Source organism: Aquibacillus kalidii, assembly GCF_014280935.1.
Taxonomy (GTDB): domain Bacteria; phylum Bacillota; class Bacilli; order Bacillales; family Amphibacillaceae; genus Aquibacillus_D; species Aquibacillus_D kalidii.
Map to the genome: position 1 here is coordinate 1 of NZ_JACLZI010000052.1, position 57,671 is coordinate 57,671.

Genomic DNA, 57,671 nt, shown 5'->3' on the forward strand with positions numbered 1-57,671 from the left:
GTTCCCATGCCGAACACAGTAGTTAAGCTCTTCAGCGCCCATGGTAGTTGGGGCTTTGCCCCTGCGAGAGTAGGACGCCGCTAGGCAACAAAAAACCTTCTAGGGTTCATTCCTTGAAGGTTTTTTATCTGTTTACTAGGCAGTAATTTCACATAAAATTAAAAAAAACAGCCATAATTTGCTGTTTTCCGACTCAATTATATTTATATTATTTTCCGGTAGTATATATTTTAACTAGTAGCATCGGTATTAACGATTTACATCGGGGTAGATTTACTATTCATACCACCGTTCATTAGATGGATCTCTATTATCAGAAAGGATATTATTAGAAATACTTCTATCAAATAGTAGGATTCCTCTACGTTTTGCTACCTTTTTAATAAGTTCTAATTCATCGTGCATACGTTCAGTTAGTATACCACGTTCGATATTATTCCGAATCTCATTATAAAAGTCAATAAGTAAGTTACTAGGTAGTTTTTCGTAGAATGGCATATGTAATCTCCTTTGCTAATTGATCTCGCTTTACATTATTTACCCCTTAAAAGTAAAGGTTAAACCTATTTATTTTAATATTTTTATATTATTTATCGATTAATGCACATTCAGACTATGATAATAAATAAATCAGAATATTAGATTTTGAATATTTGCGTACTACAAATAACTTTTTAAAAATTATCTTGCTACATTACACATGTAAAATACTGTGTGATAAAATAGATGTATTATTTAATAAGAATAAACGAATGGTAGTGTTGATAAATTTATAAACTTATCTCATTCCCTTCCGTTACTTTAGGAGGCTGCTACATGAAAGCTCATGAAATAATGATCAGTCAGGTCCATAAGGTAAAAGAAAATGCAACAGTTCGTTCGGTGATTGAAAAATTTATAGAATATCGTATAAGTGGTCTTCCAATCGTAAATGATCGAAACGAAATTGTTGGCTACATCAGTGATGGTGACATCATGCGATACATTGGAAAGCATAAAGATGTTGTGGTTAGTTCTTTCTTTTTTGTAAGTATAATTAAAGGTGATGAAGAGGAATTTGAACAACGACTCAAAAGTATTCTTGATTTGAATGTCTTAAATATAGCTAAGAAAAAGGTAGTTAAAGTGGACTGGCAAGAACAAATTGAGAATATTGCAGCTATTCTAGGTGAGAAGCAAATCAAAAAGTTACCGGTTGATCGTGACGGAGTGCTAGTGGGAATCATTAGTCGTGGTGATGTTATTCGTAATGCCTTTAATCGAATTCTTTAATAAAGCTGAATTCTAGCTATTTATGGAAATTCGATTTCATCATCAATAGAAATCCTCCTTTGCACCAGCATATTCAGAATCATTTGCTAGAGCAAAGAGCAAAGGTAGTAAAACAAAACACTTAAAAACCTTACTTGGCAATTCAAGTAAGGTTTTTTTAACTTAATCACTCTTTTTCTTTTCTCTACTTTTTCTCTCAGACAGAAAACTAATAGCTCCAATCGCTACTCCTAATAAAGCACCACCAGCAACTTCAATTGGCATGTGTCCAAGCATTTCTTTCAATTCTTTTTCTCGTTTCTTATGGTAGAAACCAGGATGATCATCTGCTATTTTCTCCAATTGTTCGTCCATATCATTGACTGCCATTGCTATTTGTCCAGTCTGCCATCTTATTCCCATTGCATCGTACATAACAATTAAACCAAAGATGGCACTAACACCAAAGTCTATAGAGGGAATTCCTTTTTTCAGAGCGACATAAGTCGTTAAAGAGGTCACAGCTGAGGAGTGAGAGCTTGGCATGTCTCCACTTCCAACCGTTTTCTTCCAATCCCATTCTCCTGATTCTAAATAATGAAAAGGTACTTTTAAAAATTGTGCAGTACCAATCCCAACTAAAGCTGTAGTGATTGCACGATTTAACATAGACTCACCTCTTCATTAAGATGAGGAACATGTCTCCTTTTTATTCGTAATAAGATACAAAAAAGTAAAGTTAGAATGTAGTCAGAAAAATAATTGAAGGCGGTATATCATACCTCCGAGATTGACTAAAAAGTTGTCTTCATTTAAATCTTTATAAACATGAATTGTCCATGCTTCGAATAGCATGTATATAAATAGTTGATAATTTATCCTTAAATAATTCGGAATCTATATAGGGGGATTATATGTGATTGAATCAATTCTACAGATTTTTGTGAGTGATGCTAGAGCACAATCGATTTTAGCTAATCAAAGTATAGAAATAATTTTTATGATTTTATTTGCTACATTCATTGTCACTTTTTTCACACATTTTATTTTGTATAATAAGTTAAAAAAAATTCGTAACTACTTGTTAGATACTAACCGAATGGATATTGATCCGTTAAGAGGATTTAAGGAACAGTTTGACAAGAGGAAAGCAGAGGAGTCTGTAAAAGTAGAAACGTTTGTCCAAGATAAATTCTCAAGCTGGCGTGTTTTCAATGTTCCAGTAGTAAGTCTTATAAAAATGATTCAGGGAACTGTTTCTGTTTTTATTTTAATTGGTGTATTAGGAACATTTATAGGTCTTACGATGTCTCTTGGAAGTATTAGTACTAATGGAGATCAATTAGTTCAAGATGTTGCTAGTGTCCTGTCAGGTATCGATGTCGCATTCTACACTAGTATTGTTGGGATGGGTTTCTCTCTAATTACAACGGTAATAATAAAAGCCTTTAACTCAGAATATTTGCTTACCGATATTATGTTAAAAGTAGAATCAATTTTGGAAGAGCAGGAAGAAAATGGACTTAGTCGATTAATTAATGTTTCGGAGACCATTAATCAATCCATTATCCAATTGAAGGATACTAATCAAGAATCTCTTCAAACGATGGTCCATGCCTTCCAAGGTTTTCAGGACTATACCACAGGTCTCCAGCAATCTGCAGAGGATCTTGCTAAGTTTAATGAGGGTTTATCTAGTAATTTAGAGGATTTTAATGTGCTTTTTAACAGTATGAAAGAGGTTACGTCTAGATTTGATGAAGCTACTTCTATGTTAAATAAAAATTTCAACGAACTATTCCATTATTTTAAACGAATGGATGGAAGACAGGAACGAATGGCAACTACGTTTGAAGCAACACATGAGAGCATAAAGAATATCTCTAATATGCAAAAAGATACACTTCAACACTTTGAAGAATCTGTTGAGGATTGGAAAGATTTTTCCTCTTCATTATTAGAGAGTCAGCGTTCCGTACAGGACTCCATAAAAGGGGTTGTGAATAAAAGTAATGATTTAGTTAAAACAATGGGTGAACACAATAGAGAATTCAAACAAATTTTTGGTAATGATCTAAGCATGAAATTAACAGGGATTAGTACTTACCTAGGTGAACTATCAAAAGACTTTGATAGGCTAGGTAGTTCAATTGTGCATTTGCCTCAAGCACTAGAGACTATCAATCATACTCAGTCAGAATACAAACATTTGTTGTCAGATCGTTTTGATGAGCTAAAGCAATTCAATATTGAATTTAATAATCATCTAAAAGCACACTCTTCTGATTCGATAGCTTTTGAAAAACACCTGATGGAGGCAAGTAATACGTATGAGCAAGTTGGAAGAAAGAACAATCAGCTCATAAGTGAAATTAATTCAACCATCTCTCAATTAACAAATGGACTAAGCCAAAGAGAGAACCAACTTGAACATAATCTAGGAATGGTGAAAGACACATTATCGCAGTATGTTAATAATTTAGAAGGTACCCTTGGAGATAAGTTGGACAAAGTAGCACGTAATATTGGTGATTATGTAGAGGTAACGAACCAAGGAATTAAAAAAGAGTTTAAAGAACTACGTATGGTTACTGAAGAGATTCAACAAAGTAGCAGTCGTTATACACAGCAGACTTTTAGTGAACTAAATCAGGAAATTCAAAAATTAAATCAAAATATAAATACTTTTAATCAAGATTCGGTAAGAAACAATGGAGTAAGGTTGAGTTCAAATGATTAATAAATATCAACGTCTATTCAGAAATGAGCAGGATGAAAGTCACTTTTGGCCATCTTTTACGGACTTATTAACTTCAATCTTACTCTGTTTTGTTTTAATCTTTATTTGTATGATGGTTATAAAGTCTCTTCAGATTAAAGAAATGGAGAAAACACTAGATCAGATAATGGGCGTTCGAGCTAACTTAGTAAAGGATTTAAATAAGGAATTTCAAGATTCTCCATTAGGTATTGAAGTAGATGAAAAGACAGGTGCAATCCTATTTAATACAGAAATCTTATTTGAATATGATAAGGCCATCTTGAAGGAAAATTCCTATCAATTTCTTGATGAGTTTGTACCTAAGTATTTAGATGTTTTGTTAGCTAGTGGATATGAAGAATATATATCTGAGATTATTATTGAAGGTCACACCGATCGCGATGGTACCTATTTATATAATCTAAAACTTTCTCAAGATAGAGCATATAGTGTTTCAGAGTATATATTAGGGGACAAATTTCCATATAAAAATATTCAAAAGCATTTAGAAGATAAACTAACTGTAAATGGGAAGTCTTATACAGATAGTAGAACGGATGTAAATGGAAATTATAGTGCAGATGAATCTCGTCGAGTAGAGTTTAAGTTTCGTTTAAAAGATGAGGAAATCTTAAATAAAACACGAGAGCTACTAAAAGGTAATTAACGTAGGTGGGTAAGTATCACAGGTGTGGTACTTACCTTTATATTTCTTAAAGTTGAATTTTCAAGTGAACTTTTGCAAAATATAACTTAAGATAGAACTTAAAAGGAGCTGGATTTCTATGGAATTGACAGTTAAATGGGATCAGAAGATGGCCTTTTCGGGTCAAACACCATCCGGACATGAATTAAAGATGGATGCTTCTCCTGAGGTTGGGGGAGAAAATACTGGAGCAAGACCGACAGAACTTCTACTAAATGCTGTAGCAGGATGTACGGGTATTGATATTATTTCGATTTTAACTAAAATGCGATTACAACCAGAAAGTTTTCAAATGGACGTTAAGGGGAGTCGAGCTGATGATCACCCTAAACGATTTACTACCATCTCCATTCATTATGCTTTAGAAGGTGATCTTCCTGAAGATAAAGTCGTTAGGGCTATTCAACTTTCAAAAGATAAGTATTGCTCTGTGTCCCATTCCCTGAACGCAGAAATATCTGCTAGTTATTCATTAAATGGTGTTAAAGGTAAACAAGATATTTAAATGTTAATTGTAGCCTCTTACTAATTATTAGGAAAGAGGCTTTACTTATTATTTTAATATCATATGGTTATGGGACATATCGCAGAGAAGGAAGGTTGTTTCTCTAACTTATAATGATATATAATAGGATAGAATTAAAAATTTTAGTATCTACCTTTGTTTAGGTACATTAAAGTAATGTTGGAGGGAAAGATGGAATTATTCACGATATTTAAAAATTGTATCCTCCTACCGAGAAAAGAAGCATTATTTCGCTTAAATAGAGTCAGTATGCGGAATACACTTACTTACATGTTTGTGTTGATCTTTATTTTATTTATTCCAAGTATAATTACATCTATCAGTGAGGCGAATCAGTTAACGGAAAGCGATATGAAAAGCTTATATGTTATTCAAGTAATTATATTGTATCCCTTTACCATTCTGTTTATGATTATGGCTTTTACGTCAATTCTAGCAGTATCAACTGTCTTAATTAAAAACTTGCTCGGAAGAAAATTAAAGTACCAACAATTATGGAAAATGACCGCATTTGCTTTGACGCAACCGTTATTAATTTATGCTCTGTTTCAGGTATTCGGATTTAGTCATCCCATGGTAAATTTTATCTTATTTATAATGATCTATTTCCTTATTTATAAGATGATATTAACCTATCCGAAAGCTGTGAAAAAGTAGTTAAATTTAATTAAACAAAAGATGGGTTGTTTACATATAGGTATAAGATGTGGGATTCGGAAAAATAACTATTTAATTTTAAACCTCAAAAAAGTACACAAGATATCTTTCTGTGTACTTTTTTCTATTAACATCCAGTTAGTTTCAAGTCGTGTAATGCGCAGTGTTATTCATCTAAATAAACCTTTAAAACAAAATCATAATCAGATACAGTTGCCAAAAAAATCTTACTTAAATCTTGATAGCCTTCTTCTTCTAATTGTCCTTTAAGCCATTCTTCATCTTTGTGTATCGATTTTAAGTATTTTGGTTGGATTGCACCGTCAATAATGACAGCTATAGGAAGACCAATCCCTTCTGAATGGGAGTGTAGACGTTCTTGTTCTATATGTTCCTTCTTTGGAAGCACACTGATATCCCCGTTTGGTTCGAGAAGCGCATAACCAACATCATTGATCTCACGGTAACCTGCGACTCGAATAGCAGACATTAATTCAACTAGTGAAAAGCTTGTCCTTTTTAAGTTATCTATTATTATTTTCCCATTTCTAATTAAAAACACTGGTTCACCAGTGATAAACCGGCTAAATCTATTCCAAAGGCTTAATTTTGCTACAAAAAAGTATAGGGTAATTACAGTGATTACTCCAACTAATCCCTGGAGCATTCCGTCCACTTCTATTGATCCATATAGTAAATAGGCTAAGAAAAATATCGCCCCAAAATCGTGGGGAGTCAGTTGTGCTAATGCTGTTTTTCCTAAGAGGCGGATTGCCCCAACATATATAAAAAATAAAGTTATAACTTTACCAATAAATAGGAGCATATGAAACACCTCAATTTAAAATAGGTACATCAAACTAGTATCTCCAATTTAAAAAAAATAAACATACCTAGATTAAATAAATATAAAATCAGTTGTGAAACAATCGTTGTGAAACAAGATTTTTCGGGTGGTGACAGGCACCTTTAAAGGACGAATATTTGATTGTTGATTTAGGCAAGCTAAGGGTTGTGGAGGTGCTATTCATGGGTAAAAAGGTTAAAAACAGTAAGTTAAATGGTGAATTTAGTGATGAGCAAGCAGTAAGAGGGAAGCTTTCTCGAAAGTTTGATCATGAATTTGCCAATGAACCGTTAACTGCTAATGAAAAACATAACAACAAAAAAACGAAAAAGCGCCATTAAAAACAAATTAAAAATTCGAAAAAGGGAAAGGAGATTTCCCTTTTTCGAATTTACTTTATTAGTTGTTTACTTTTTCTGCTTGTATAATGTAATCACTTAATACTTTCGCTAGTACGTCAGAAGTATTTTTAAGTTCTTCTTTTGTATTATCGACACCTCCAAGTTCTATTAACATAGAATTTTCTGAGATATCTTGATTATAAACCCCATTTCCTTGACTCTTATCCTTTATGAAAATACCGCGACTTATTCCAGGATATTTTGACTCAAGCTCTTTATTTAGTTTTTTTGCAAAAGCGTGATTTGCCTCAAAATTCTTATTTTCTTTCCCGACAATAAAAAATAATTTAGCATACTTTTTTCCATCAATTGTGACCGTAGTAACGTCATGTCTTGCAGCATCACGATGAATATCAATAAAATATTGTAATCGTTTATTTGCTGCAACAGTCTCCTCAATCGTTTCGCGGGAAAATTGATAGGAATTATAATAGTTCCAGCCTCTTTCATGCAATTCTTTCGTAACATTTGTTGTATCATGAATTGTACTAACCCCTAAACTTTCAAGTTTTGAGGATAACAATTCCCCAGCATAAACAACATTTTCCTTATTATTTATACTTGATGCATCGCTAGGTTTTGTTCCAGATTCCATTAAAGGTAAAAAGGCTTCCCAGCTATGACTATGATAGATAAAAACATCCGCTTGTTTATTCTTTGTACTATTTTCTTTATTTCCATTTTCATTTTCATCCTCGTCAGTATTTGAAGGTTCCTTATCTAGGAGTTCCTTAAAATCTGGTGGAGGTGATTCGATAGGGGTGTTCTCTTGATTATTATTCACTCCAAACGTATTATCAGCATAAAAATCCAATGATGGTATCTCACCGTTAATAAGTAACGTAAAACGGTTGTTTGTATCAACATAATTAAACATACTCATAATTTTTTGAATACCACTCGATTCTTTAGGATTGTCCTGAAAGCTCTCCTTAAACAATGGTATTTCTTTTTCCATCAAAGAAACAATATAATTTGTCGTTGTTTCTGATGCAGTTAAATTGTTTATAATGGGAGAATAAAAATATTTAGATTGAAAAGCTGGTAACGACATAAATGACACGAATAATATTGTTATTATAGTAGAAAAGATAGGTACAAGTAGTAACTTTTTAAAATTATACATGAATAAAACGAACCTTTCTTTTTCATTTGGCACTTAATAAATACTATGTTGAATAACTAGTTAATAGAATAACTAGTTTTGTGAACTGGTGTGTCTGATAAATGTAGTACTGAATTAAGTTCTTTTAAGTAGAGTATGTATCATTACTGTCGGAGGTATGGAGAGATGGAGATATCTTTAATTAGGCACGGAAGATCAAAACATAAAACGGGGAAGGCAATTTTACTTTCTGAATTAGTCAACTGGAATGAAAACTATGATGAATCTGGCATCTTGATGGAAGATTCATATCCAAAGAAAACATTAGAAACCGTTAAGCATTCGAGACTTGTTTTGACGAGTGATTTAAAAAGGGCTAAAGAATCTGCTCGTATACTAATTCATAATCCAGAAAAGAGTATCATTTCTCTCTCATTGTTTAGAGAAGCCGAACTTCCTAAAATAACAACTAAACTATTTACTATCGCATTGAGTCCCAAGATTTGGGCCTTAGTTTTAAGGATATTGTGGATATTTGGCGTTTCTAATAAATGTGAATCATACAAAGAAGCTAAAAAAAGAGCAGATGAGGCTTGTGATGTCTTACAAAGGCACGCAAAAATCTATACATCTGTTACTCTTGTAGGGCATGGGTTCTTTAATAGTTTAATAGCTAGAAAGTTACGAAAAAAGGGTTGGTTAGGAAAAAAGCGACCAGATTCAAGACATTGGGGATGTAGTACTTATTGCTATTATGATAAATAGTAGAGATCACTACTATCTCATAAAACAGTGTTTATCAAAACGTAGGTTGGTGTAGCACCGTGTTATAAATAAAATAAGTCTGTACTAACATTATAACTTACACCTAATTTTTTAATGTAGTAAATAAAATTTAGTACACTAATTTATCGAACAGAAGAGGATGGTTTAAAAAATGAATAGTGGATCGTGGCGTTCGTTAGTATGGATCAGCTTAGCAGAATTATTAGCACTGAGCTTATGGTTCAGCGCTTCTGTTATCGCGCCTGAATTAAAAACCATTTGGGAGCTTAGTACGAGTCTGGAGTCATTGTTGTCAGCATCTGTTCCAATTGGCTTTGCTGTGGGGGCTTTAATTAGTTCATACTTTGGTATTGCAGATCGCTTTAATCCTAGAAAAGTATTTGCTATTTCTGCTACGATAGGGGCTATTGTTAATGGATTACTTATCCTTGCAGATATTGCAATATGGGGAATTATGTTAAGAATGTTAACTGGTATAACTCTAGCAGGTGTCTATCCTGTTGCTGTAAAAATCTTATCGCAGTGGTTTCCTAAAAAACGTGGGGTTGCAATTGGAATTCTTATCGCCTCTCTAACTTTGGGATCATCATTACCTCATATGATTTTATTGTTTTCAGTGGTGAATTGGAAGTTAGTTATATTAATTAGTTCCTTACTAGCCTTGGTGGCAGCATGTATAGTCCAATGGGTTCTAACAGATGCTCCTCAAGCAGTAAACAAGACATCTTTTTCTTTTAAACTAATTAAAAAGGTTATCGCTAATAAACCAGTTATGCTCGCAAACTATGGCTATTTTGGTCACATGTGGGAATTATACGCAATGTGGACATGGCTCCCAGTATTTTTGACAGCTAGTTATCAAGAGTCTACTTCAAATCTTAATTCATGGGTGATTCCATTATCCGCTTTTAGTGTGATTGGTCTTGCAGGTGCAATTGGGTGTGTTATTGGTGGTGTGATCTCCGATAAAATAGGTAGGTCACGACTAACTATCTTCTCTATGGTTGGAAGTAGTATTTGTTCGTTAGTAATTGGTTTAACTTATGGACAGAGTTTTTTTATTACCTTAATAATTGCAATAATTTGGGGTGTATTTATTATTGCAGATTCAGCTCAATTTTCAGCAGCAGTATCAGACTTTTCAGACGTTGAGTGGGTAGGAACCGCACTAACGTTTCAAATGTGCATTGGATTTCTTATCACGATTATATCGATTCAATTAATTCCTATACTTCAAACGTTAATTGGTTGGAAATGGGTATTTTCATTCTTAGCAATCGGTCCAGTTTTCGGCATTATATCCATGGTTAATTTTAAACGCTATGAGGAGAAAAAGGAATGAATTCTGAACTACATAATAGAAAAGCTTTAATTGATCTGTTAGGTTCGAATAATCGCCTCATTAAAACTATTTTAAAATATTAATATAATAAGAATAAATAGACCCATTATTAGAAATAGATGTAAATAAAAAAGGAGTTAGTGATGTGAATATTCCTGAGCTGTTGATTAGGATAACTATTGCTTTTGTTACTTTATTTATTCTTGCAAGGATTATGGGAAGAAAGGAAATTAGTCAGATAACATTTTTTAACTTCGTATCTGCAATTGCGATAGGCTCTGTGACTGCTAACCTAGTTATTAATCAAAACGTTAGTATTAGAAATGGATTCATTGCTCTCATTGGCTGGACAATATTTACGCTTTTTATGGATTTTGTTGATATAAAGTCGAAGAAATTAAGAAAAATAACGACAGGTGATCCAGTGGTGGTGATAAAGGAAGGGAATATAGTGGAGAACGCCTTACGTAAAAGTAGGTTAGATATTGATTCCCTTAACGCGATGCTAAGACAAAAGAGTGTTTTTCCATTGCTGAGGTAGACTTTGCTTTTTTTGAAACAAATGGTAAATTATCGGTAATGAAAAAAGAGAGGAAACAAACAGTAACGAAGAGTGATATGAATATTAATAATGAATCAATAAGGGCATTTCCTATTGCAACGCAAGTTATTAGCGATGGAATAGTTATTACGAACAATTTGAAGAAGTTGAAAATAGGTATGGAGTGGCTCGAACAACAATTAAAAATGGCAAAGGTTGATTCTATTGCAAATGTATTTTATGCAGAAGTGCAACAGGATGGGACGCTGTATATAGATAATAAAAAGGATATTCAATAAACTGCCCATAAAATTGATGTAAGCAGTTTTATTATGTAAAGGTGGTCATTATGAACGTTAGAATTCAAGTCGTATATAAAACACCAAAAGGATTAGAATCTGAATTTAATTCGGATGAGATGAAAGCGAATAAAGCTCTACTTCTAGCTGAAGATATGGAAAAAACAGGTCGAGTAAAGGAATTATTGTTTGTTGATAACTTAGAAAATAGTTGGAATAAGAAAGAGCTAAAAAAATATCTAGAGGGAATCCAAACAGAGCCACACAATGTTATTGTATTTTTTGATGGTGGATTTGATTTAGAAACTAAACATTCAGGGTTAGGCTGTGCCATTTATTATGAGCAGAATGGTAGATCATGGCGACTTAGAAAAAACGCTAAAGTTGATCAACTCGATACCAATAACGAAGCAGAATACGCAGCTCTGCAATTGGCTATTCAAGAATTAGAATTGCTAGGTGTGCACCATATGCAAGTTAGTTTTATTGGAGATTCCCAGGTGGTTGTGAACCAATTGGAGGGGGAGTGGCCAGTATACGAAGAGGAATTAAATAAATGGATTGATCGGATTGAATCGCATTTAGAAAAACTTGGGATAAAGGGACAGTTTGAACAAGTCTCCAGAAAACGAAATAGAGAAGCCGATCATTTAGCATCCCAAGCATTAAAAGGAATTGAGATTACAAGTGCGGTGGAAATGAAGTCAGAGGATGAATGAAGCACATTAGAACAAATAACCATATAAGTTATTTGTTCTAATGTGTATTTATTTAACTCATGAGACCTAGGTTAGGGCAGTTGTTTTTTTATAGGTTCAAACTCAAAAAGTTTACCTTCATAAATAAGTTCCATCCTGTCATTGTTTCTAAAATCATCCGGTGTTACCATTGCAGGAAGTTTATCCCATAATTTAATTCCAGATCTGCTTAAAATCTCTGCAACAAATTGCGAGCAGAAATAAGAATTACTAAATTCAATTGGCTCTTTTATTGATACGCCTAGTACTCCTAAATAATTATACAAATATTTATTACTTTTTTTTATAAAAACATCTAGGAGGCGTTTCATTTTATGTTTATCACGATCCGAAACGGTTAATTTATAAATAACACAAGTCGTTTCTTTAAAGCGGCTATATGTACCCGTTAAGATATCTTCTTTTACAAAACCACCGTATAATGGATTTTTAGGATGTTTTCTGCCAAAACTATACATCTCCTTTAATTCTGGATCAAAAGAAATCGAGGCATGGTTATAAGGTGCTTTCGTATATTTCTTAATAAGGTTAGTAAATAGTGATCCCGTATCGGAAAGCATAATAAAAACAGACTGATTTGCACTCATCGTAATTCCCTCATTGTAAATAATTTATTATTCTCTTTTCATTATATAGTATTTTTTGTAAAATTAATGCAGTTTCTAACAAAAGGGGGTATATTTTTGATCGAAACAATTTGGACTTTATTTATTATCTTTTTAGGCTTGTTATCTGTAACAATTGTGTTTTACATGATGAAAAAGCAAGAACCAAAGAAGGATTTCTCTGGAATTTGGTTTCGAGTTAAGACATGGTGGGGAATGTTCGTCGTCTTCTGCTTTGCGACGTTGTTTAACCCTATTGTATCTTTACTATCTTTAATGATTTTATGCTTTTTTTCTTTAAAAGAATATTTTTCGATGATGAAATCGAGAAAGTCTGATCGTCGATTATTTCTGTGGAGTTATTTGATGATTCCTGTTCAATTTTATTGGATTTATATTGGGTGGTATGGGATGTTTATTGTGTTTATACCAGTTTATGTCTTTTTATTCTTACCATTACCACGTATTATTGGCAAAGGGACATTAGGCTTCTTAAGGTCAGTAAGTATGACTCAGTGGGGATTAATGTTAATGGTGTTTGGTTTAAGTCATTTGGCCTATTATCAATTTGCAACCCCCGAATATGGAGCAAAACTAGTATTATTTTTAATTGTCCTAACACAAGTAAATGATGTCTTGCACTATTTAGTATCCTTGTATCTCGGGAGAAAAAAGGTGGTTCCATCTGCCAATCCAAATATTACGTGGGAAGGCTTTATTGGAGCGTTTCTGTTAACAACAGCAGTCTCCTATTTTCTATATCCATATCTAACCCCATTTGATTTAAAGTTCGGGATTCTATCTGGTGTAATCATAAGTGTAGCAGGTTTTGCTGGTAGTTTAACGATATCAGTCTTGAAGCGAGATCTGTTAATCGGAGATAGTGAGAAGTTTCAAAATTTGAAGGAAAGTTACCTAACTAGAGTTGATAGTTTAGCCTATACTTCGCCAATATTTTTTCACATTATTCGGTACTATTTTGATTTTATGTAAAATACATAAAGTAACAGCATACCTTAGCTTAGTATTACAATGGGAAAGGGAGCAAACTTAATAACGGTTTCTCCCTTCTTTATTTTTAGACAAGGAATGAAAAAGGACGAGTAATGGATAGGCAAAAGTTACTCCTAAGTATATTTATTTCAAATAAAGGGAGTAAGAGAATACGCTGAATGAATAGCTAGTATTTACAGTCAAATTCTTTGCATTTCAAGGGAATTTACAGTAATTTAGTAGTCATGTTCATGCATGGATGGTTGTAGAACAAGCAGTATTTGTTTTGATAATTGAAGATGGTAATTAAAAACAGTTTAGGTAAGGAGTACTTAAAATGGACCATTTGTTTAGCACGTATCAATTAAAAAGCTTAGCTTTAAAAAATCGAGTGGTTATGCCACCAATGTGTCAATACTCTGTGACAGAAAAAGATGGAATTCCAAATGACTGGCACTACAACCACTATGTTAGTCGTGCAGTAGGTGGGACTGGATTAATTATCATTGAAATGACCGATGTTGAACCAGAAGGCCGAATAACAGATTATGATTTGGGATTATGGTCTGATGATCAAATACCTACTTTTCAACGTATAATTGATGCAGTACATTTTCACGGTTCTAAAATTGGGATCCAGATTGCTCATGCTGGCAGGAAAGCAGAGGACGCTAATGTACCAGTCGCTCCTTCTGAAATAAGATTTAGTGAAGCCTATAAAACACCAAGAGCTTTAACAACAGATGAAGTGAAAGGGATGGTTGAGAAATTTCGATTAGCAGTTCGTCGTGCTGTAAAAGCGGGGGTTGATACAGTAGAGTTACATGGTGCTCATGGTTATTTAATTCATCAATTTCAATCTGAGCTAACGAACAAAAGAACAGACGAATATAGCGCGCTAACGAAATTTGGTGTAGAAGTTATTCAAGCAGCGAAAAGTGAGATGCCTGCAGATATGCCTTTAATCATGCGAATTTCTGCTCAGGAATATGTTGAGGGTGGCTATGGAATTAAGGAAAGTATTGAATTGGCTAAAGCGTATAAAGAAGCGGGAGTCGATATATTTCATATTAGCGCTGGAGGAGAAGGAGAAATTGCCGCTGCGGGAAGACCTGGAACACATGCTGGGTATCAAGTACCTCTTGCAAGAGAGATTAAAAGAGCAGTGGATGTCCCGGTTATTGCTGTAGGACGTTTAGATGAACCAACTCTTGCTAACGCGGTTATTGGAAATGGTGAGGCCGATTTAGTAGCAATTGGAAGGGGCATGCTACGTAACCCTTATTGGACACTCGAAGCTGCATCAAAACTAAACAAACAAACGGATATACCAAAACAATACAAGGCAGGATTTTAATAAACCCACCCCACCCAATCATTTGGGTGGTTTTTTGTTGGTGCCTGTCACCACCCGAATTTTCTTGTTTCACGAGATGTTTCACGTTTGGAGTGTTGGTTTTTAGATATTTGGTTATTATTTTCTCTTTACAAAGGATTTTAAGATAGGCGACAATAGATATACTGATAGATTGTTTAAGGGGAGCTTTTAATGAATACCTTTTTAACCTATGAAGAGATAGTTAGTAAATGTGAGAAGTTAAATGATATCTATGAAATAGAAGAAGATAAATTTTATAGGATAGTTGAGAACTGGTCTGATCGTGATGTTTCTACTGACAGTAAGTTGCTTGCGACATACAAGGAGTTATTGCAAGTTGTCAGCAATGAAGTGGAAAGTATGGAACAGGCAGTTGAAATGTCTCCGACTTGTAGGTTAGGGTGTGCGTTCTGCTGTTATTTTCCCATCATTATAAACGGTATGGAAGCAAAATTAATCAAAGAAGCTATTTCTCATTTCCCTAAATCTAGAGAAGAGGGCATAAAACAACATTTAGCTAACTACTACGATAAATATAGTGATGAAATTGAACAGATTACTAGATTAGATTTTGAAAACGATCCTGATTTTAAGTATAAATATAAGAAGAGCAATATTCCATGTCCGATGTTAAATACGGAAACAAATCAATGTATGGCCTATGAACTCCGTCCTATTCCATGTCGCACATATGTAAATTATACAAATCCCAAAATTTGCGAAGAGGAAGTAATGCCAAAAGAAACAATTAGTTATGAGTTTTTGTATAGTGAATATATGGGGGCACTAAATGAATTCCTTCAGTTTTTATATGAGGAAGGTGATACCTCATTTATTGAGTATCCAAACGATGTTTATGAGGAAGATTACTTGGCAAATTGGCTGAAAGAACTAGTAATCATTGAAAAGTGAATAAGAAACAGTCACGAATTAGATTCATGACTGTTTCTTATTTTTGTTATTATAGTCTTGTTAAAGTTATATATTCTAGAATGCGCCAGAGCCACCTCCGCCACCACCGACTCCACCGCCACCGCCAACAGTAGATCCTGAAGAGGAGGAGGCATAAACCGTTTGATTTGCTTGGTTAAATCTATCTGGTAGATAATCGGCTATCACCATCAAGGCAATTAGACTGTGAGCAGATGTATAAAAACCATTGTTATAATCAGGTAAAGTCTTAGAAAACGCTTCGTTCTTTAATTTTATTGTTTTGTCGTTCGTTCCTAAACCATAAATGAATGCTTTCATTTGATCATGTTGGTTCCATCTCTTCCATTCTTTTTCCTCTAACTGATTAAACTGATCCTTCCAAGCTAGCCATTGTTGCTTTATTCGGAGCCCTTTCTCTGTTCTTGGCCTGTAACAGATTGCAAAAGTAACTAATCCGAAAAATAATAATAGAGTTAGAAACATCCATGTAAACAAATCAAACACTATAAAAAAGATAATAAAGGGGAAAGTTAGGAAACTAGCAAGAGCTGCTGTCCATCGCATGAATGTATTCTTTTCCGTCAAATCATGTTCGTTAATTTCTTCTTTCACAGCCTGTAACCATCTATGATAATCATTTTGGTAGGTAGAATGGTTTACCTTGTTCTTTGTATAGTTGTTTATATCGTCGACGTGGAATAGACCGTTTTTGCCTATCTTATAAAAAATCCAATCTATTAATATTTTTTCATGATGGATATCAGTTTCGCGACCCGTGACCTCCATTTCATTTTCACTTTTCTGTCTGACCAATCCTTTTTGTACGAGATTAAGCAACGATGCACTTAATACTTCAGAGCGATTACTCATACTACCCATATAGACAACAGTTGCGGGCAAGCTCATTTCATCCTTAGGTAATACAGAGTGAAATGCAGAACTACGTGAAACTTCCCAAGCCACTCTTCTTTTCTTGAGGAAAGCAAGTACAATGATGGAACCTAAAAATATCGTCAATACGATAATCAGATAGGGTGCGATTAGGTTAAAGAAATCCTGCTTATTTTGGAACTTAGCAATTTTCTCCTCTAACACACTCTTGTCATGGATTATGTCATCATATATGTTCTTGTCTGCAAACAATGAAGCTGTAGGAAATAGCTTCGCGTCGTAAGCAACTCGAATGTCTCCATTCTGTCCATCATTGACTTTTCCCATTGCAAAGTGGGCAACGCCATCTTTGTTAGCTCTAAATGTACCTTCCGCTTCATCATATCCGATGCCGATTACATTATCTGTAGGAGAAGGTGGATAAATATAAATATTCATGTGTTCATAGGTGGATTCGTTGCTATCATCGAAAAAGGGCCAGTAAAATTGTCCCAAATCACGATAGAGCTGGACTCCATTATTTATCGTATAAGTTAGTTTTACTGTTAAACTATCATCCGCTCCGCTTCGATAAATCTTGTACAAATGGTCCTTTTTTTCTACTTTTAATGATTTATTTTGATCATAAGCATCCACATTGGAGATGGATGAGTGATCTTTAGGTCTAAGTGTACGTGTTATCCCGTTAAACTCCCCATTAAATTGGTATGTATGATGCTCTGTTACTTGTACGTCACCATTGGCTTGTAAATGGGCATCTATTCTTGTTTCAGAAATGCTAAAATCAACCGCTAATAATTGGGAAGGGAAAAAGTATAAAGAAATAATGATTAAGATAGTAAGTGAAATTACTTTTTTCATCGGTAGATCTCCTTTCTTCTTTAATACGTGGAACTATAAAAATAGGTTTCAAATAATTATAAGTATAGTAATGTGTTTTATAAAGGTGGAAAGAGACTATCTAGAATTTTAACTAGTTGTATTTGAAACTAAAATATAAGCAATTTTGTATGAAAAAACAACTAGAATATTAGTCTGAGTGGCTGTACGTACTTAGCTATATTACAGAGAATAAGGAAACCTAAACGAAAAGGTGAAGAGAAATTCGATGAGGTATTTTATTGTGGTAATTTAATTGCTTCCTTGTTCGTTAAAATATTTCGAAATATAGTTGAAATTATGAATTAGGTTTCATAGTTTATTTTATAGATTTATAAGTTAGCACGTTAAATTGTGTTAGGATAACTTTATTGATTGCTTTTATTTACTTTAAAAAAAAGGAGAATTAGTAACTAATGAATTATTTCTATAATAGGCAAAACGTGACAAATGATTCATGGGAAGCTTATCGAGACGTAGAGGAAAAGGGAAAGATGGTGTTATCGAGCGTAGAGTTTACAACTACCTATCTTTGTAATATGCGGTGTGCACATTGTGCAGTTGGATATGATCTGCAAATGTTAGATCCAAATGCTTTACCTGTGGACTTAATTCTAAGAAGATTAGATGAAGTTAAACATTTGCGAACGATTAGTATTACAGGTGGAGAGCCAATGATGTCTAAAAAGTCCATCCGAAATCATATTTTACCACTTTTAAGATATGCGCATGATAGAGGTATAAAAACTCAAATTAATTCAAATTTAACTCTTCCATTTAGCCGTTATAAGGAAATTATTCCGTTTCTTGATGTCTTGCATATATCTCACAATTGGGGCACAATCAATGAATTTGTAGAAACAGGATTTGCACGTATGGAACGAAAGCCAACAAAAGAAAATAGGGAAAAATATTTTGAACAAATGGTCGAAAATGCCCAGCGGTTATCGTCTGAAGGGGTTCTGGTCTCAGCAGAAACAATGTTAAATAAAAGGACCCTTCCATATTTAGAGCAAATTCATGATCATATTATCCAAATGGGGTGTGGACGTCATGAAATTCATCCTATGTATCCGGTTGATTTTGCAAGTCAATTAGAAACATTAGCGTTAGATGAAATGAGAGAAGCAGTTAGTAGGTTACTAGATTATCGTGACGAGAAATTGTGGATGCTTTTTGGTACGCTGCCGTTTTATGCTTGTAATTCGTCAAAGGAAGACCTTGCTCTACTGGAACGATTACATAATAGCAAAAATGTAACAGTAAGAAATGATCCGGATGGACGTTCACGTTTAAATGTAAATATTTTTACTGGGGAAGTGACAGTTACTGACTTTGGTGACGTTCCACCACTTGGTAATATACAATCCTCTACATTGCAGGATGCGTATCAAAAATGGAACAAAACAAAAATAGCAAACGAACTGAACTGTCATTGTCCAGCAGTAAAGTGCTTAGGACCAAATATCTTAGTGAAAAATACGTATTATGAGCGTGTTGATTTCCATGAGCGAACTGCTAAGATTAGCATGTAATTTTTATAGAAGAAGGTAAGGGTTAGGTTTAAAAAGAATGCTCTCAACAATTTTTTGAGAGCATTCTTTCATTTTTCTTCTAATTTGAGTAATTGCATACGATTGTTAAATAGGGAAGGGTAAGATAAGTACCCAAGCATTATACTTGTAATTACGGCAGTTGTTAAAAGTATAAATAAAATAAGTAATTGAAATTGCACAGCCTGCACAGGATCTGCTCCTGCAATAATTTGGCCACTCATCATCCCTGGCAATTGGACAAGCCCAATTGTTTTTTGACTTTCGATAGTTGGAATGGTACTGGACTTTATGGATTGTACTAATTGAGTATGAATAGCCTGTTTGGGGGTACCACCAAGAGATAAAATCAATTCCGTTTGTTCTACATGGTCTTTAACTTCTGATATGAAGCGGTTTAAAAATAGAATGGACAATACCATGGAATTCCCAATAATCATTCCGCTGATTGGAATTATGTATTGAGCAGTTGATGGGATAATGGATAGCCCCAGTAAGATACTTTGAGTTAGTATTTCAATAAAGAGAAAGGTAAGAAAGAGTTTCCATGTGATACCTTTTATTGCTTTACCTTTCCTTCTGGCATTTTGAGTTGCAGCTCCAATCATTAATAAAACCATTAAGAAGATAAAAACAATATTTTCTGTCTCAAAAACAAAATGGAGAAGGTATCCAACTGCTAGTAACTGGATAATAGAACGAACTGCTGCGATAGTGGTATCTTTTTCTAATCCTAATTTAAGCGTTTTTGATAGTAGTAGAGGGATGATAACAAATATTAGTGCTAGCGATAAGGTTAAGTAGTTCACTGCTCATGCCCCTTTACAAAAAGTCTTACCTTTTCATCGATTGGATCATCGAGGAGGGAAGGGGGTCCGGCTTCCACAAGTTGACCGTTCATCATCACCCAAGTATAATTGCCTAATGTTCTTGCTTGTTCTAAATTATGTGTAATCCAAATAATTGTCGTTTTGTACTTTTTATTGATTTTTACGATTAACTCTTCAATATCTTGCTGAGAGACTCGATCCAAAGAAGAGGTAATCTCATCCAATAGTAAAATATCTGGTCGATTGACTAGTGTTCTAGCTATCGATAGTTTTTGCCTTTGTCCACCTGAAAGATCCTTTACATCTCGATGTAAGAAATCTGATGTGAGTCCAACATCTTGTAAGAGTTCTAATGCAAATTCCTTAGAAAATTGCTTGCCTTGTAGATCAAATGGAAGGCTTAAGTTTTGCAAAATAGTACCATTTATCATTGCGGCACTTTGAAGTGCAATCCCCACTTTTCGCCGTAACTCAACTGGGTTATATTCATTAATCGTCTTATCATTGATATAAATCTGTCCTGAATTTGGAGAGCGTAATCCGTTACATAAGCGAAATAACGTTGTTTTTCCTGCTCCAGATGGCCCAACAAGTGTTGTTATATATCCCTCAGGAAATGAGCCAGATATATTTTTTAAAATAGCTACTCCTTTATCGGAATAACTGATATCTTTTAAACTAATTGCTTGTCTTGTCATTAATTTTCCCCTTTAACATAAGCCTTTTTTTTAATTAATTCCAGAGTTGTATTCTGGCGAAATGAAGTGAGTTTTAGCACGCATTGGAAAGGTAGAAATCAAAAAGATACTTGTTATGAAGTATTTATAGACTATGTCTCCTTCAACTACATATGAGAAAATCCTATTGTAAACGTCCTTCCAAAATGTTATTTCCGTATACGAGTAGCAAGGCTAGACCAACTGCTAGGCCTAGGTATAGAAATAATGCAGCTAACTTCGTCCTAGTGGATGATTGATAATAGGATCTGATTTGATCAATTTCCTTATTCACTTCTTGAAGATCTTTGTTATTTCTATCTAAGATATTCCTTAAATTAAATGAACTATTTTCAGATAGTGCACTTGTAAGTTCCAGAATTCGATTAGTTAGTAACTTTTCCTCCGCGATTAATTGTTTTTTTACTTTCCTGCTCTTTTTTGTTCGGTTAATCATTAGCTGGTTTATTTTATATTTCTGGTCTATTAATTGATTTAACAAACGCTTAAGTCCGTCGTAGTTAAAGGAAGTTTCTGAAGTATGTTTTGTTACAAGAATTAATTCCTCATTCACTTTTGTCAAAAGAGTGTGTTGACTTTTCAATATATCTACTTTTATAGCTTCCTTTCTTTGGTTCAACCAACTGAATATTCCAAAAATAAAGAGAAGGAATAGAATCGGATCTGGTGAGATAAACATTATTGGAATGAGAATAATTAATCCTAATAACCAAATTTTAGTGGACAAAACACTTACTATCCGACCGCCATCAAGTGGAGAGATAGGGAATAAATTAAATAAATTTAGAAAAGCTCCTAAATGAATGATAAGGGCCCAATAAGGATTTCCTGTGATAAAATAAAGTAATACAGCTGGAATTATGGAAATCAATCCTGCAAGTGGTCCTCCGTATGCAATAAAAAACTCTGTTCTTGCATTAGGGATTTTCTTTGGATCAATACCAATTGCAGCCCCCATAAACGGTATGAAAATCGCTGGACTAGTTGGTATTTTTTTAACTTTTGCAGCAACAAGATGTCCGAGTTCATGAATGAAAAGTAGATAGATAATGGCAATGGCAAACTTCCAACCGTAAAAGAGAGCATACCCCCAAAGTGAAACCAACATGGATGCTAGCGTAGCAAGTTTGCCTAGTTTAAACAATGCTAAAAACCATTTTAATTTTGATAATACAAGTAGGATGATTGCTGTAGGCCATCCTAGAATACTTCTTGACCTAGGTTTAATCTTATTAGTTGACATGCTAAACCTCCAAATGAGTTCGTTCTAACCTTATCTACCATTTTATTCCTCCTGATAGATTTAGTCCAATAAAGCTTTGCATTTAAGATGTCGCTATTTATTTGGTCTATTATTATTCTAGTATAGAAAGTTTTAATATGGAGGAGGATTCTATATGAATAAGGTAAATGTGAAAGATAAATTTTCATTGTTTAAAGATTATTGGAGTCTGAAAATAGTGGGTCAAGTAAATGATGCTCACGTGAAATTAGCGAAATTAAGGTGCCTGTCACCACCCGAATTAACTCAGTTTTTGTCGAATTTATTCACGTTAACTTTTATGTATCCACCACATATAGTGGTGGGGAAAAGAAAAGTTGGGTTTTATATAGGTTAGAAGTGTTTAACTTGGTATTCAGAATTATCATCTTTTTGGTTACTAGTATTTGCAATGAAGGAGTCTGTGTTCGTTGAAGAATTAGATTGCTTAGAATTAAGTCTATCTGATTTTGTTGTGGAAATAGTCGACCGATTCGGGTTTGTTGGACTACTGTCATTCCCGTTTGTATTATCTAGGTTTTGTTTAGAAGTGGAAGTAGTACTGGACGTTTTTATCTTAGATGGATTATTTAGAAATTTGGACGGCTTAACCTGACTATAAACCCCACTTGCAGTTAACCCAATTATAAGTGCAGTTAGTATTTTGTTTACAATATCTTGTGGTATAAAGACTAATATTAACCCAAAGCCAATCGCCAAAAGGGATCTATAATTCATTGGTATTTTTAAGGCATTTCCTACTACAGTTACGAGTGCTGCAACAATGGCTGAGATGGTTGCTAAATTAGAAGGATCTATGTTGGTAATAGTCATCACAATTTATCCCTCCTTTTTCTTTTTATTATTAGAATACGTTTAAATGTTCAATATGCAATCTTACGGACGAGCCTATTATAAAATATAAGGAGATATCCTAGAACAGAGTGGGCGATAGACTGCCAAATGCTATCTTGTTTCTCTAATAACAACAAGAAAAACAAGGTTAAACAAATGATAAATATGTAAAAAAAGTGTTGAAGTTTACTGATAATTACGATATATTTAGACATATTAGTACAAAAGACGCACATATTAAGCTTTTTGGTATTATTTGAAAATATAAGTGATACGTTGGAATTAGGTCTTTCGTTTAAAGTGTATATAACTCTCTTATTTGGTTTCTAAAACAATGAGAACTGACTTCTGACGATGTAGTTAGCTATTCCTTTCAAAAGTGGATAGCTTTTTTTATTATCTGTTAGTTTGTAAGAAAAACTAACAAACTATTAAAGGTCAAATTAGAGCATAATCTCCAACATTATGTGTGTACTAATTGTTAAATCTCGCTACATGAAGAAACTCCAAGGGGGATGTCACATGCTTAGGAAGATTAGATTAAAAAGATTTAATGATTTAACGATAGGTTGGAAATATGGGGCAATTTTAGTCATTGTTTTTCTTTTATTTGGTATTTCAACTGCTATTATTACTACATTAAATCTTCAAGTAAAAGAAGGTATTGAGACTCAAGACAGTACAAGTGATCGGGCCATTAGTGCAACAGAGATGAGTTCAATCATTGATTCCAAAGGAGTTCGAATTGTTACCTATGTGCAATCCCCTGATGAAGCGGTGTTAGCGGAGTATGAAAGCTATCAAGAGGATTTTAATTTATTAGCAGAAAACCTTAAAAAGAAAGTAGATAATGAACAATTACAAATGGTTGACCAAATCATAGCTAATGACAAGCAAATGAATGATTTGTTTTTGAAAGAAATAGTTCCTTATATGCAAAGCGGTAATAGGGCTATGGCAAGTAGTTTGTCTTTGAAAGCGAATGATCTTCGGGGTGAAACAGTTAGCCTGTTAATATCATTACGAGATACACTGAGTAAGGAAAGAAATCAAGTTTCTAATGAAGTTCAAAGCATTCAACAATTAAGTTTCTTTGTATTAATAGGGTCAATGTTGCTATCCATTGCAATAGGTGGATTACTTGTCTTTTTAGTAAGTAGAAAACTTTCTCAGAATCTAAATAAGGTAGTTATCATGAGTAGTGGAATTGCCAATGGAGATTTAAATGTGGATCAAATTAGCTATGAAGGAAACGATGAGATTGGCCGTATGGCATCGGCAATGAACTTGATGTCAAATAACTTAAAAAATGTTATACAACAAGTATCAGCGATTTCTAGAACACTGATGAGACAAAGTGAAGAATTAACGCAATCATCAACTGAAGTGAAGGCGGGATCCTCACAAATTGCAGTTACGATGGAAAGTCTTGCGTCAGGCTCTGAAACACAAGCGAATAGTGCAGGAGAGCTATCCAACGCCATGGAAGCATTCTCCTCTAAAATGCATGAATCAAACCAGAACGGTGAGTACATTTATAATTCTTCTAACCTTGTTCTTCAGATGACTACAGAAGGCACTCAGCTAATGCAAGATTCTGTCAAACAGATGGCAACAATCGACCAAATAGTACAGGAAGCCGTTGAAAAGGTAAAAGGCTTAGATGTTCAATCTCAGAAAATCTCTCAGTTAGTTTCGGTAATTAAAGACATTGCTGAACAAACTAATCTGTTAGCTTTAAATGCTGCGATAGAAGCTGCTCGTGCTGGTGAACATGGTAAAGGCTTTGCTGTTGTAGCTGATGAAGTAAGAAAACTTGCAGAACAAGTGGCGAATTCTGTAAAAGATATAACCGGAATCGTTAATAGTATTCAAGGTGAATCGACCGATGTAGCAGAATCGCTACAAGGTGGCTATAAAGAAGTAGAAAAAGGCACCTTACAAATGGAAACTACAGGTACAACGTTTGCTAATATTAACAATGCAGTAAAAGATATGGTAATTAAAATTCAAACAGTTACAGATAATCTAGCCATCATGTCAACAAATACGGAATCTATGAGTGATTCTATTGAGGAAATTGCATCTTTATCCGAAGCGTCTGCTGCAGGTGTCGAGCAAACTTCCGCCTCAGCCCAGCAAGCAAGCAGTTCAATGGATGAAATTGCGACTAATTCAGATGAATTGACTAAACTGGCTGAACAGTTAAATAGTATTGTAAGACAGTTTAATTTGTAATTCTTTAGGGCCTCTTCAGAACAGGAGAGGCCCTTTATTGAGGATTTTTTTAATATTTGAGCGTCAGTAAAAGGTTTACACTAGTAGTGCTAAATTCAGTTATAATGTAGGTATAATGATTAGAATATAGAAATGGATGATTAACATATGAACCATCAACATTATTCACCTTATATGTCATTTTCTAGAGCAGATTGGGCAAAATTACGTTTCAGTACTCCTTTAACGATAGGGGAGAGCAAATTAAATAGTCTACTAGGTATTAATGAACAGGTTTCCTTGCAGGAGGTAATAGAAATCTATTTGCCGATTGTTCGTTTAATTAAACTGAGAGTGGATGCAATCTCAAACTTACATATGTCAACCAATACATTTTTAGGGAGAGATACAAAAAAAGTACCATTTGTGATTGGTATTGCAGGAAGCGTAGCAGTTGGAAAGAGTACAACTGCTAGGATTTTACAAAGCCTTCTATCTGATTTGCCAGGTCATCCAAAAGTAAATCTCGTAACAACAGATGGATTTCTGTTTCCGAACAACGTTCTTAAACAAAAAGATTTAACAGATAAAAAGGGGTTTCCTGAAAGTTATAACTTGAATAAGTTATTAAAATTCTTATTGGATATTAAATCGGGCCAGAAGATAGTTCATGCCCCTGTGTATTCCCATTTATATTATGATGTTGTTCCTAACGAATATATCGAAGTTAGGAACGCTGATATAATTATTATTGAAGGGATAAATGTACTGCAGCCTCCAAAGCAAAAGGCTAAATCTAGTACATTTGTTTCTGATTTCTTTGACCTCTCTCTATATGTTCATGCTAAAGAGGATGATATAAAAACATGGTATTTGGAACGTTTTTTTATTCTTCAAAAGACAGCTTTCCAAAATCCTGAATCCTACTTTCATCGTTATGTAGGTTTGAGTGAAGAAGAGTTGATAGAGAAAGCATCAGATATATGGGAACGAATAAATAAAAAGAACCTTGAAATAAATATAAAGCCAACTAAGTATCGAGCTGATATCATTCTTGAGAAGCAAAAGAATCATTCCGTCACCAATATCAAGCTTCGAAAAATTTGATTAGCTGATGGGTAGAATTTGTTAGTGGGGTGTTAAATGAAACTTACTTTATTAAATTCGTCAAGACTTATTATGTTTATTTTGATCAGTTATATTTATTATTCTTCCTTACAAGAAGCTAACATATTACATACTGTTTATGTTTGTACCTCCATACTAATATTTATAATAAACCATGTGCTTATGCTCTCTATCAAACAACCTAAATATAGTCCTATATTTATTGCCATAGATAGTATTTGCATAACTGGATTTATTTTTCTTTTTCCTGGGTCAACCTTATATTTAATTTTATTCGGTGTAAATGCAGTCACACTTTTTCTTGCAATTGATAAAATCTCAGTGATTATATCGTTTGTCACTACTTTCTTCATCGTATGGGCCGTAGGGGTAGGATATACCTATCATGTGACGGGTGTAGTAGATCTCATGAGTAATATTGTCAACTTTACGTTTATTACTTTTGCATCGATTGTAGGAAGTTTAATTCGTAAATTAATTAATGCACAAGAACAAATAGCTGTTCAATATACAGAATTGAATGATTCGCATAAAGCTTTGAAGGATGCTCACCTACAACTACAATTTTATACAGAACAGGTTACGGATCTAACGATGATTCAAGAGCGAAATCGTATATCAAGAGAAATTCATGATACGGTTGGTCATAAGATGACAGCATTACTAATTCAATTACAATTAGCAAAAGAATTGCAAGAGACGGATTTAAATAAAAGTAAAACAACGATAGAACTATGTGAGGAATTATCAAGAAGTGCTCTTCAAGAAATAAGATTGGCTGTACGAACGCTTCAACTAGATAAAAAAAACGAGAATCGTTCGATCGTCCCCAATATAACAAAAATACTAGAGGAGTATCAGCGTATGACTGGTTTACAGGCAGACTTTCATTTCAAAGGTGAACCAAATCTTATTCCACCCTCCACACAGATACAAATTACAAGAATCTTACAAGAATCGATTACCAATGCTGTTCGTCATGGGAAGGCAACGATATGTAAAGTAAGCGTTGATGTTTCAGAAACTAATATTGTTATGTCTGTAAAAGATAATGGGAAGGGAGTTAACACAATTAATCCTGGATTTGGTCTTAATAATATGAGACAACGAGTCCATGAGCTTGGTGGTAGCCTGACGTTTGAGAGTAGTAAAGAATATGGATTCTACGTACATGCTAGTTTCCCTTTAAAAGAAATATACTGGAAGGCAGGAGAGTCTTTGTGATTACTGTACTGATTGTTGATGATCAAGAATTGATGAGGGATGGTCTAGCCTCTATATTGGATCTTAAACCACAACTTTCCGTAGTCGGAGTAGCATCTGATGGTCAAGAAGCTTTTGAAAAAGCAAATAAGTTAAGACCAGATATCGTCCTAATGGATATCCGTATGCCAGAAACGAATGGAGTAGAAGGTACAAAATTAATCACTTCTACTATACAAGAGACAAAGGTGTTAATGCTAACAACGTTTAACGATAGTGAACTAATATTCCAAGCACTCGAAGAAGGGGCTAGTGGATACTTGTTAAAGGATATGCCCACTGATTCGATTCTACAAGCAATATTAACTGTTCATGCAGGCGGGATGGTACTTCCAAGGGAGCTTACTGCTGAAATTGTAAAAGAGATGCGAAGGACAAATACCGTTGAAAGTCCAATTTCACTCCCTACCATAATAAACGCGTTAACAGAGCGAGAATTGGAAGTATTAGAGAAGTTGGGATTAGGTTTTAATAATAAAGAAATTGCTAGGGAACTATTTATTTCTGAAGGGACTGTCAAAAATCACGTCTCTAATTTAATTAATAAACTTGAGGTAAGAGATCGAACACAGGCAGCCATTTTTGCTGTTCGTTACAGTATTACTATTTTTGAATAATGCCTTTATTTGTTTAAATGTAATAAGGATTTGTCGAAACTAGATTGTTAAAGTGATTTAGTTGTTACGATTTTTATAAAGAGATAGAATAAAAATATCGTCAAAAGGAGAGGAGTTTCATATATGACTACATATTCAAATGTTGAAAATACGAAAAAGTTGATTAAAGAACTTGTTTCCATTCCTAGTCCTTCTGGAAACACAAAACAAGTAATTGATTTTGTAGAAAGCTATTTATCGGAATTAAGTGTTAAAACGTATAGAAATCGTAAAGGAGGGTTAATTGCCACTCTACCTGGTTCGAATACAGAGGAACATAGAATGTTGACTGCACACGTAGACACACTAGGTGCAATAGTTAAGGAAATTAAGGGGAACGGGCGACTTCGTCTCGACTTAATCGGTGGATTTCAATACAATTCTATTGAAGGAGAGTATTGTCAAATACAAACAAACACGGGTAAAATCTTTACTGGTACGATATTAATGCATCAAACATCCGTTCATGTGTATAAAAATGCTGGAAAAGCAGAGCGAAATCAGGAAAATATGGAAGTAAGAATTGATGCAAAGGTAACGAATGCTGATGAAGTTCGTTCATTGGGAATAGAAGTAGGGGATTTTGTGTCATTTGACCCTCGCGTTGAAATTACAGAAAATGGCTTTATAAAATCACGTCATTTAGATGATAAAGCGAGTGTTGCGATTCTGTTACAGTTAATAAACAGAATCAAACAGGAAAGGATAGTCCTTCCATATACAACGCATTTTTTAATTTCTAATAATGAAGAAATTGGGTATGGTGGTAATTCAAATATTACACCGGAAACGGTTGAATACCTAGCGGTAGATATGGGGGCAATTGGAGATGGTCAATCCACAGATGAATTCACAGTCTCTATTTGTGCAAAGGATTCAAGTGGTCCATATCATTATGAATTCCGTAAACATTTAGTAGAATTGGCAGAAAAAAATAATATAGGTTACAAGGTTGATATTTATCCTTATTATGGTTCTGACGCTTCAGCTGCCATTCGTGCTGGTCATGACATTATTCATGGTTTAATTGGTCCGGGAATTGATTCCTCTCATGCATTCGAAAGGACACACGAACTTTCACTTGAGCAAACGGAACAATTGTTATATTACTATTTACAATCCCAGATGGTACAGTACTAGTATTAAACAGGAACTCTGTCTTAAGATAACAGAGTTCCTGTTTTTTAATAGTGAGCAAGTAATCCTTTTTTCATAGCTACTCTTTCGCAATATAGAAAAATTGATAAGCCGATAAAGAAGTAAATGATTGCATTAAAACCCAATATTAGAAAGTCACTATAGCCAATTTGTGTGATGGAAGCACCGTCAATCATTACCTGACGAACTAGATCGACCCCTTTAACAATGGGGAAAAATGCTAAAAAAGGTGCAACAGATAAAGGGACAAAAGCAAGTGCTGCTAAAATGAATTGCAATATTTGGAGAAAAGCTTGAATCTGCTTTAGTATTACTGTAATACCAGCAATAATAAACCCAAGTCCAAACATACTAATTAATGTAAGTATAAAAATGGGTATAAGAGTGATCACGTCAATATTCAGCCATTGGCCAGTTGTAGCCATAGATAAATAGAGTAATCCAATAATGATAAGAATATGTACTAATGTGGAAGAAACTAATCGTGCTGCCATAATTCGCCATATTCCCATCGGAGACATACCGAGTTGCTCTAATGTTCCTTGGGTAGCTTCGTTAGAAAGTTGCCAGCCTATGTCATTAACAACGATCATCGTTAAATACCAAAAAATATAGTTAACAATTACATATTGAATATTCATGTCTTGGGTAGTAGGGTCGCCGATCACTTGGATGCCAGCAAACATAGCGAGAAAGATAATATAAAAGGTTAGTAACATGGCAATTGTATTTGGTAGGTAACGCTTTAACTCTATATATTCCTTGCGAATATTTGCATTAAGAAGATTGAGCAACTTCATGTGTCTTTTCCCCCTTTACTATTTTCATAAAAATTTGTTCAAAGTTTACAGTTTGTCGATCAATAGACTCTACTGGTGTTGCTTGTAATTTTAATATGTCAAACAGGTCATAAATTTCTTCACTTTTTAATAAATCAATCTCGAGAGTAGATTGATAGGAATCGGAAACGTAAGTATGATTTGGGAACTTTTGTGTTAAAAGTTGTTGTTGCATAGAGGACAGTAGTCCACCTAGTGATACGGTATAGGAGCGAACCTCGAACAACTTTAACAGATTTTCTACTCGATCATCAGTAACAATCGATCCATGATTTATTATAATTGTACGCTCACAAATATCTTGGATAACATCCATATCATGTGAGCTAATAATAATCGTACGATTGTATTCTTTCACAATATTTTTGAGAATGGTTCGGACTTCATAACCGGTTTCTACATCAAGTCCAAGGGTAGGTTCATCAAGAAGAATAACGTCACTTTCTGCAAGCATAGCAACAGCAATTGCTAGCTTTTGTTGCATACCTCGTGAAAGTCTATTAACGAGTTCATGCTCTTTTGATTTTAAATGGAATTTATCTAAGAGGTCATTAATTAATGGGGCAACTTCTTTACGGGATATACCTCGATTGCCAGCGAAGTATTCCATATTTTCTCTTACTGACAACCGCCAATATAGGTTGCGATTACCTTCTAGGACAGCACTGATATGTGTTAAAGCTTTTAACCTATGAGAGTCAGTATCTATACTATTTATAGAGATCGATCCAGAATCTGGTTTGAGCAGCCCACATATCATTTTAATCGTAGTAGTTTTACCAGCTCCGTTTGGTCCTAATAAACCTACTATTTCCCCTTTATAAACGTCAAAAGAAATAGAATTAACCGCCTGTATCATTTCTTTTGACTTTCTTTTCCGATAAGCTTTTTCCACATTCCTAACTTTAACAATTGGTTCCATCAAATCATCCTTTCTTATTTGCATACGTTTAGTTTACCGAATTTGGAAAAGTTACAATACAAACCTTAGATTTAAAAAGACTCAGTCTAAAGGCGGATTCAGAAGGTGTTAACAGTTCTTATAATTATACGAAATCAATATACCTTTGGATTCGTATTTTTAATCATTTCCTGGGAAACCGCAAGATATGACTAAATAACTTAATATCATACATAAAAACTATAGGGATTGTGTAACAAATTTAACTCTATAGGTTTTGAAGTAATTGCCATTACATTAATTTGTCACTTTCCTAAATATTATTTGTCCTGTATAATATATTTCGTGTGCCGAAGGAAAGGGTGAATAAATATGGAAAGTACAACAGCAGAAATGAAAGCAAAAACACAAACAACTAAAGATAAAATCTGGACAAAAGACTTTGCCCTCATTTGTATGGCAAACTTTTTTATTTTCTTAGGGTTTCAAATGACCCTACCAACACTCCCGTTATTTGTTCAACAACTTGGTGGTAGTGATCAATTAATTGGTATTATAGTAGGTATATTCACTTTTTCAGCGTTAGCATTCAGACCGTATGCAGGTCATGCCTTAGAGTCAAAAGGTAGACAGTTCGTGTACATGATCGGTCTTGCTATTTTCGTTTTATCTGTAGGGTCTTATGCACTAATTGGTAGTATTGTTTTTTTACTATTAATGAGAGTTGTACAAGGAATTGGCTGGGGGTTTTCAACAACTGCAACAGGTACTATCGCAACCGATTTAATCCCTCCTAAACGAAGAGGAGAAGGGATGGGTTACTTTGGTTTATCAGGAAATATAGCACTTGCATTCGGGCCGGCACTTGGCTTGACACTTGTCGGTAAAATTTCATTTAGTCAATTATTCTTAATATGTGCTGCTCTCGGTGTCGTTGCTTTTCTATTATCCTCCAAAATTACGTATAAAAAGGTAGAACAATCGAAATATAAATCAGCACCAATGAAATTTGATATTTTTGAAAAGAGTGCGATACAACCTTCCATTTTATTATTCTTTATAACTGTTACGTTTGGTGGAATAGCCTCATTCTTACCTTTATACACTGCCCAGGAAGGGGTTAAAGGGATTGAGATGTATTTTTTGATCTATGCTCTCTTTCTTATGATCTCTAGAACATTTGCAGGAAGATTGTATGATACAAAGGGGCATATCTTTGTCTTTATACCTGGAACATTGATGATTCTAAGTGCAATGATTTTGTTAGTATGGTTACCAAACTCTTTCGTTCTTTTCATTGCAGCAGCTTTATATGGTTTGGGTTTTGGAAGTGTTCAACCAGCACTTCAAGCTTGGTCCGTTGATAAGGCAGCTACGCATCGAAAAGGAATGGCAAATGCCACCTTCTTTTCTTTTTTTGATATGGGCGTAGGGATTGGAGCGATGACATTTGGAGTAATTGCATCCTCTTTTGGATATTCTTTCATTTACTTAACCTCTGGGTTTTCGGTTTTAATTTCAATTATTATCTATATATTTTTATTGATTAAAACGAGAGAAAAAGCAATTGTATAAATAAAGGGCCTTTTAATTAAATAGAAGGCCCTTTTTTTGTCGAAATTGTTATATTGTTCCTTAACTTTTAGGAGGGGAATATATATCCAAATAATACGTTTTATTTCCAAAGAGTTTTTAAAAGAGGGTCTTTGTCAATAAAGGACAAGGCTTTTTCACGATACTTTTCATCATGCAAATAGGTGTATCTTTTTGGTTTGATAGATGGTCCCATCTTAATCGCTTGTACGTAATCATTTTTGTCTAATTGTAAGTCCTTTATATAATCAAAGAATCTTGTCCGTGTAAAGACTTTAGCTATTCTCTCAGCGCGGTGTTCTTGAACATTGGCCATTATGTAAGTTGCGATACCTACCTGAATACCGTGCATGCTAGGGTTTGCTGATACATGATCAAGTGCATGGGAAATCAAATGTTCTGATCCACTAATTGGTGCACTATTCCCACTAATAACAGTAGCTATTCCTCCCATCGTCAACGAACTCACTAGTTCTTTAATAAAGATAGGATGGTGAATATCTGTCATCGGAGTTCGAACAAAGCTATTTACGGCTTTCTTACTTAACATGGCAGCAAAATGGTTTACTTGTGAAACGCCATTTTGTTCCTCATACTCCCAGTCATAGAGGGCAGTAATATTAGACAGCAAATCTCCAACACCTGCTAACAGGAAATGATCTGGTACTTGTTGAATAATGTCTATATCCACAATTATTCCAAAGGGCACTTTTGCTGGAACAGTCGTTTTTTTATCATTAACTATTAGTGAACAATTACTGCTTGCAAAACCATCATTAGATGCAGAGGTAGGAATACTTATATAGGGAACACGTCGAGAAAAAGCAATATACTTACCGTAATCTATGACAGTCCCACCACCCATGGCTATAACTGCATCGTATCGTTCTAGTAGAAACGCATGTTCAATAAGCTCTGATAGGTTAACATTAGCTTTCATTTTTATGGTGTCCAACTTAATCGATTTAAAAGTTCCCTTCAATATTGCAGCATAGTTTTCATAGGAAAACTCATCAAATAGGATGGCTACATTTACAAACTGGTGTTTTTTTAAGATGTTTTCTAATTCGTAAATAACACCACTTTTAATTTCTAAAATTGCTGGTATCGCTATATTTGTAATTGGATAAGTCATTTAATAACTCCTCGGTGGATAATGTTACGTTTATTTTAGCATTTTGAATGAAATTTACACAATATGGTGTATCTATTAGACAAATAAGTATGGATAAATTTTTAAAACAAACTTGTTTTCTGAAAATTAGGACGGGGTGAGAAAAATGCGTATATGGGGATTGCTGTTAGGCCCTACTATCATGATATTAATAGGCTTACAGTTTTTAAATAATGTTCTAGTGACATTCATCTTATTTTACATTTGGTTGACAGTATTTAGTATGCGTTTTATACAAAAATTTACATCAAATAAATTACAGAAAAATGTAAACAAGTCTGTTAAGTGGGGCCTACTTAGTGGAATTATATTTTTTCTGTTTATTTTTTGTGGTCTAACGTTACTAAATGGTTATCTGTTCGATATCGAGCATTTACAAAATGTATTAAAAGAGTGGGGGTTTTCTGGTAAAGCAGTATATGGCCTAATTTTTGTGTTGATCATTACAAATCCTGTACTAGAAGAATTGTATTGGAGAGGTTATATTTACGAAAAAATGAAACACAAAACGACTATCTTATTTGCATCACTAGTGTCTGCAGGGTTTTATACGTTTTATCATTTACTTTCCATTATGCCACTATTTGATTGGCCAGTAAACTTGGCTGCGGTTATCCCTGTCTTTATTGCGGGGTTATACTGGTCATATTTGAGGGAAAAGACTGGATCAATTGTGGGACCTATTATAAGTCATGTGTTTAGTGATTTAGCGATAATGTTTGTTTATTGGTTTGTTATTCGGTGAAGCTAGGTTCAAGTTAATTTTCATCAAAATTTAAAGAGGTGAAACAAAAGTGAGAAGAAATTATCTAAGAAGGTTAATTCGTGGCGCATTTTGGATCGTTTTATTTTTATGCACCTGGTTTATTATACACTCTGTATGTATAGTCGTGGATGGTTTTAGTGATGATCTTACTAATACTGATGTAGCTGTAGTTTTGGGTAATAAAGTAGAGTTAAACGGTCAACCTTCAGAAAGGTTGCAGTCTAGGTTAGACAAAGCAGTAGAATTATATGAAAAGGGAAAATTTCCGTCCATTATTGTTAGTGGTGGAGTAGGGAAAGAAGGATTTGATGAAGCAATCGTAATGAAAGAGTATTTAGTGAAGAAAGAAGTACCGGAAGATGATATCATCGTTGATAGCAATGGATATAATACATACATGACTGCACAAAACACAAAGGAAATCATGGATAACAATAATTATGAATCGGTTATGGTTATAACACAATATTTTCATATTAGTCGAACCAAATTGGCTTTAAAGTCAGTTGGAATAAATACGATATCTTCTGCAAGTGCTGATATTGTTCAATTTAGAGATTTATATTCGATCTTTCGTGAGTTCCCTGCATATTACAAATATGTTTTTTATTACTGATTGTAAAATTATTTTAAGTAGGATTTGAAGAAAAAGGAGGATAAAAGAGAGGGCAGGGAGTTAAGGGTGGTAATGACAACATCACTAGAATGTAACGTTAAACACGCTTAATATTAGAGTGATAAAACCAATCGAAATAATAGCAAAAAGAATGATTAATCTGTCATTTGGTTCATTACTTTTCATTGTTAGCCCCCTTTTACATGTCTTTATTAATTAATGTTAATAAAGACTTTCTTTGTTGACTTTTTGTAATATAGACGGTCTTATCAGAATAGAAATGGAAGTTTTTCTTGAAATTCGGTTTGCCATTTTGTTCAAATTGTTTGTTCCATTTAAACATCTTGAAAAAAATCTTAAAAGTTGGCGTATAGTTAGACTGCTCCAAACGCAATAACTGTAAAACGAACCTCTTTACGATTCTATATTGTCTAATCGAGTAACTAGTATCTAAAAAGATGATAATATCTGCTTCTTTAAAGGTATTATTCACCCACCCTTCATTGTGCACCCCTTCAATTATCCAGCTATGAGAGTCTACAATAGTGTGTAAACAGGCTTCTCTTTCTTGATCTGTTCTCCTGATATCTCCAGATTGTTGTCTTTCCCATACCACATTATCTAATTCATACATGGGGATATGAAACGTCTGTGATAGTTGTTTAGCTAAAGTTGTTTTGCCGCTTGCAACCGAGCCGATGATTCTTATTTTAGTAGGTTTCCTCTCATTCATCCAATAGCACATCCCATCTCTTTGATTGCTTTGTAACGTTTTATTCGGTAAGAGGTTAGGAAAATCCTGTCGCTATTTACATAAAAGTGTTAATAAATTGCAAACTAGAAAAAACAATGGAGGTAGATGAATGAATCTTACAGGTCAAGTAATTAATGGTGAATTTGACAGTGAAAGAAATGAATTCACCCTACAACAAATTAAACATTTTGACACACAATCCACTTTAAACGAAAGGCAACTAGACTCCTTACACAAATATTTAACGAATCATACAACGGATCCGGATGGGCAAGTACTTACATTATATGATCAGTTACCAGTTAGGTTAAGTCAAACTGAAATAAAAGACCTTATACACGACTTAGAGAAAATCAAGAGCATGTATCAATAATAAATTGCAAAAGGTAGAAACAAGGAACATACTATTGTTTGAGGTGAAGCTAATGTATAAACTTTTAACACATAACGATCTAGATGGAATTGGGTGTGGAATTTTAGCAAAACTTGCATTTGGTGATCAAGTAGACGTTCGCTATAACTCTATATCAAGCCTAAATCGTGAAGTAGAGTTTTTTTTAGAAAAGCGTGATAAAGAAACATTCCTTTTTATTACAGACCTATCCGTTAATGAAGAAAATGAAATAAAGTTAGAAGAGTTTTATAAAAGTGGTGGGAAAGTGAAACTGATTGACCACCATAAATCCGCAGTTAGCTTTAATAATTACGAATGGGGACATGTCGAGGTTGAGAATAAGCAGGGGAAATTAACTTCTGCAACTTCGCTCTATTATGATTATCTGATCTCTCAGCAATTAATAGATGAAAAGGAAGTAATTTCTGAATTCGTCGAGTTAGTTAGACAATACGATACGTGGGAATGGGAAAAAAATAATAATATAGTAGCAAAAAGACTTAACACCTTATTCTTTCTTGTATCAATGGATCATTTTGAAGAAACCATGCTTCTCCGGCTTAAAGAAAATGATCACTTTTTCTTCAATGAATTTGAAAATAAGATATTAGAAATGGAAGAAGACTCGATTGAAAGGTACATAAGACGAAAAAAACGTCAGTTAGTTCAAACGGAATCGAATGGTCACTTTATTGGTGTTATTTATGCCGAATTATACCATTCGGAGCTTGGGAATGAACTAGGAAAAGAATACCCACATCTCGATTATATTGTCATCCTAAACATAGGTAGTAAACGAATGGGTTTTCGGACCATTCACGATGATGTTGATGTCTCAGAAATAGCTGCTACTTATGGAGGAGGCGGTCATGCAAAAGCTTCTGGTGCATCCCTTTCAGAGGAAGCTTATAAAACGTTTGTTGCTGGGACGTTCCATATAGAACCACTCCGTATCGATGCGAAACGAAATAAATACAATGTAAAAGGTTCCTCATTTGGTACCCTATATCAAGGACAAAACAATCAAGTATTTTTTATCTATCCTTTGGATGATGGTCTTACCAATTGGAAAATTAAGAACAATGGCCATACGAAAGAGGAAACATTTGAAAACTTTGAAGAAGCCGAGAAATATATAAAAAGACACTATCAAGTATGGCTTGAGAAGGATGAACAATTTGTTCAGTATCTAATGGATGAAATAAAAACTCAGAAATAGAATAACGCATATTAGGCTCGAAGTTTAAATAAAATGCTGTCGAGCCTAATATACTGAATTCAATTGTATAGGTTTTGAAACAATTAAAACAAAACGAACCCTTTATGATTAATAACCTCGATCATAGTTAACCAGATTGATAAAAGGAGGATTACCAGTTATATATTGTTTGAGGTTTGGTATAAGTATATCCTCGACTACACGGTTGTCGTAATAAGCAGTAGCCCCCGCAGTATGTGGTGTAATAATGACATTTTCCATTTCCCATAAGGAACTCTGTTTGTCTAGTGGTTCTTTTTCAAATACATCTAGTCCTGCGCCGGCAATTTGCTGGTTCTTTAGCGCTTGAATTAGCGCTTGTTCATTAACGACTTCTCCGCGTCCAATATTAACAAAGAAACTGGATGGTTTCATTAGGTTAAATTGCTCCGGACCAAAGTAATGGTATGTATTTTGTGTGAGTGGCAATGTCACAACAATAAAATCACAGTTTGGCAAAATCTCATTAACTTGATTTGTAGTTACCATTTGGTCTATATATGGTTCTTCCATTTTAGAGTTACGGACGCCAATTACTTTCATCCCAAAAGCATTTGCAATTTTAGCTGTTTCCTTTCCGATGGCCCCCACACCTATGATACCAATTGTCTTACCATGTAACTCACCATTTATGTTTTCATTAGCCCATCTTTTATTTACTTGATTACGTACATAACTATGTAACTTTCTCGTAAACCCTAACATCATAGCAAATATAGTCTCTGAGATTGGATAGGCATGGACCCCTGTTGCACTAGTCAAATAAATTGATTTATTCTCTAAATCCTGTAATGGATAATAGTCAACACCAGCACTCCAACTTTGAATCCAGCGTAAGTTTGTGTTAGCCTGTCTAACAATATTCTCCATTCCTTCTTTCCAACCGGCAATAACTTCAGCATCATCCATATGCTTGCTCCAAATCGCATCGTCTTTGCCAACTATTACTTCCCAATTTGGAATTGTCTTTCTAATTGCTTCTACTAATTTATTATCAATGTCCTGTGCAATTAAGATTTTACTTGTTGACATGCAAGCCCTCCTTTTTAATCGGTGCGTCAAAAAAATTGATTATGTTGATTGCTCCTCATTCATAAGTGTATTACTTTTTATTTAGTGTATCTAATAATATGTAATGAATTATCACAAAAAACTATGAGGTTTGCTGACTCTTCAAGGGTGGTTACACTCAACTGTGATCTCACTAAAATTGGATAATCAAAAAGACTATCATCTAAATGGATGCAGGAAGGGTTAATTAGGTAAAATTAGAAAAGTGGTTAAACTCATTATTTTAATCTTAAATCGAGCCTAAAGTTGACATAAGTAAATTAGAACCTATCATTATTAAATAGATATACTAATTAATTATTAAAACGCGGTAAACCATCACTGCGTCTTTTCATACATGGATATGGGGAGAGATTTCATGAAGGAACATTTTTACGACAAATTATTAAATATTCATACGACAAAGGAACAAAAAGGATTTAATCAATCTGATCACTATCACCGATATGAGGCTACTCCTTATGCCGCTTTAGAACATCTATTCGCGGACTATCAGGTTAACCATATAGACCGTTTTGTCGATTTTGGTTGTGGTAAGGGTCGACTCAATTTTTTTATTCATTATCACTATGACTTGATGGTTACTGGAGTAGAAATGAATCAAATCTATTACAAGGAAGCTATCAAAAATAAATATCGTTACTCAGAACAAATAACAGGTAGGAAAAACGATACATTATTTTTTAATGGATTTGCACAAGACTATCCTGTAAATAAATTGGACAATCGTTTTTATTTTTTTAATCCATTTTCGGTACAAATATTTATGACTGTGATCAATAAAATATTGTATTCAGTTGAACAACATAATCGAGAGGTCGAGTTAATATTGTATTACCCCTCTGATGAATATGTTTATTATCTTAGCTACCAAACTTCTTTTCAATTAATCAAAGAAATAACGTTACCCGAGTATGACAGAAATCCGTATGAGCGATTTCTCATATTTAGGCTTGTGTCTCACTAAATCTGTCACCCTAAACTTAATTTGAACGATATAACACAAGTGATATTTTGTTCAAGTATGGAACTGCCAAATAGTGACTACACTGTTTTCTATAGCCGTAAGAATATCTAGAAGGTTAGATTGATCTGACTATGCAGAGAAAGGTGAAAAACAGTGAAGTTGATTAACGAGCTTTTAGATGAACTAATAGAGCTTGAGAACGAATATTATAATGGTTTTATCGACAAGGTGGAATTAAATTTACGCTTACAGTTAATCATTTCCAAGATTGATAAGCTTGCCATTAATTATCATGTCGAACCGCTTAGGAAGTTAGTAAGAAGAAAGCATACCAAACCATTTAACCAATTACTTTTTAAAGCAAAATACCATGCTGTCCAATCACTTATAAAGCTGATTCAAACTAAAAATAAGAGAACCTTTCAAGCGATACTGGGTCTTATTATTTCAAATAACCTGTATTTTAACACGTTATATAAATTATTGAACAATAGCTGCAAGGCTTATATCGTTCGAAATCAAATAGTCGATCCACCGGACAGTATTCAAGTTTTTATCTACCAATTAGAGACGAATACGTAAAAACTAATTAACTCCTATAGCCAATATAGGGGTTTTTAGTAATCAAAAATAAGACTATATTATATGTAGAATTCATGGTAGAATCTGTTAGAACATTTTAAAGTTAAAGGGGAAAAAGCATGGAGCTCATAGAGTTTATCAAGGCTATTATTTTAGGTATGGTAGAAGGTTTAACAGAATTTGCACCTGTGTCGTCTACAGGACATATGATTATTGTTGATGATATGTGGCTACAATCTAAAGAGTTTCTAACAAAATATGTAGCAAATACATTTAAAGTTGTCATCCAGCTTGGTTCCATTATGGCAGTAGTGGTTGTATTTAGGCATCGCTTTTTAGAAATGTTTGGGCTGCGTAAAAGTAGTGATAGTAGTAAAAAAACAAAACTGAAATTATCACAAGTAATTGTTGGATTAATTCCTGCAGGGATTTTAGGTGTTTTGTTTGAAGATTATATTGACGAACATTTATTTTCTACATCTACGGTTATGATTGGTTTGGTTATAGGTGCAATTCTTATGATCGTAGCAGATAGAGTTAGTTCAAAATATGATAAGCCGATTACGGAGAGTGTTGACCAAATCTCTTATAGACAGGCTTTACTAATAGGATTGATTCAATGCTTATCATTATGGCCTGGTTTTTCGAGATCTGGTTCCACAATTTCTGGTGGTGTGTTATTAGGCTTAAGTCATCGTGCAGCAGCAGATTTTACATTCATCATGGCGGTACCCATTATGTTTGGTGCCAGTGCACTTTCATTAATTAAGAACCTTGAATATTTTTCCGTTAGTGATTTGCCATTTTTTATTGTAGGGTTTATTAGTGCATTTATATTTGCGCTAATATCTATTCAATTTTTCTTGAAATTAATTAACAAAATTAAACTTATTCCATTTGCCATATATCGTATTGTACTAGTAATCGTAATATATTTTATATATTTTTAAGGTGGGTTTTTAGGCAATTAGAGGTATAAGCGTGAATGGGTTAGAAATAAAACCCTTCCATTGCTTAATGCAAGCAATGGAAGGGTTTTAATTTTCAAAGAGACTGGGATACGTCATAATAAAAGTAAAGAACTTAATTCCAGTGTGTATTACTGCATTTTTTTAGGTTAACGCGTTAATATAGAAACATAAAGAATAGAAGGAGTGATAATCTTGAAGAAAGTCAAACTAGGTACGAGTGAACTAGAAGTTGGTGAAGTATCATTAGGGTGTATGCGAATGAGTCAGCTATCCCATAAGGAGGCTGCTGAGGTTATTGAAAACGCTTTAGATAATGGTGTTAACTTTTTTGACCATGCAGATATTTATGGAGCAGGAAAATCGGAGGAGATATTTTCCGAAGCTATCGGTATGAATGATTCGATAAGGGAAAAAATGTACATACAAACAAAATGTGGGATAAGGAAGGGATTCTTTGATTTTTCAAAAGAGCACATTTTATCATCTGTAGATGGAAGTTTAAAACGACTTAACACGGATTACATTGATGTGCTTTTACTCCACCGTCCAGATGCTTTAGTAGAACCGGAAGAAGTAGCAGAAGCTTTTAGTGAATTAAAAGAAAGTGGAAAGGTAAGACATTTTGGTGTAAGTAATCATAATCCAATGCAAGTCGAGTTATTAAAGAAATACATAAAACAGGACTTAATCATTAATCAGTTACAGTTAAGTGTCATGTTTACACCTATGATTGATTCGGGGTTAAATGTAAATATGGAGGATGATCCTGCCATTGTTCGTGATAGCAGTGTTCTTGATTATAGTAGGTTAAATAATATGACGATTCAAGCATGGTCGCCATTCCAACACGGGATGTTTAAGGGTGTGTTTGTAGGCAATGAAAAGTTTCCTGAATTAAATGCAAAGCTACAGGAACTTGCTGCTAAATATAAGGTAACTGATTCTGCAATCGCCATTGCTTGGATTCTAAGGCATCCAGGAAATATTCAACCAATTGTTGGTACGATGAATCCACAGCGATTAACTGAGATTTCTAAGGCATCAGATATTGAGTTAACAAGACAAGAATGGTATGAACTTTATCTTGCAGCAGGTAATAGACTTCCATAATGGAAAAAAGCAACTTATTCGAGGTAAGTTGCTTTTTTCTATGATGCGATAGAATGTTAGCTAGCATAATTGGCTTAGCTTGGATGAATTGTAGTTACTAATTGTGATTGTTCTTTCTATCCTGTAGAATGACAAGATAAACTTACATGGAATAGGTGTTAGGTATGGAGAAGGTAATTGTTGTAGGAGCAGGAATTCTTGGTGCATCAACGGCTTTTTATTTAGCAAAAAAAGGTGTGTCCGTCACATTAGTTGATCGAAGGGATGTCGGGGAAGCAACATATGCTGCAGCGGGTATTGTTTGTCCGTGGCTGACAAATCGTCAGAATAAAAAATGGTACCAATTGGTTACAAATGGAGCAAACAGTTATCCGAAGCTACTAAAAGAGTTAGAAGAGTTAGGGGAGACCCAGACGGGTTATGCAAAGGTTGGCGCTATTAATATTTATGATACGGAACAAAAGATAGATAGAAAAATGGAGATGGCCAAACAACGTCAAAAAGAAACCCCAGAGATGGGAGAAGTAACAAAACTAACTAGCGTAAAAACGAGACAATTATTTCCTCCGCTCTCCGAAGAGTATGGTGCTATCCAGATCAGTGGAGCTGCACGAGTCAATGGTGCGGCACTACGGGATGCTTTGATTCGTGCGACAAGAAAGTTGAATGGTAGAATAATTGTTGGTGACGCATCCTTATTAGTCGAACAAAGTGAGGTTAATGGAGTTGAAATAGACGGGGAGAAATACGTTGCAGACAAAGTCATCGTAACTGGTGGTGTATGGGCTAATCATATATTGAAGCCATTAGGAATTGATTTTCCAGTTTCATCACAAAAGGCCCAGATCATGCACCTACATTTATCCAACGTAAATACAAGTAATTGGCCAGTAGTAATGGGACCATATAACTTTTATCTGTTGCCGTTCGAGCAAGGCAAAATAGTCGTTGGTGCCACACAAGAAAATAACCAGGGACTGGATCATAGGGTAACGTTAGAGGGCATCCATTCTATTTTAAGAAAGACAATGGAAATTGCACCGGGTCTCTCTAATAGTACTTACGTAGAAACACGGGTAGGTTTTAGACCATTTACAAAAGATCACTTACCCGTATTCGGTAATGTTCCAAATTGGAAAAGACTCTATATAGCGAATGGATTAGGTGCTTCTGGGTTAACAAGTGGACCATATATAGGATCCCAACTTGCTAGTCTTATAACCGGAGAATTTACAGAATTAAATATAGAGGATTATCATATTCAAAATAATATTTTATGAAAAAAAGAATGATCAATTAAGATCATTCTTTTAAGTCTGTTGCGTATTACTTTTGTTCTCTACATAGCCGAGAAGTAGAACGGCAATTGTAATTATACTAGTTAAAATGTATATAATTGGGCCGGGAGCTAGTTGTAACATATCTTTAATGACACTATCCTCTACAATCATTTCACCTGCAGTCCATGCTAAAATTCCTGATCCAATGTATGCAATCCAACGGTATTTTTCAAGAATAAGTACAATGACTTTAGAACCAAAAATCATGATAGGAATACTTACTAATACTCCTAGAGCAATCATCCCAATTTGCCCGTGTGCAGCACCAGCGACAGCAACGACATTGTCTAGACTCATTGCTGCATCAGCAATAATTATGGTAACAACAGCTCTATACACACTATTGTAGGATTTAATATTAGCATCTTCTTCCTCTTCCACTAGTACCTTATAAGCGATCCACAATAATAGGATACCCCCGATTAGATGAACATAAGGAATATTTAATAAGTAGACGATAAGTGTTGCAAATAAGATCCGTAATCCAACTGCACCTGCTGTTCCCCAAAAGATAGCTTTATTTTGTAGCTTTTTTGGTAAATTCTTTGTAGCCATTGCAATTACAATCGCATTATCTCCAGATAAAATAATATCAATTGCAATGATTTTTAGTAGTGCAATGATTGCTTCTGTTGATATTTCAAATCCAGTTGGTAACAGTGCTTCCAAAATTCTTCCTCCTTTAATTCTTATAGCCCGATTATTTATAAAATTGCTAACACCTTTCTAGTGACCAAGTGTTAAGATTTTACATAGGCTTACTCCAATGTAATGGTTCATGAGAAATGATAATAGCATTAGGAAATGTATATGCAACCAATTGGACAACCTTGCATGAATTTTAAATATTTTATAATTTGAAACGTAATAATTGTTATATTGGAAGTTATTTTTAAAATCTTGATAAAGAATCCATTAATAGGTAGATTATGATAATAATTTGATGAATGACTAGTTGTTAGATTACTTAACAATGTTAAGGATTAATATAGATTGATATGATAAGCTGATCATAGGCCAATGTAGAGAGGATTGATAAATAAATGCGAAATCAAACTGGGGAAAACTTTCTACAGAATAAATTTGGGAATAAAAAACGGGCGAATGCTTTCTATAATAATCAAATGTTGGATTTTTTGAATGATGAGATGCGAGAATTTCTTTCTAAGCAGTCGATGATGTTCATATCTACAGCGAATGCTGCTGGGAATTGTGATGCTTCTTTTAGAGGTGGGTATCCTGGATTTATAAGAGATATAGGTGAGGATAGAATCATCTATCCAGAGTACCGTGGAAATGGTGTAATGGCAAGCCTTGGAAATATTGTGGAAAACCCACATATAGGGTTAATGATTATTGACTTTTTTGAGCATACTGTAGGGTTACATATAAATGGTAAGGCTACTATTATTGAGAAACAAGATATTTATAAGTTGAAACTAACTGGTGAACAACTAAACGATATACAAGAAAAGGAAGGGGATAGGCCAGAGCAATGGGTTTTAGTAAAGGTGGAGGAGGCATATATTCATTGTTCGAAACACATCCCATTGTTAAAACCAGTTGCGGAACGTCCTGGGGAAACTGCACGAAAAAGCAAAGAAGGAGATTTTTTTAGAACAAAAAGATCAACAAAGATAAAGTTATAGTAAATTATTCTTTGTTGCGGGGGATCACTTAACGACCCCCGCAATTCATGCTTCCTTATTCTACCCATTTAACAATATCGTCAAAGTTCCTCCTGGCCTTTGGATTTGGTGGATCTTCCACACGATATCCAAAAGCGATCATAACAGAAATGGAAAAGTGACCATCTTCTAATAATCCTTCTTCCTTCAATATCTGATTCATTGTTTCCATATTAAAGCCTTCAATTGGACAGGAGTCTATCCCAATTTGTGCTGCTGTTGTCATCATGTTCGCTAATGGAATGTAGGTTTGCTTGCCCGCCCAATCAAAAAGGGATCGTTGATTGTCTAATAGCTTAAAATCATCTCTCTGAAATTCCTCAACACGACTAAGAAATTTTCCCTGAAATTCTTCAGGAATATGCATAATGTTTGTTATATGATCCTTTATGTATGGAGAATTATATTTAGTATCCGAGTCCGTCCTAGCTAAAATAATGACGAAATGACTAGCTTCAGGTAATTTTCCAAAAGCTCCCCATGAAGCATCTTTAATTTTATCACGTAACGTGCGGTTTTGTATTACTAAAAACCTCCAAGGTTCAAACCCAAACGAGCTTGGAGAGAGTCTACCTGTTTCTAATATAAATCTCATGTCTTCATCAGGTATGACTTTATTACCATCAAATTTCTTAGTAGAATGTCTAAAATGGAATGCATCGATTATTTCTTGTTTTTTACTGTTCTTATCGACCATTAATGTAACCTCCAATTAGTTGAACTGATTTTAAAATATCACAAAACAAAAAGTTATTCAGTAAATTAGCTTCTTGTTATTGTTGCAAAAGATGCATAAAATATCTGGGGAACTTCATATTTTAAAGGGGAATTCTAATTTAGATTAAAAGATGGCTCTATAATTATATGGAAATGGTTAGAATATGATAGAATCTTATTGGTAAAGTAAACGTAATTAGATATTGGAGGAAATTATGGAAGATTTATTGCAATTAAAGGAAAAAACATTTGTTGTTATGGGGGTAGCAAACCAGCGGAGCTTAGCTTGGGGAGTTGCTCAGTCGCTTTATAAAGCAGGGGCAAAAGTTATCTTTACATACAGAAAAGAGCGTTCCTTATCAAAACTAAATAAGCTATTAAGTGAACATAACTTTGAAGCAGAGTTAGTCGTGCAATGTGATGTAAATAATGATGAGAGCATTAACCAAGCCTTCACGGAAATTAAAGAGAAGGTGGGAACCATTCACGGTGTCGTGCATTCGATTGCTTTTGCACATGGAGAAGATTTGAAATCTGAATTTATTGATACGTCTAGGAGTGGATATGCTTTTGCGCAGGACACAAGCGCTTACTCATTAATTGCAGTAGCAAGAGAAGCGAAAATGTGTTTAGCTGACGGAAGCTCGATTGTTACAATGAGTGCATTAGGTGCTGAACGTGCACTTGATGGATACAAGGTTATGGGTGTTGCAAAAGCAGCGTTAGAATCATCTGTTAAATATCTTGCATTAGATTTAGGTCAAGAAAATATAAGAGTTAATGCTATATCAGCCGGTCCAATTCGTACACTTGCTGCAAAAGGCATTCCTTCTTTTAATCAAATGCTACATGATATTGAGCAGAAAGCACCATTAAAACGAAATGTTACACAGGAAGAAGTAGGGGACATGACAATTGTTTTGCTCAGCTCGATCTCGAGAGGAGTTACTGGCGAAGTTGTTCATGTTGATTCTGGATACAATATTATGGGATAAAAAACGGACCTAATTAGTCCGTTTTTTTTATTTGACGCTTATTACGTTTAAAATATATTTTTAAAATGGCTCTTTGATAACTATTGTTGCTTATATCACAATATTGATAAAATGCGTCGCAAGAAATTATTCTATCCATCTCAATCGTTGCGGTATTTTAAGGTGGAAGAAATTAACTGCACTAATCTATCTTAATCGTTGCTGTATTTTGAGGTAGAAGAAATTAACGGCACTAAATACTAATCTGCTTCAATAAGTTACGATTTTCTTTGTGGAAAGGGATTGTAATAAGTTAGTTGCTACGCATTTTCTCTCAACTTTACAATAAAAAAACACCACAGTTTACGTAAAGAGTCTAAAAAAAGCATTTTTTCTGTGTACCATTATTGTATGCACCTCATATACTATAACAATAAATAATCGGCTATCTATTAAGTTTATTGAGGTAACAATATGTAAAGGGGTGGTGTCTGAATGAAGTTTATTGTAAATTATGTACCACTTTCAAAAATTAAATCGAGTGATAATTTAAGGATAACCTCTCAAATGAAAAGACTTCATCTCTTCTTGTTGGATAGCATGCACCTTTTAGTTGTCAGGAAAAATAAAAATGAAAATAGCTACACCATTATTTATGGTCAGAATAGATTACAGTATTTACAAAAACACGAAAAAGCTAAAGAAGTTCCTGTTATTATTGCAAATAGACAATCTGTTGGGTTAAAAGCTTTACTTCAACAAGTATTTAACAAGGACACCAATACAAAGTCGTTAAGTAAACCGACTACCTGGTCTATTGTAAAAACTTTTCTAAAGAAAGAACCTCGCTTTAAATCGCTATCCTTTACACAAAAGCTGAAGGTGCTAATGCTTGCTGTTCGATATAAAAATACTGTGGTGAACGCGATGAGAAACGAAGTGAAACAATATTGGAAATAGGGGCAAACAAAACTTATAATTAAATCTTGTCTTAATTTTTTTTGCTAGACACTAATGTTAGTTCAAGAGCTTTCTGATATCTATTATAGTTTGTAGATGCATGCCCTCATGGAATATAGTTCTTATAAGGACTTGTTCAATGGTATACAGTCCCATTTCAATGGGAGGAAATGTCACGTCTAACTTGTTCCCATAGTGCATTTTAATTTCGTTAGGTTGGGCAATTAATAATTGTTTCAGTTCTGACAGAGACGGGGTTTTTTCTGTAAAATCACTTGGAGATGTTCCAAACCCGAACCAAGCTTTATAATCCGGTGAAATTGGTAGACTATCCTTTGTTAGCGTGATTATCCATAGATATTGATCTAGTAAAATATGACCTAAGTTCCAACGTATATTGTTATTAAAACCCTTTGGAATTCGTTCCGCATCTTTATCAGTTATATCCTCAATTACACTTAGAATCTCATTTCGGTAAGTCTCTATTTGCTTAAATAAAACCTCATGTCGTTGAATCAAATAAAAACACCTCTCTTTACTTTATTTCTAATTTTATATTTTTTTAGACTCTTCTTCCACATATTTGGAAAATAAAAATTGGAAGGAAAGCTCAACTTGATTTAAAAAAGTTGAAATAGAAAGAATATACTCCGAACGCAAACAATCTTTAACTAATTTAAAAAAACAGATTGCTTGATATTAAATCAAACAATCTGTTTATGTTTTATCTAAAATGTCTTTGATTCAATAATTTGATTTTCTATTTTTTAAGATCTATTAACGTCAACATTCAAGTCTATTCTAAACCTTGTATCGTCATTTCCTTAACAGGGGAGAAGCTCTCACCAGTGTCTAAATAAGTAAGCGTGACTTTGTCGTTTTCTTGAATATAAATGGCCATTGGATTATTTTCTGAAGAAACCATAAAATTTTGCTTGTTATCTAATATAAAATAAACGATGGTATAATTCTCTGCTTTTTCTTTGTAAGCTCTTAAAACGGTACCAGAAATTTGCTTTTCTTGCGCATCAGAACTACCGTCGACACTGCTACCACCTCTTTGTAGGGTAGTTTTATATTTTTTTAATGCTTCATTAGGTGTAGAGGCGTAGGTGGATAGCTCTGGATTTGCTGCTGATACAATAAAGTAATTTTGCAGAAAGCCATTAGAGTCTAATACAGGTGTTAACCAACTAGCTTCGCCATAGAAATTATACAAAACCGGCATTTCCCCGTTCCATTCCTTTTCAATGAATTGCTTTTCGATTATATCAAGAGCACCTTGGGAATCCATATAAGATGCTTCAAGGTTGCCAGTATAATAGGTTGCCTTTCCTGTTCGTGCATTCGTTAAGGAATATCCTAACATCGAATCTACGCCTTCTTTAGGACTTGTAAAATCTGTAAAGTAGTACATCGTACCATTTTCATCAAAAATAGGACTAACATTTGCTTCCGTTCCTTCATCAGAAGGCAACTTTACGTCTGATTTTGCGAATACACTATTCCAAAAACCATGGATATAATTACCGTAATAACTATTCTTCTTACTAACTGCTTCAGGAGCAACCGCACCATCAATAAATGCTGGTATATCTTCCATGTTGTATGCAGATGTATCCCCACTTTGTGGATCGACAACGACTACACCATTTACGACGAATCCGTTACGAGCTGAAATAAAGTCACCATATGTTCGAATATAGTATGGTTTACCTTCGTCATCAATTTCTAACTGAACGTCTCCGTAAAATATCTTGTTTGGGTATTTTAAGCGAATATGACGTTCTATATTTTTATTAAAATAGGAGGAAGGTGTATAGACCATTTCTTCTTCAATAAACGTAGGATTATCAGATGAATCAGTTGCACTTAATGAAAAATAACCAGGTGTTTGATCACCATTCCACCATTTGAAAAATCCAGAAAATTCTACTGGTGCTATATAAACATATTCCTCGTTAACTTTTTGTATTTGTAGGTTCCCAAGCTCATAGTAACTAGTGTTTGGTACTTGACCGAATGCTTTTCTCATTTTATTTTTAGCAAATTGCGGTGGTACGCTTGCAGGTGTTTTCGTTTCGTCAAAAGCTTCTATCTCTGTTTGTTCTTCCATTTCTGCAGTTTTATATTTTTCGTCTGCATTAAAGAGGAAGGCAGAAAGAAAGTAAATCCCTACAGCAATACTACCTAATAACATAACTCCTTTAACCAAACGTTCTTTTCCAGAAGCAAATAATGTACCTATTGCAGTAACTATAATAAATAAAGGCCAAACGGATGAGATGTTGCGATCTAAATTGGTGAAATAATAAAAACCAAATACTACTGGAATGATTAAGAATAATAGAAGGATGATTGGCCAGGAATAATAGGCTTTCTGTTTTTCTTTTTTAGAAGTACTACTTTTCTGAAATATTGGCATCATTAGAAGTACTGAAGCTAAGCCAACAATAAGTGAAAATAGTAAAATGTTTCCCAATGTAATTTCTCCTTTAGGGTTTTAAATTTGTTTTACGTAATTGTTTACGATTATCAGATACAGTTGGTTTCAATTTTATTTTTTATATCATTTTGAGAACGCTTACTCCATTGTGTGTCTAATGTTTAGATGAATATGAGTGAATTGTTTGACATATTGTCAAATATATCATGTAATAGTAATATCGGAGTCCTTTCATATTTTTAGCTACAGTTGTACTATTCATCCAGATACAAAAATTAAAAAAGGAGGAAAATTATGAAATTAACTATTAAAATTTTAGTAGGACTTTTACTTGGTGCTATTGTTGGTTTGATTCTCCACATTACAGCCCCGGACTTATTTACAGGTTTTGATACTTATTTATTCAGCCCACTAGGTACTTTATTTTTAAACCTCATTAAGATGCTTGTTGTTCCTATCGTCTTCTTTTCTATTACCCTAGGTACTGCTTCATTAGGAAACCCTAGAAAGCTTGGACGGATAGGTGGAAAAACATTAGCATTCTTCTTAGCAACAACAACTGTTGCTATTACGATCGCGCTTGCTTTGGCCTATTTATTTAAGCCGGGTAATGCAGGTATTGATCCTACTGGGGCGGAGTTTGAAAGTACGAAGGCACCCTCTGTAGTCGATACCTTTACAAGTATCATCCCAACTAACCCTATCCAATCAATGGTTGAAGGAAATATGCTTCAAATTATTGCATTTTCTATCTTTGTTGGATTTGCGCTAGCAATGCTTGGTAAGAAAACGGAAGGTATTTTAAAGTTAGTTGAACAAGGGAATGAAATAATGATGTTCCTTGTAAACTTAATCATGCGCTTTGCTCCATATGGTGCATTCGGTTTACTTGCATCAGCAATTGGACGTATGGGAATCGATGGAATGAAAGCAATGATTTCTTATATGGCAGTAGTGTTTATTGCTCTGATCATACATGCGATCGTGACATATGGTTCCGCAGTATATGCTCTTGGGAAGATGAATCCAATTACATTCTTTAAAGGTTTTTTCCCGGCGATGACCGTTGCGTTTAGTACATCAAGTAGTAGCTCAACGTTGCCGATTTCTATGAAAATGGCTCAGGAAAACTTAAAAGTACCGAAGCCAATTAGTAGCTTTGTTCAGCCGTTAGGTGCAACCATTAACATGGATGGAACTGCTATTATGCAAGGTGTAGCGACTATTTTTATTGCACAGGTTTATAATACAGATTTATCTTTTACGCAGTTAGTAATGGTTGTACTAACAGCAGTATTGGCTAGTATTGGTACTGCTGGGGTTCCTGGTGTAGGGCTTATCATGTTAGCAATGGTATTGCAACAAGTTGATTTACCTGTTGAAGGTATCGCGCTAATTATAGGGATTGACCGAATTCTTGATATGACCCGTACAGCTGTAAATATTACTGGAGATGCAGCTTGTGCTGTAGTAGTTGCAGAGTCAGAGAAAAAGCATAGTAAAGAAAGCACTGTTGAAGTATAAAAAATGAGAAATAATCTATAAATAATAAGCATACCAATTCGTGTAATCTGGTATGCTTATTTATATGATTAATATTTACTAGTAGGTGAAAAGTTTGTATCTTTCTATAAAGGAAACAGCAGAATATTTATCTTTACCGGAGGATCATATTGCCAATTTGGTCACTCAGAAAAAAATTAGGGCGGTATTTGATGGTGAACAATATTTAATTTATCAAGGGCAATTTGCCACGCATTTGGAGCAAGTAGAGAAATATCGTAAATTAATACAGGATTTTTTGAATGAACCAATTCCGGAAGACATCGATATAAAAGACGAGGATTGACATCTTAAAAGTAATCAAAATAGATGTTCAGATAATTAGGAGGATATAACTACTATGAAGCAAGGGCATAATAAGGGAAGTAAACATAACCAGAAGGTTGAAGAGTTCAGAGTGAATGAAAGAATTGAGCTGCTACCGTATTTGTTAGAGGTTTTGTCTAATAGGAGTCGTAATTCTGTGAAATCGATGCTTACACGTGGACAAGTTTTAGTGGATAACCAGATCCAAACCTTACATAATTTGCAGTTAGCTCCGGGCCAGTTAGTTACAATAAGAAAATATAAGATAGTAGAAAAAACGGAGTTTAAGGGTATTACAATTTTACATGAAGATGAGGATATCATTGTTATTAATAAAGAGTCAGGCTTATTATCAATTGCATCAGAAAAGGAAAAGCAATTAACCGCATATCGCCAATTAATGAATCATGTCAAACATCAGAACCCAAAGAATCGAATTTACATTGTTCACCGTTTAGATAGAGATACCTCTGGAGTAATGATGTTTGCTAAAAATGAAAAAACAAAGAAAAAACTACAAGATAATTGGAAGGATACTGTAAATGAAAGGAAGTATGTAGCGCTTGTTGAGGGGAAGGTACAGAAACTAGAAGGAACTATTTCTTCTTGGTTAGTGGAAGGGAAAAACCACAAGGTGTATTCTAAACAACATGCTCCAGATGGAAAACATGCTGTAACCCATTACAAGGTACTTCAAAGTAATAGTAAATATTCCTTATTAGAAGTGGAGTTAGAAACAGGCCGCAAAAACCAAATTCGAGTTCACATGCAAGATTTAGGTCACTCGATAGTGGGCGATAAAAAATATGGATCAAAAAGTAATCCAATAGGTAGATTAGGACTACATGCACAAGTTTTAGCATTCACCCATCCTACAACGAAAAAATCACTTAAGTTTATGACAGAAATTCCCAAAGTATTCTTTGGAACTAGTAAATAAGTATTAGATAACGGTACGTTTTATAATGCGTACCGATTTTATTTTAGTATAGAAGATTATAAAAATCACCCCCGTCCATGGCTCAAGTGCCAGTATAACTAGATAGACTTCCCTCACCTCCATAAGATAACAATCCGACGCATGGTCGAATCCGAAATCACTTCGGTTATGGTGTAGACTTTATCTCTTGGAGTTCAGTCAAGATGGTACGTCGCTATCCACCGTTCCACGCTTTTCTTCTAAAATTCTGGGAAACTTATTTACTTTTCTTACAAATTTTTACTCTATATGACCTGGAATAATGTTAAAATAACGATGTAATGCATACATAATTGTGATTTAGGGAGGACATAACGTTGAACGAACAGTTTAAAAGACCTAAAGATTTTGGTGAAGTGTTAGACCACACTTTCCGCTTAAGTAAAAAGCATTTTTCAAATTTCTTCTTAATATTACTGATTGTAATGGGACCGATATTTTTAATCCAAGCCATTATTCAAATGGCTTCGGGTATGGATTTTATTGGATCAAATGTTACTTATTTTGATCAAATTTTATCAGGATTAGACGGAACCGGAGAAGCTGTACCTACAACAAGTATAGGTGGGGACCTTCTAATTCTAGTATGTAGTGTTTTATTTTTTCCTGTAGCTGAAGCAGCAATATTTATCGCTATTAATCATATTAGAAACGGTCGTGAATTTTCAGTAGGTGGTGTCCTAAAAGATGCTTTTTCAAAATTCGGCTCTATACTAGGAAGTAGCTTATTGTTTGGTTTAATCGTTTTCGGATTAATTATCGTTCCACTTATTATAGTAGTGATGACTACGGTTAGCTTAGCGTTTACCAATCCTTTTGCAGCGATTATAACAGGGATACTCCTATTCCTCGGTTGTTTTATAGGATTGGGTTTATTAATAACGAGATGGAGCTTTTATATTGGTGCAGTTGTAATTGAGGGAGAAATGCCTGGTCTTGGACGCAGTTGGCAATTAACGAAAAAACGTACATGGTTTTCTTTTGGCTTATTTATTATTTTTTGGCTCATTACACTATGTATTAGTGGTGCAATCGAAGCTGCACTAGGTTTCGTGCTAGGCAACGGTGTTTTGTTATTTCTAATTATAAATTTTGTTTCTGTATTTACTTCGTTAATTATGTTTGTAGGATATGCTGTAATATACTTTGACCTAAGGGTTAGGAATGATGCAGACGACTTAAAAGAAATGTTAGATGAATATAATGAAAAGGAATAATTGGTGGTAATCCTTTAACTAGGTAGGTGATGGTCCAGTTGAACAATGAAGAGGCAAAACAGCAACTTGAATCAATCTTAAATAAACAGGAATACCAGGCTTATTATAAAAACCACGAATCCTTTATTGGAATGTGGTGGGATAGGGCAAAGGAATGGATAGGAGATCTGTTATCAGATTGGTTTCGTTCATTCGAGCCAACTAGTGGTGTATCAGAAGGTATATTAATGATCATTGTTATTGTCGCTATATGCCTAATCCTATTATTAGTAGTCTATCTATGGAAGAATGTTAGTCGAGCAAGGAAGTTTCGTGCTTCACCAATTCAAACCTTACATGAAATGGACTGGACATATGAAAGACATATTACGGAAGCGGAAAAATATGAAGAAAAAGGAAATTACACATTAGCAAGTAGACATATGTTTTTAGCGTTACTCTTGTTCCTTCATGAAAAAGAATGGTTAGAGGCTAAGATATGGAAAACGAATTGGGATTATTATGAAGAATTAAGTAAAAGAGACCGAAGTCAGGCCGAGCAGTTTTTTGAGCTGACACTTTTGTTTGATGAGGCTACTTATGGTGAAAGAAACATTGAACGAGATGAACACCAACGTTATCGTTCTAGTATTCTAAATTTATTTATCCATAATCCAAGAATTAATCAGCAAGGGCAGGTGGATTAATTGGGAAAATATAATTTCCAACCAAAAAAGTGGACAATGATTGGTGTTGTGTTACTTGCCTTTGTACTAATCAGTTTTTTCTCTTTTTCTCAGAATCCTAAAGTATATCCGGACTTTGTATCTACATCGCCGTCTCCAACTGGTACGAAAGCGATATATTCTTATTTAGAAGATAACCATTCCTCAGTAACACGATGGTCTCAAAGTCCGGATAAACTTCCTTCAAATGAGGCAAAGCAATTACTGATTATGGTGGAACCATCTTTTGTAGAAGATACTAGTAAAGTGGAAAAATACGAAAAATTTATGAAGGCAGGAAATACGATTCTGTTATTTAAAGAAAATCCTAAAGGTTTTTTTGGTATTAATACAGAACCAGTTGTTGAATACTCACCACAATTGATAGAAAAACCTATTTCTCTATTAAATCAGCAAGAAGAGCAAGTCTCTGCTGTGGTGAGCTCGCAATATAGGCTAGTTAAGCCTAAAAATGAAGAGATTGAATCGTTGTATCAAGATGACAATGGTATAGTTGCTTTTGAAAAGTCATATGGAAAAGGATCCTTGATTGTTGCTGTAACTCCAGATTGGATGACAAATCAAACTATTCTAGATGCAGACCATTTGGATATTATCTTATCTTTATTAAACAATCAATATGGAGAAAGTAATCGGATCATTTTTGATGAGTATGTCCACGGACAAACGGACAGTTATCTTGGTTGGAAGGTCTATCCGCAATACTTTTTAGTAACCTTGTTACAAGTTATCTTACTAACTATCCTATGGTTATGGTATAAAGGGAAAAGATTTGGTGCGATTATTAATCCTAGAGAAGAGTTTGTTCGGTATAGTGACGAAAGACTAAAGGCGCTATCCATTTGGTATTTAAAAGCAAATAAATATCGAGATTCTTTACTTGTTCAATCACAGTTTATAAGAATTAAGCTACAGGATAGATGGGGAATAAGTGCTAATAGAGATTGGTCGGAAATAACTGATTTATTAGCTAAAAAACTGAAGCGTCCTAACGCAGAAATTTTAACCTTCTACCATGATTTAAATAAAGTATTAGAACAACAAAACATTAGTAAACAAGAATATCTATTATGGTCCAAAAAAATGGATCAATTTAGGGAAGAGGTGGAGCAAGCATGAGATCAGAATTATCTACATTGCTTAACAGGTACGATCAACGAATATTAGGTCAAAGTAAGAATATTAGAATGCTACTTTCAGCCGTACTTTCGGGCGGTCACGTATTGTTAGAGGGTGTACCAGGGACTGGAAAAACACAAATGGTACGAACTTTAGCTAGTCTGATAGGTGGCTCTTTTAATAGAATTCAGTTTACACCAGATCTACTACCAAGTGATATTACTGGAAGTACAATTTATAACATGAAAGATAGTTCTTTTCAAACCTTGAAAGGACCTATATTTTCAAACATATTGCTAGCAGATGAAATTAATCGTACGCCAGCCAAAACACAAGCAGCCTTATTAGAAGCAATGGAGGAAAAACAAGTTACCATTCAAGGTAAAACTTATCTTCTGCCTGATGTATTCTTTGTTGTTGCTACACAGAATCCAATTGAATTTGAAGGTACATATCCACTGCCAGAGGCTCAACAAGATCGGTTTTTGTTTAAACTTTTAATTGACTTTCCTAGCTTTGAAGAGGAAGTTGCTGTGTTAAGGCAAGTGATTGAGAATACCTACGATGAATCACAAGTAGAGTCAGTTGTTGATTTAGACACTTTCTTGGAAATACGTAAAGAAATTAAAGCCGTTACGATTAGTGATACTGTGGTCCATTATATTATGGAATTAGTAAGAAAAACTAGGGATTCAGACTCTATTCGTGTCGGGGCAAGTACTAGAGCTGCTATATCAATCGGTAAAGCTGCACAAGCTTGGGCCTATCTAGCAGAAAGAGACTATGTTACACCTGATGATATAAAAGTTGTCGCAAAACCAGGTCTTAGACACCGAATTCTTTTATCTCCGCACACAGAATTGGAGGGGGCATCCATTGATCAAATCATTGAAGAACTGGTGGGGTCGATTCCTGTTCCGAGATAGCGGTATATTACCAACTAAAAGATTATTAGTTAGCTATCTTGTACTCTCAGTACTTTTAATTATAGGTAGTCGGATTGGTGCTACCTCGTGGGAAGTTGTTTTTGGGGCGAACATTGTAGTTATTGGGATTAGTTTTCTAGACCTATTTCTTTCGCCTAGTAAGAAAGAAATCAGCATAAAGCGAGTAATAAATAACGAGATAGAACGTGGGATACCTTATACCATTAACCTATCGATAACAAATACTTCATCTAAGAAAGCTTACTTTCAACTGAAGGATGGGTTACCCGCTACTTTTAAGTCGACATTTCCTCTTGTTGGAGAAGTGGATAAGCAATCCACAGCGAAGAGCAGTTACACATTCGAAGCACTTGTTCGGGGGAAATACAACATTGAAA

59 protein-coding genes, 1 rRNA gene and 1 pseudogene (1 of these 61 running past the window's edge) are annotated in these 57,671 nt (G+C 34.3%); 42 read left to right on the plus strand and 19 right to left on the minus strand.

Annotation, left to right across the window (positions count from 1 at the left end; translation table 11 throughout):
* A 5S ribosomal RNA gene (rrf, locus tag H7K77_RS21890) occupies nt 1–86 on the plus strand; the annotation flags it as partial.
* A gap of 190 nt (nt 87–276) precedes the next feature.
* On the opposite strand, the gene H7K77_RS14950 is transcribed toward rrf, so the two are convergent.
* Nucleotides 277–498 carry a hypothetical protein gene (locus H7K77_RS14950; protein WP_186578768.1) on the minus strand — a complete coding sequence of 74 codons (222 nt, stop codon included), beginning with the start codon at nt 496–498 and terminating at the stop codon, nt 277–279.
* A 318-nt stretch (nt 499–816) separates the two neighbouring features.
* Between H7K77_RS14950 and H7K77_RS14955 the strand changes: the two genes are divergently transcribed.
* A complete protein-coding gene (locus H7K77_RS14955) occupies nt 817–1,272 on the plus strand; it encodes a CBS domain-containing protein (protein ID WP_186578770.1) in 456 nt (151 codons plus the stop codon).
* A gap of 162 nt (nt 1,273–1,434) precedes the next feature.
* Here H7K77_RS14955 and H7K77_RS14960 read toward each other — a convergent pair whose 3' ends face one another.
* Nucleotides 1,435–1,920, minus strand: coding sequence for a divergent PAP2 family protein (locus tag H7K77_RS14960; RefSeq protein ID WP_186578772.1), 486 nt, complete (start codon nt 1,918–1,920; stop codon nt 1,435–1,437).
* A 247-nt stretch (nt 1,921–2,167) separates the two neighbouring features.
* Between H7K77_RS14960 and H7K77_RS14965 the strand changes: the two genes are divergently transcribed.
* From H7K77_RS14965 to H7K77_RS14980, 4 genes are all read left to right on the plus strand, one after another.
* A complete protein-coding gene (locus H7K77_RS14965) occupies nt 2,168–3,991 on the plus strand; it encodes a MotA/TolQ/ExbB proton channel family protein (RefSeq protein ID WP_186578774.1) in 1,824 nt (607 codons plus the stop codon).
* Nucleotides 3,984–4,679 (plus strand): OmpA family protein, encoded by a 696-nt coding sequence (locus tag H7K77_RS14970; protein WP_186578776.1) that lies wholly within the window; start codon nt 3,984–3,986, stop codon nt 4,677–4,679. Before H7K77_RS14965 ends, H7K77_RS14970 begins: the two co-directional genes overlap by 8 nt.
* A gap of 118 nt (nt 4,680–4,797) precedes the next feature.
* Nucleotides 4,798–5,223: an OsmC family protein gene (locus H7K77_RS14975; RefSeq protein ID WP_186578778.1), complete on the plus strand. Its 426-nt coding sequence runs from the start codon at nt 4,798–4,800 to the stop codon at nt 5,221–5,223.
* Between the two features lie 192 nt (nt 5,224–5,415).
* Nucleotides 5,416–5,901: a DUF1189 family protein gene (locus tag H7K77_RS14980; RefSeq protein WP_186578779.1), complete on the plus strand. Its 486-nt coding sequence runs from the start codon at nt 5,416–5,418 to the stop codon at nt 5,899–5,901.
* 166 nt (nt 5,902–6,067) lie between these two features.
* Here the strand turns inward: H7K77_RS14980 and H7K77_RS14985 are convergent, their stop codons facing one another.
* Nucleotides 6,068–6,727 (minus strand): DUF421 domain-containing protein, encoded by a 660-nt coding sequence (locus H7K77_RS14985; protein WP_186578781.1) that lies wholly within the window; start codon nt 6,725–6,727, stop codon nt 6,068–6,070.
* 203 nt (nt 6,728–6,930) lie between these two features.
* Between H7K77_RS14985 and sspO the strand changes: the two genes are divergently transcribed.
* Nucleotides 6,931–7,089 carry a small acid-soluble spore protein O gene (sspO, locus tag H7K77_RS14990; protein ID WP_186578783.1) on the plus strand — a complete coding sequence of 53 codons (159 nt, stop codon included), beginning with the start codon at nt 6,931–6,933 and terminating at the stop codon, nt 7,087–7,089.
* A 58-nt stretch (nt 7,090–7,147) separates the two neighbouring features.
* Here sspO and spoIIP read toward each other — a convergent pair whose 3' ends face one another.
* Entirely contained in the window at nt 7,148–8,275 is a 1,128-nt protein-coding gene (spoIIP, locus tag H7K77_RS14995; protein WP_186578784.1) for a stage II sporulation protein P, read from the minus strand.
* 165 nt (nt 8,276–8,440) lie between these two features.
* Here spoIIP and H7K77_RS15000 point away from each other — a divergent pair, with 165 nt between their 5' ends.
* The 4 genes and pseudogenes from H7K77_RS15000 to H7K77_RS15015 all read left to right on the plus strand — a co-directional run bounded on the left by H7K77_RS15000 (nt 8,441) and on the right by H7K77_RS15015 (nt 11,941).
* Nucleotides 8,441–9,019, plus strand: a complete 579-nt coding sequence (locus tag H7K77_RS15000) for a histidine phosphatase family protein (RefSeq protein WP_186578786.1) — start codon at nt 8,441–8,443, stop codon at nt 9,017–9,019.
* A gap of 172 nt (nt 9,020–9,191) precedes the next feature.
* Entirely contained in the window at nt 9,192–10,382 is a 1,191-nt protein-coding gene (locus H7K77_RS15005) for an MFS transporter (protein WP_186578788.1), read from the plus strand.
* 214 nt (nt 10,383–10,596) lie between these two features.
* A pseudogene (locus H7K77_RS15010) lies at nt 10,597–11,222 on the plus strand (YetF domain-containing protein).
* Between the two features lie 50 nt (nt 11,223–11,272).
* The gene (locus tag H7K77_RS15015; protein ID WP_186578790.1) at nt 11,273–11,941 is read left to right on the plus strand and encodes a reverse transcriptase-like protein; all 669 of its coding nucleotides are present in this window, start codon (nt 11,273–11,275) and stop codon (nt 11,939–11,941) included.
* A 71-nt stretch (nt 11,942–12,012) separates the two neighbouring features.
* On the opposite strand, the gene H7K77_RS15020 is transcribed toward H7K77_RS15015, so the two are convergent.
* Nucleotides 12,013–12,567 carry a hypothetical protein gene (locus tag H7K77_RS15020; RefSeq protein ID WP_186578792.1) on the minus strand — a complete coding sequence of 185 codons (555 nt, stop codon included), beginning with the start codon at nt 12,565–12,567 and terminating at the stop codon, nt 12,013–12,015.
* 165 nt (nt 12,568–12,732) lie between these two features.
* Between H7K77_RS15020 and H7K77_RS15025 the strand changes: the two genes are divergently transcribed.
* From H7K77_RS15025 to H7K77_RS15035, 3 genes are all read left to right on the plus strand, one after another.
* The gene (locus H7K77_RS15025) at nt 12,733–13,578 is read left to right on the plus strand and encodes a phosphatidate cytidylyltransferase (RefSeq protein ID WP_407926440.1); all 846 of its coding nucleotides are present in this window, start codon (nt 12,733–12,735) and stop codon (nt 13,576–13,578) included.
* A gap of 337 nt (nt 13,579–13,915) precedes the next feature.
* Nucleotides 13,916–14,935, plus strand: a complete 1,020-nt coding sequence (locus tag H7K77_RS15030; RefSeq protein WP_186578796.1) for an NADH:flavin oxidoreductase/NADH oxidase — start codon at nt 13,916–13,918, stop codon at nt 14,933–14,935.
* Nucleotides 14,936–15,127: 192 nt separating this feature from the next.
* Nucleotides 15,128–15,868: a YkgJ family cysteine cluster protein gene (locus tag H7K77_RS15035; protein WP_186578798.1), complete on the plus strand. Its 741-nt coding sequence runs from the start codon at nt 15,128–15,130 to the stop codon at nt 15,866–15,868.
* Between the two features lie 75 nt (nt 15,869–15,943).
* On the opposite strand, the gene H7K77_RS15040 is transcribed toward H7K77_RS15035, so the two are convergent.
* A complete protein-coding gene (locus H7K77_RS15040; RefSeq protein WP_186578800.1) occupies nt 15,944–17,641 on the minus strand; it encodes a DUF2207 domain-containing protein in 1,698 nt (565 codons plus the stop codon).
* 434 nt (nt 17,642–18,075) lie between these two features.
* Here H7K77_RS15040 and yfkAB point away from each other — a divergent pair, with 434 nt between their 5' ends.
* Nucleotides 18,076–19,194: a radical SAM/CxCxxxxC motif protein YfkAB gene (gene yfkAB / locus H7K77_RS15045; protein ID WP_186578802.1), complete on the plus strand. Its 1,119-nt coding sequence runs from the start codon at nt 18,076–18,078 to the stop codon at nt 19,192–19,194.
* A 68-nt stretch (nt 19,195–19,262) separates the two neighbouring features.
* Here yfkAB and H7K77_RS15050 read toward each other — a convergent pair whose 3' ends face one another.
* The 3 genes from H7K77_RS15050 to H7K77_RS15060 all read right to left on the minus strand — a co-directional run bounded on the left by H7K77_RS15050 (nt 19,263) and on the right by H7K77_RS15060 (nt 22,022).
* The gene (locus tag H7K77_RS15050) at nt 19,263–20,021 is read right to left on the minus strand and encodes an ABC transporter permease (protein WP_186578804.1); all 759 of its coding nucleotides are present in this window, start codon (nt 20,019–20,021) and stop codon (nt 19,263–19,265) included.
* Complete coding sequence (locus H7K77_RS15055; RefSeq protein ID WP_186578806.1) at nt 20,018–20,740, minus strand: ABC transporter ATP-binding protein; 723 nt, start codon at nt 20,738–20,740, stop codon at nt 20,018–20,020. The genes H7K77_RS15050 and H7K77_RS15055 overlap by 4 nt, the downstream gene beginning before the upstream one ends.
* Before the next feature lie 163 nt (nt 20,741–20,903).
* Nucleotides 20,904–22,022: a site-2 protease family protein gene (locus H7K77_RS15060; protein ID WP_186578808.1), complete on the minus strand. Its 1,119-nt coding sequence runs from the start codon at nt 22,020–22,022 to the stop codon at nt 20,904–20,906.
* A gap of 154 nt (nt 22,023–22,176) precedes the next feature.
* On the opposite strand from H7K77_RS15060, the gene H7K77_RS15065 reads away from it, so the two are divergent.
* Nucleotides 22,177–22,398, plus strand: coding sequence for a cupin domain-containing protein (locus H7K77_RS15065; RefSeq protein WP_186578809.1), 222 nt, complete (start codon nt 22,177–22,179; stop codon nt 22,396–22,398).
* Here H7K77_RS15065 and H7K77_RS15070 read toward each other — a convergent pair.
* Nucleotides 22,395–22,877: a hypothetical protein gene (locus H7K77_RS15070; protein ID WP_186578811.1), complete on the minus strand. Its 483-nt coding sequence runs from the start codon at nt 22,875–22,877 to the stop codon at nt 22,395–22,397. The genes H7K77_RS15065 and H7K77_RS15070 overlap by 4 nt on opposite strands.
* 540 nt (nt 22,878–23,417) lie before the next feature.
* Here H7K77_RS15070 and H7K77_RS15075 point away from each other — a divergent pair.
* From H7K77_RS15075 to H7K77_RS15095, 5 genes are all read left to right on the plus strand, one after another.
* Nucleotides 23,418–25,133, plus strand: a complete 1,716-nt coding sequence (locus H7K77_RS15075) for a methyl-accepting chemotaxis protein (protein WP_186578813.1) — start codon at nt 23,418–23,420, stop codon at nt 25,131–25,133.
* A 147-nt stretch (nt 25,134–25,280) separates the two neighbouring features.
* On the plus strand, nt 25,281–26,219 hold the full coding sequence (gene coaA, locus H7K77_RS15080) for a type I pantothenate kinase (protein WP_186578815.1): 939 nt from the start codon (nt 25,281–25,283) through the stop codon (nt 26,217–26,219).
* Nucleotides 26,220–26,255: 36 nt separating this feature from the next.
* Entirely contained in the window at nt 26,256–27,464 is a 1,209-nt protein-coding gene (locus H7K77_RS15085) for a sensor histidine kinase (RefSeq protein ID WP_186578817.1), read from the plus strand.
* Entirely contained in the window at nt 27,461–28,120 is a 660-nt protein-coding gene (locus H7K77_RS15090; protein WP_186578818.1) for a response regulator, read from the plus strand. Before H7K77_RS15085 ends, H7K77_RS15090 begins: the two co-directional genes overlap by 4 nt.
* Before the next feature lie 123 nt (nt 28,121–28,243).
* A complete protein-coding gene (locus H7K77_RS15095) occupies nt 28,244–29,299 on the plus strand; it encodes a M42 family metallopeptidase (protein WP_186578820.1) in 1,056 nt (351 codons plus the stop codon).
* A gap of 44 nt (nt 29,300–29,343) precedes the next feature.
* On the opposite strand, the gene H7K77_RS15100 is transcribed toward H7K77_RS15095, so the two are convergent.
* Nucleotides 29,344–30,117 carry an ABC transporter permease gene (locus tag H7K77_RS15100; RefSeq protein WP_186578822.1) on the minus strand — a complete coding sequence of 258 codons (774 nt, stop codon included), beginning with the start codon at nt 30,115–30,117 and terminating at the stop codon, nt 29,344–29,346.
* Nucleotides 30,095–31,078: an ABC transporter ATP-binding protein gene (locus H7K77_RS15105; RefSeq protein ID WP_186578824.1), complete on the minus strand. Its 984-nt coding sequence runs from the start codon at nt 31,076–31,078 to the stop codon at nt 30,095–30,097. Before H7K77_RS15105 ends, H7K77_RS15100 begins: the two co-directional genes overlap by 23 nt.
* A gap of 351 nt (nt 31,079–31,429) precedes the next feature.
* On the opposite strand from H7K77_RS15105, the gene H7K77_RS15110 reads away from it, so the two are divergent.
* Nucleotides 31,430–32,632 (plus strand): MFS transporter, encoded by a 1,203-nt coding sequence (locus H7K77_RS15110; protein WP_235988951.1) that lies wholly within the window; start codon nt 31,430–31,432, stop codon nt 32,630–32,632.
* A gap of 100 nt (nt 32,633–32,732) precedes the next feature.
* Here H7K77_RS15110 and H7K77_RS15115 read toward each other — a convergent pair whose 3' ends face one another.
* Nucleotides 32,733–33,785, minus strand: coding sequence for an iron-containing alcohol dehydrogenase family protein (locus H7K77_RS15115; RefSeq protein WP_186578826.1), 1,053 nt, complete (start codon nt 33,783–33,785; stop codon nt 32,733–32,735).
* Between the two features lie 145 nt (nt 33,786–33,930).
* Between H7K77_RS15115 and H7K77_RS15120 the strand changes: the two genes are divergently transcribed.
* Together H7K77_RS15120 and H7K77_RS15125 are read left to right on the plus strand one after the other, a co-directional pair.
* The gene (locus tag H7K77_RS15120) at nt 33,931–34,569 is read left to right on the plus strand and encodes a CPBP family intramembrane glutamic endopeptidase (RefSeq protein WP_186578828.1); all 639 of its coding nucleotides are present in this window, start codon (nt 33,931–33,933) and stop codon (nt 34,567–34,569) included.
* A gap of 49 nt (nt 34,570–34,618) precedes the next feature.
* Nucleotides 34,619–35,206, plus strand: a complete 588-nt coding sequence (locus H7K77_RS15125; protein WP_328701137.1) for a SanA/YdcF family protein — start codon at nt 34,619–34,621, stop codon at nt 35,204–35,206.
* Between the two features lie 199 nt (nt 35,207–35,405).
* Here the strand turns inward: H7K77_RS15125 and H7K77_RS15130 are convergent, their stop codons facing one another.
* Entirely contained in the window at nt 35,406–35,939 is a 534-nt protein-coding gene (locus H7K77_RS15130; RefSeq protein WP_186578830.1) for a P-loop NTPase family protein, read from the minus strand.
* 130 nt (nt 35,940–36,069) lie between these two features.
* On the opposite strand from H7K77_RS15130, the gene H7K77_RS15135 reads away from it, so the two are divergent.
* Both H7K77_RS15135 and H7K77_RS15140 read left to right on the plus strand, forming a co-directional pair.
* Nucleotides 36,070–36,333: a hypothetical protein gene (locus H7K77_RS15135; RefSeq protein WP_186578832.1), complete on the plus strand. Its 264-nt coding sequence runs from the start codon at nt 36,070–36,072 to the stop codon at nt 36,331–36,333.
* A 52-nt stretch (nt 36,334–36,385) separates the two neighbouring features.
* On the plus strand, nt 36,386–37,573 hold the full coding sequence (locus H7K77_RS15140) for a DHH family phosphoesterase (protein WP_186578834.1): 1,188 nt from the start codon (nt 36,386–36,388) through the stop codon (nt 37,571–37,573).
* 108 nt (nt 37,574–37,681) lie between these two features.
* Here H7K77_RS15140 and H7K77_RS15145 read toward each other — a convergent pair whose 3' ends face one another.
* A complete protein-coding gene (locus H7K77_RS15145) occupies nt 37,682–38,644 on the minus strand; it encodes a D-2-hydroxyacid dehydrogenase (RefSeq protein ID WP_186578836.1) in 963 nt (320 codons plus the stop codon).
* A gap of 397 nt (nt 38,645–39,041) precedes the next feature.
* On the opposite strand from H7K77_RS15145, the gene H7K77_RS15150 reads away from it, so the two are divergent.
* From H7K77_RS15150 to H7K77_RS15170, 5 genes are all read left to right on the plus strand, one after another.
* Complete coding sequence (locus tag H7K77_RS15150) at nt 39,042–39,650, plus strand: methyltransferase (RefSeq protein ID WP_186578838.1); 609 nt, start codon at nt 39,042–39,044, stop codon at nt 39,648–39,650.
* Nucleotides 39,651–39,803: 153 nt separating this feature from the next.
* Entirely contained in the window at nt 39,804–40,232 is a 429-nt protein-coding gene (locus tag H7K77_RS15155) for a hypothetical protein (protein ID WP_186578840.1), read from the plus strand.
* A gap of 119 nt (nt 40,233–40,351) precedes the next feature.
* The gene (locus H7K77_RS15160) at nt 40,352–41,182 is read left to right on the plus strand and encodes an undecaprenyl-diphosphate phosphatase (protein ID WP_186578842.1); all 831 of its coding nucleotides are present in this window, start codon (nt 40,352–40,354) and stop codon (nt 41,180–41,182) included.
* A 213-nt stretch (nt 41,183–41,395) separates the two neighbouring features.
* On the plus strand, nt 41,396–42,313 hold the full coding sequence (locus H7K77_RS15165; protein WP_186578844.1) for an aldo/keto reductase: 918 nt from the start codon (nt 41,396–41,398) through the stop codon (nt 42,311–42,313).
* Nucleotides 42,314–42,477: 164 nt separating this feature from the next.
* Nucleotides 42,478–43,593 (plus strand): NAD(P)/FAD-dependent oxidoreductase, encoded by a 1,116-nt coding sequence (locus tag H7K77_RS15170; protein WP_186578846.1) that lies wholly within the window; start codon nt 42,478–42,480, stop codon nt 43,591–43,593.
* A gap of 30 nt (nt 43,594–43,623) precedes the next feature.
* Here H7K77_RS15170 and H7K77_RS15175 read toward each other — a convergent pair whose 3' ends face one another.
* Nucleotides 43,624–44,322, minus strand: coding sequence for a TerC family protein (locus H7K77_RS15175; RefSeq protein WP_235988952.1), 699 nt, complete (start codon nt 44,320–44,322; stop codon nt 43,624–43,626).
* A 374-nt stretch (nt 44,323–44,696) separates the two neighbouring features.
* Between H7K77_RS15175 and H7K77_RS15180 the strand changes: the two genes are divergently transcribed.
* Nucleotides 44,697–45,302, plus strand: coding sequence for a pyridoxamine 5'-phosphate oxidase family protein (locus H7K77_RS15180; RefSeq protein WP_186578848.1), 606 nt, complete (start codon nt 44,697–44,699; stop codon nt 45,300–45,302).
* Nucleotides 45,303–45,357: 55 nt separating this feature from the next.
* Here H7K77_RS15180 and H7K77_RS15185 read toward each other — a convergent pair whose 3' ends face one another.
* A complete protein-coding gene (locus H7K77_RS15185; protein ID WP_186578850.1) occupies nt 45,358–46,038 on the minus strand; it encodes an NAD(P)H-dependent oxidoreductase in 681 nt (226 codons plus the stop codon).
* Between the two features lie 235 nt (nt 46,039–46,273).
* Between H7K77_RS15185 and fabI the strand changes: the two genes are divergently transcribed.
* Both fabI and H7K77_RS15195 read left to right on the plus strand, forming a co-directional pair.
* Nucleotides 46,274–47,053, plus strand: a complete 780-nt coding sequence (gene fabI / locus H7K77_RS15190; protein WP_186578852.1) for an enoyl-ACP reductase FabI — start codon at nt 46,274–46,276, stop codon at nt 47,051–47,053.
* A gap of 474 nt (nt 47,054–47,527) precedes the next feature.
* Nucleotides 47,528–47,992 (plus strand): hypothetical protein, encoded by a 465-nt coding sequence (locus H7K77_RS15195; RefSeq protein WP_186578854.1) that lies wholly within the window; start codon nt 47,528–47,530, stop codon nt 47,990–47,992.
* Nucleotides 47,993–48,049: 57 nt separating this feature from the next.
* On the opposite strand, the gene H7K77_RS15200 is transcribed toward H7K77_RS15195, so the two are convergent.
* A complete protein-coding gene (locus tag H7K77_RS15200) occupies nt 48,050–48,511 on the minus strand; it encodes a DinB family protein (protein WP_186578856.1) in 462 nt (153 codons plus the stop codon).
* A gap of 277 nt (nt 48,512–48,788) precedes the next feature.
* A complete protein-coding gene (locus H7K77_RS15205) occupies nt 48,789–50,474 on the minus strand; it encodes a hypothetical protein (protein ID WP_186578858.1) in 1,686 nt (561 codons plus the stop codon).
* A 258-nt stretch (nt 50,475–50,732) separates the two neighbouring features.
* Between H7K77_RS15205 and H7K77_RS15210 the strand changes: the two genes are divergently transcribed.
* The 8 genes from H7K77_RS15210 to H7K77_RS15245 all read left to right on the plus strand — a co-directional run.
* Complete coding sequence (locus H7K77_RS15210) at nt 50,733–51,962, plus strand: dicarboxylate/amino acid:cation symporter (RefSeq protein WP_186578860.1); 1,230 nt, start codon at nt 50,733–50,735, stop codon at nt 51,960–51,962.
* A gap of 94 nt (nt 51,963–52,056) precedes the next feature.
* Nucleotides 52,057–52,287: an excisionase family DNA-binding protein gene (locus H7K77_RS15215; protein WP_186578862.1), complete on the plus strand. Its 231-nt coding sequence runs from the start codon at nt 52,057–52,059 to the stop codon at nt 52,285–52,287.
* 54 nt (nt 52,288–52,341) lie between these two features.
* Nucleotides 52,342–53,247, plus strand: a complete 906-nt coding sequence (locus H7K77_RS15220; RefSeq protein WP_186578864.1) for an RluA family pseudouridine synthase — start codon at nt 52,342–52,344, stop codon at nt 53,245–53,247.
* 356 nt (nt 53,248–53,603) lie between these two features.
* Nucleotides 53,604–54,503, plus strand: a complete 900-nt coding sequence (locus H7K77_RS15225) for a hypothetical protein (RefSeq protein WP_186578866.1) — start codon at nt 53,604–53,606, stop codon at nt 54,501–54,503.
* Nucleotides 54,504–54,532: 29 nt separating this feature from the next.
* A complete protein-coding gene (locus H7K77_RS15230) occupies nt 54,533–55,189 on the plus strand; it encodes a DUF4129 domain-containing protein (protein WP_222599389.1) in 657 nt (218 codons plus the stop codon).
* Complete coding sequence (locus H7K77_RS15235; protein WP_186578870.1) at nt 55,190–56,347, plus strand: DUF4350 domain-containing protein; 1,158 nt, start codon at nt 55,190–55,192, stop codon at nt 56,345–56,347. It abuts the gene before it with no gap.
* Nucleotides 56,344–57,273 (plus strand): AAA family ATPase, encoded by a 930-nt coding sequence (locus tag H7K77_RS15240; RefSeq protein WP_186578872.1) that lies wholly within the window; start codon nt 56,344–56,346, stop codon nt 57,271–57,273. Before H7K77_RS15235 ends, H7K77_RS15240 begins: the two co-directional genes overlap by 4 nt.
* Nucleotides 57,224–57,671 carry the beginning of a DUF58 domain-containing protein gene (locus tag H7K77_RS15245; RefSeq protein WP_186578874.1) on the plus strand. Its footprint extends 914 nt past the window's final position, so only the first 448 of its 1,362 coding nucleotides appear in the window; its start codon is at nt 57,224–57,226; the stop codon falls past the right edge of the window. Before H7K77_RS15240 ends, H7K77_RS15245 begins: the two co-directional genes overlap by 50 nt.

Bases quoted from the DNA above. Each gene is read 5' to 3' on its own strand.
- H7K77_RS14950 (WP_186578768.1), bottom strand. From the start codon at position 498: ATGCCATTCTACGAAAAACTACCTAGTAACTTACTTATTGACTTTTAT.
- H7K77_RS14955 (WP_186578770.1), top strand. From the start codon at position 817: ATGAAAGCTCATGAAATAATGATCAGTCAGGTCCATAAGGTAAAAGAA.
- H7K77_RS14960 (WP_186578772.1), bottom strand. From the start codon at position 1,920: ATGTTAAATCGTGCAATCACTACAGCTTTAGTTGGGATTGGTACTGCA.
- H7K77_RS14970 (WP_186578776.1), top strand. From the start codon at position 3,984: ATGATTAATAAATATCAACGTCTATTCAGAAATGAGCAGGATGAAAGT.
- H7K77_RS14975 (WP_186578778.1), top strand. From the start codon at position 4,798: ATGGAATTGACAGTTAAATGGGATCAGAAGATGGCCTTTTCGGGTCAA.
- H7K77_RS14980 (WP_186578779.1), top strand. From the start codon at position 5,416: ATGGAATTATTCACGATATTTAAAAATTGTATCCTCCTACCGAGAAAA.
- H7K77_RS14985 (WP_186578781.1), bottom strand. From the start codon at position 6,727: ATGCTCCTATTTATTGGTAAAGTTATAACTTTATTTTTTATATATGTT.
- sspO (WP_186578783.1), top strand. From the start codon at position 6,931: ATGGGTAAAAAGGTTAAAAACAGTAAGTTAAATGGTGAATTTAGTGAT.
- spoIIP (WP_186578784.1), bottom strand. From the start codon at position 8,275: ATGTATAATTTTAAAAAGTTACTACTTGTACCTATCTTTTCTACTATA.
- H7K77_RS15000 (WP_186578786.1), top strand. From the start codon at position 8,441: ATGGAGATATCTTTAATTAGGCACGGAAGATCAAAACATAAAACGGGG.
- H7K77_RS15005 (WP_186578788.1), top strand. From the start codon at position 9,192: ATGAATAGTGGATCGTGGCGTTCGTTAGTATGGATCAGCTTAGCAGAA.
- H7K77_RS15015 (WP_186578790.1), top strand. From the start codon at position 11,273: ATGAACGTTAGAATTCAAGTCGTATATAAAACACCAAAAGGATTAGAA.
- H7K77_RS15020 (WP_186578792.1), bottom strand. From the start codon at position 12,567: ATGAGTGCAAATCAGTCTGTTTTTATTATGCTTTCCGATACGGGATCA.
- H7K77_RS15025 (WP_407926440.1), top strand. From the start codon at position 12,733: ATGATGAAAAAGCAAGAACCAAAGAAGGATTTCTCTGGAATTTGGTTT.
- H7K77_RS15030 (WP_186578796.1), top strand. From the start codon at position 13,916: ATGGACCATTTGTTTAGCACGTATCAATTAAAAAGCTTAGCTTTAAAA.
- H7K77_RS15035 (WP_186578798.1), top strand. From the start codon at position 15,128: ATGAATACCTTTTTAACCTATGAAGAGATAGTTAGTAAATGTGAGAAG.
- H7K77_RS15040 (WP_186578800.1), bottom strand. From the start codon at position 17,641: ATGAAAAAAGTAATTTCACTTACTATCTTAATCATTATTTCTTTATAC.
- yfkAB (WP_186578802.1), top strand. From the start codon at position 18,076: ATGAATTATTTCTATAATAGGCAAAACGTGACAAATGATTCATGGGAA.
- H7K77_RS15055 (WP_186578806.1), bottom strand. From the start codon at position 20,740: ATGACAAGACAAGCAATTAGTTTAAAAGATATCAGTTATTCCGATAAA.
- H7K77_RS15060 (WP_186578808.1), bottom strand. From the start codon at position 22,022: ATGTCAACTAATAAGATTAAACCTAGGTCAAGAAGTATTCTAGGATGG.
- H7K77_RS15065 (WP_186578809.1), top strand. From the start codon at position 22,177: ATGAATAAGGTAAATGTGAAAGATAAATTTTCATTGTTTAAAGATTAT.
- H7K77_RS15075 (WP_186578813.1), top strand. From the start codon at position 23,418: ATGCTTAGGAAGATTAGATTAAAAAGATTTAATGATTTAACGATAGGT.
- coaA (WP_186578815.1), top strand. From the start codon at position 25,281: ATGAACCATCAACATTATTCACCTTATATGTCATTTTCTAGAGCAGAT.
- H7K77_RS15085 (WP_186578817.1), top strand. From the start codon at position 26,256: ATGAAACTTACTTTATTAAATTCGTCAAGACTTATTATGTTTATTTTG.
- H7K77_RS15095 (WP_186578820.1), top strand. From the start codon at position 28,244: ATGACTACATATTCAAATGTTGAAAATACGAAAAAGTTGATTAAAGAA.
- H7K77_RS15100 (WP_186578822.1), bottom strand. From the start codon at position 30,117: ATGAAGTTGCTCAATCTTCTTAATGCAAATATTCGCAAGGAATATATA.
- H7K77_RS15105 (WP_186578824.1), bottom strand. From the start codon at position 31,078: ATGGAACCAATTGTTAAAGTTAGGAATGTGGAAAAAGCTTATCGGAAA.
- H7K77_RS15110 (WP_235988951.1), top strand. From the start codon at position 31,430: ATGGAAAGTACAACAGCAGAAATGAAAGCAAAAACACAAACAACTAAA.
- H7K77_RS15115 (WP_186578826.1), bottom strand. From the start codon at position 33,785: ATGACTTATCCAATTACAAATATAGCGATACCAGCAATTTTAGAAATT.
- H7K77_RS15120 (WP_186578828.1), top strand. From the start codon at position 33,931: ATGCGTATATGGGGATTGCTGTTAGGCCCTACTATCATGATATTAATA.
- H7K77_RS15130 (WP_186578830.1), bottom strand. From the start codon at position 35,939: ATGAATGAGAGGAAACCTACTAAAATAAGAATCATCGGCTCGGTTGCA.
- H7K77_RS15135 (WP_186578832.1), top strand. From the start codon at position 36,070: ATGAATCTTACAGGTCAAGTAATTAATGGTGAATTTGACAGTGAAAGA.
- H7K77_RS15140 (WP_186578834.1), top strand. From the start codon at position 36,386: ATGTATAAACTTTTAACACATAACGATCTAGATGGAATTGGGTGTGGA.
- H7K77_RS15145 (WP_186578836.1), bottom strand. From the start codon at position 38,644: ATGTCAACAAGTAAAATCTTAATTGCACAGGACATTGATAATAAATTA.
- H7K77_RS15150 (WP_186578838.1), top strand. From the start codon at position 39,042: ATGAAGGAACATTTTTACGACAAATTATTAAATATTCATACGACAAAG.
- H7K77_RS15160 (WP_186578842.1), top strand. From the start codon at position 40,352: ATGGAGCTCATAGAGTTTATCAAGGCTATTATTTTAGGTATGGTAGAA.
- H7K77_RS15170 (WP_186578846.1), top strand. From the start codon at position 42,478: ATGGAGAAGGTAATTGTTGTAGGAGCAGGAATTCTTGGTGCATCAACG.
- H7K77_RS15180 (WP_186578848.1), top strand. From the start codon at position 44,697: ATGCGAAATCAAACTGGGGAAAACTTTCTACAGAATAAATTTGGGAAT.
- H7K77_RS15185 (WP_186578850.1), bottom strand. From the start codon at position 46,038: ATGGTCGATAAGAACAGTAAAAAACAAGAAATAATCGATGCATTCCAT.
- fabI (WP_186578852.1), top strand. From the start codon at position 46,274: ATGGAAGATTTATTGCAATTAAAGGAAAAAACATTTGTTGTTATGGGG.
- H7K77_RS15195 (WP_186578854.1), top strand. From the start codon at position 47,528: ATGAAGTTTATTGTAAATTATGTACCACTTTCAAAAATTAAATCGAGT.
- H7K77_RS15210 (WP_186578860.1), top strand. From the start codon at position 50,733: ATGAAATTAACTATTAAAATTTTAGTAGGACTTTTACTTGGTGCTATT.
- H7K77_RS15220 (WP_186578864.1), top strand. From the start codon at position 52,342: ATGAAGCAAGGGCATAATAAGGGAAGTAAACATAACCAGAAGGTTGAA.
- H7K77_RS15230 (WP_222599389.1), top strand. From the start codon at position 54,533: ATGGTCCAGTTGAACAATGAAGAGGCAAAACAGCAACTTGAATCAATC.
- H7K77_RS15240 (WP_186578872.1), top strand. From the start codon at position 56,344: ATGAGATCAGAATTATCTACATTGCTTAACAGGTACGATCAACGAATA.